Below are 54,552 nucleotides of genomic sequence, written 5' to 3'. Positions count from 1 at the left end.
ACGGCTCGCTGGCGTTCCACAAGGCGCGCTACGCCGCGCTGCTACAGCGGGAGGTGGCCTGATGAGCGGTTTGTTGCAGGAAACGCGCGGCACGGTGCGCCTGCTGCGCTTCGACAACCCGGCCCGGCGCAACGCACTGTCGCCGGCGCTGCGCATGGAATTGCTGCGGGCCCTGGAGGCGGCCGAATGCGACCCATCGATTCGCAGCGTGCTGCTGACCGGTGGCGAAGAGGTGTTCTGCGCCGGCGGCGACCTGGGCGACATGCGGGTGACCGAGTTGGCCGCCGGCAGGGCGCGAATGCAGGACAACGCGCGGCTGGTGCGGCAGATGGTGCGCATGGGCAAGCCGCTGATCGCCGCGGTCGAGGGCTGGGCGGTGGGGGCCGGGCTGTCCGTGGCGCTGGCCTGCGACAGCATCGTTTGCGGCGCCAGCGCCCGCTTCGCCGCCGGCTTCGGCAAGGTCGGGTTGCTCGCCGACCTTGGCCAGTTGCATACCTTGCCGGCGCGCATCGGTTGGGGGCGGGCACGGCAGATCCTGATGTTCGGCCAGGTGGTAGAGGCCGAGGAGGCACTGCGCATCGGCCTGGCCGACCGCCTCTGCGCCGCTGGCGGCGCCTTGGCGATGGCGCTGGAACTGGCCGGGCGGGTGGAGCAGCAGGCGCCGTTGCCCCTGGCGATGACCAAGGCGTTGCTCGCCGAGGGCCTTGACCTATTGCTGGAGCGGGAGGGCGAGTTGCAGAGCCAGTTGTTTCTCAGCGCCGACCACGCCGAGGGCAAGGCGGCCTTTCTCGCCAAGCGTCCCCCCGTATTCAGAGGAAACTGAGATGACCGACTACGACAGTCTCGACGACAACGCCTTTCGCCTGATGGTCCGTGAGTGGATCGCCGCCAACTATCCGCAGCGCATCCGCAATCCGCCCCGTCGCCTGGGGCGCGAGGAAACCCGCGAGTGGTACCTGCTGTTGTCGCGCCAGGGCTGGCTGTGTCCCGGCTGGCCCAGGGAGTACGGCGGCATGGGGCTGAGCGCCGGCAAGCAACTGATCATGATGGAGGAAATGGAGGAGTACGGCTGCGCGCGCCTGCCCGACAGCGGCGTGACCATGCTCGGCCCATTGTTGATCCGCTATGGCGACGAGGCGCAACGGGCGCGCTTCCTGCCGCGCATTCTCAGCGGCGAAGACATCTGGTGCCAGGGCTACAGCGAGCCCAACGCCGGCTCCGACCTGGCCAGCCTGCGCACCGAGGCGCGCCTGGAAAACGGCGAGTGGGTGATCAACGGACAGAAGACCTGGACCACCATGGGCTCGGAGGCCAACTGGATCTTCCTGCTGGTCCGCACCGAGCGCAGCGCCAAGGCGCAGCACGGCATCAGCTTCCTGCTGGTGCCGATGGACAGCCCGGGCATCGAGGTGCGGCCGATCCTCAACCTGGAGCTGCACGGCGAGTTCTGCGAAGTGTTTTTCAACGACGTGCGGGTGCCCTACGACAGCCTGGTCGGCGAAATCAACCAGGGCTGGAGCATGGCCAAGGCGCTGCTCGGTTTCGAGCGGATCTTCCTCGGTTCGCCCAAGCAGTCCACCTTCGCCCTCCAGCGCCTGGAGCGCCTGGCCCGGCACCTGGGACTGTGGCACGACCCTCTGTTCGCGCGCCGCTTCGCCGCGCTGAGCATGGACCTGGACAGCCACAAAGCGCTCTACGAGCGTTTCGCCGAACGCCTGCGGCGTGGGGAGAGCCTCGGCCCGGAGGTATCCATGCTGAAGATCTTCCAGTCCGAACTGTTCCAGCGCATCAGCGAGCTGGGCCTGGAGGTCGCCGGGGAGGACTCGGCCCTGCTGCAGCCCTTCGCCGAAGACCCCGAGCTGCATCCGGCGGGGATCTTCATCCAGTCGCGGCCGACCACCATCTACGGCGGCAGCAACGAAATCCAGCGCAACATCCTGGCCAAGAGCGTCCTCGGCCTGCCGGGCTGAGCGCAACCGAACGACATCCACGGGACGAAGAGGATTACCCATGAGCAGCAGACTCAATGAAGGCAAGGTCGCGATCGTTACCGGCGCGGGCGGCGGCATCGGCCGCGAGATCGCCCTGGCCCTGGCCGATTCCGGGGCACGGGTGGTGATCAACGATATCGGCGTATCGCTACAGGGCGAGGGCGGGTCGGCCTCGCCGGCCGAAGAGACCCTTGGCCTAATCCGCCAGCGAGGCGGTGAAGGTCTGATCAACACCGACAGCGTCGCCGACTGGGACAGCGCGCGGCGTATCGTCGAATGCGCCATGGACGGTTTCGGGCGTCTGGATATCGTGGTGAACAACGCTGGCATCCTGCGCGATGCGATCTTCCACAAGATGAGCGCCGACGACTGGCTGTCGGTGATCAATGTCCATCTCAACGGCAGCTTCTTCGTCAGCCGGGCCGCCGCCGAACGCTTCCGTACCCAGCAGGCCGGCGCCTTCGTACACATGACCAGCACTTCCGGGCTGATCGGCAACTTCGGCCAGGCCAATTATTCCGCGGCCAAGCTGGGCATCGTCGCCTTGAGCAAATCCATCGCCCTCGACATGCAGCGCTACAACGTGCGTTCGAATTGCATCGCGCCGTTCGCCTGGAGCCGGATGACCGACTCGATTCCGGCCGAAACCCCGGAGCAGAAGGCCCGCGTCGACAAGCTGCAGCGCATGACCCCCGAGAAGAACGCGCCGCTGGCCGTCTACCTGGCGTCCGACGCCGCCCGCGAGGTCACCGGCCAGGTGTTCGCCGCGCGTCACCACGAACTCTTCCTGATGAGCCAGAGCCGGCCGCTGCGCAGTGTACATAGCGAGCACGGTTGGACCCCGGAGAGCATCGCCGAGCACGGCATGCCGGCGTTGCGCGGCAGCTTCATGGACCTGGCGCGCAGCCCGGACGTGTTCTCCTGGGACCCGATCTGACCGAGGAGGCAATCCATGGGCGTGTTCAGGACCCGTTTCACCGAGACCTTCGGCGTCGAACACCCGATCATGCAGGGCGGTATGCAGTGGGTCGGCCGTGCCGAGATGGCTGCGGCGGTGGCCAACGCCGGTGGCCTGGCGACGCTGTCGGCGTTGACCCAGCCGAGCCCGGAGGCACTGGCTGCGGAGATTGCCCGCTGCCGCGAGCTGACCGATCGGCCGTTCGGGGTCAACCTGACCTTGCTGCCGACGCAGAAGCCGGTGCCCTATGCCGAATATCGTGCAGCCATCATCGAGGCGGGAATCCGCGTCGTCGAAACCGCCGGCAACGACCCCGGCGAGCACATCGCCGAATTCCGTCGACACGGCGTCAAGGTGATCCACAAGTGCACCGCCGTGCGCCATGCGCTCAAGGCCGAGCGACTCGGTGTGGACGCCGTCTCCATCGACGGCTTCGAGTGTGCCGGCCACCCGGGCGAGGACGACATCCCCGGCCTGGTGTTGCTGCCGGCCGCGGCCAACCGGCTACGCGTGCCGATCATCGCCTCCGGCGGTTTCGCCGATGGACGTGGCCTGGTCGCGGCGCTGGCGCTGGGTGCCGACGCGATCAACATGGGCACGCGCTTCCTGGCCACTCGCGAATGTCCGATACACCCTGCGGTGAAGGCGGCGATCCGTGCGGCCGACGAGCGTTCCACCGACCTGATCATGCGTTCCCTGCGCAATACCGCGCGGGTGGCGCGCAACGCGATCAGCCAGGAAGTACTGGCGATCGAGGCACGCGGCGGCGCCGGCTACGCCGATATCGCCGCGCTGGTCAGCGGCCAGCGCGGTCGCCAGGTGTACCAGCAGGGCGATACCGACCTGGGGATCTGGTCGGCCGGCATGGTCCAGGGCCTGATCGACGACGAACCGGCCTGCGCCGAGTTGCTCAGGGACATCGTCGAGCAGGCGCGCCAACTGGTGCGTCAACGCCTGGAGGGCATGCTCGCCGGGGTCTGATCCGCTCCGCCACGGCGGTCGCGGCAGGGAGTGGCCGCGGCGCCGTGTCTATCCACTGACGACGAAGAGACAACAACAATGAAAATTCTTCCCGTTCCGATGCTGGCCGCGGGGCTGGCGTTGCTGCCGTCGTTCGCCCAGGCGGAGTTTTTTGCCGACGGCAAGGCCGGCCTCGAACTGCGCAATTTCTATTTCAATCGCGACTATCGCCAGCCCGGCGCCAGCCAGTCCTATTCGGAGGAGTGGGCGCAGGGTTTCCTGTTGCGCTACGAGTCCGGCTACACCGAGGGGCTCTTCGGCCTGGGTGTCGATGCGCTGGGCCTGCTGGGTGTCAGGCTGGACTCCTCGCCAGAGCGATCCGGTAGCGGTCTGTTGCCGTATTCGACGAGCGACCGGCGCGCCGCCCACGACTATTCCAGCCTGGGCCTGACCGCCAAGCTACGGGTCTCGCACAGTACGCTGAAGATCGGCACCCTGATGCCCAGGCTGCCGGTGGTGCAGTTCAACGACACGCGCCTGCACCCGCAAACCTTCCAGGGCGGACTGCTGGAAGTGAACGAGATCGACGGGCTGGCGCTGCAGTTCGGCCAGTTGCGCCAGGTCAAGCAGCGCGACTCGACCAACGCCGAAGACCTCGGCATCACCCGCGGCAACAAGCGCAACGTACTGGCGGGCCGGCACCCCGGCAGCGACCGCTTCGACTTCGCCGGCGGTACCTACCGCTGGAGCGAGCGCCTGAGCAGCAGCTACCACTACGCCAACCTGGAGGATTTCTACCGCCAGCATTATCTCGGCGTGCAGCACCTCTTGCCGCTCGCCGATGACCAGTCGCTGAAGTCCGACATCCGCTGGGCGCGTTCCACCGACGAGGGCGGCAGCCGCGTCGACAATCGCGCGCTGAATGCGCTGTTCACCTATCGCCTGGGCGGCCACGCCTTCGGCCTCGGCTACCAGCGCATGTCCGGCGACAGCGGTTTCGCCTACCTGGCCGGGACCGATCCGTATCTGGTCAACTTCGTGCAGATCGGCGATTTCGCCAACAAGGACGAGCGCTCCTGGCAGTTGCGCTACGACTACGATTTCGCCGCCATCGGCCTGCCCGGCCTGACATTCATGAGCCGCTACCTGCGTGGCGAACACATCGACCTTCTTGACGGCGGTGGGCGCGGCAAGGAATGGGAGCGGGACACCGATATCGCCTACCTGGTGCAATCGGGGCCGCTGAAGAACCTGGGGATCAAGTTGCGCAACGGCACCTTCCGCAGCGATTTCGGCAACGACATCGACGAGACCCGGCTGATCGTCAGCTACGCGTTGCCGCTGTGGTGAAGCGGACTTGAGTTTCCCGATGTTTCCGCGCCATTGACCCTGTAGTGGCTACAGCCTTTTCACTGGAAGCCGTCAGATCCAGACGAGAGGGTTGTGCCATGGGGTTCTTCGAACGGTTGTTGATGGGTGGGCGTCATCATGGACAGGGCGGTGGTCATCACGGCGGCGGTCATCACCGCGGTCAGGGCGGCTATCCGCCGGCGCCAGTCGCGGCGGGAATGGCCTGTCCCGCCTGCCGCACCGCGAATGCGGCGACGGCACGATTCTGCCAGGGCTGCGGCGGCGCCCTGGCGCCGCTGCGCTGTATCGCCTGCAACGCCGATCTCGCGGCGGGCGCGAAGTTCTGCGGCGCCTGCGGTGCGCCGCAGCAGTAGCCTCAGTCGACGGCGAGGATTTCCACCGCAAGGGGGGAGTCCTTCGCCCCGGTCTCGTCGCCCGGGTGCCTGCCGATCAGGCTCTGGCCCAGTGGCGAGCGAGGTGTGATGACCAACACCTCGCGACCTTCACAATCGATCTTCAGCCCGGCCGCCTCGGGGCCGAGGAACACTGTTCGCCGGCTGCCGTCGGCGTTCAGCAGGGTGACCAGCGCGGTGAGCTGGATGCCCTGTTCCTCGTCGAAATCGCGCAGCACCAGATTGCGGTACAGGCCCAGCGCCTGGCGGATCTCCTCGACCCGGCGCGACTGCCCGGCGGCCAGGTAGGCCGCCTCCAGGCCGAGGGTGTCGTACTTGTTCTCGGCGACGTTCTCTTCGTGGGTTGCCGTCTCATGGGCGGTCTGCGCGGCGCGGACGGCGACTTCCAGGTCCGCGGCGAGCTTTTCCGTGATCAGGCGCAACAGCTTTTTCTTGTCCATGTCGGGTAGGCGAGGGCTGGCCGGCGAAGGCGTGCATGGTACGGGAAAGACGGCGGATCGCGACAGCTCGGAGCCAGTATGAAAACTCGGAATGACGTGGCGAATAAAGGTCGTTTGTCGCTACCGGGCAAACCGACTAAAACGAGCGGAAACGAACAGCCAGGAGAACCTCACATGATCGACGGATTGCTGCGCAGTCTCGGCCTCGACCCCAATGCTTTTCGCGATGGCGAGCTTGCCGTGCATACCCCCATCGACGGCAGTCGCCTGGCTGCGGTGCGACTGGAGGGGCGCGCCGCCGTTGCCGCCAAGGTCGAGCGCGCCGAACAGGCGTTCCGCGCCTGGCGCCAGGTGCCGGCGCCGCGCCGTGGTGAACTGGTGCGGCTGTTCGGCGAGGAATTGCGTCGGCACAAGGCCGAACTCGGCGAACTGGTGTCCTGGGAGGCGGGCAAGATCACCCAGGAAGGCCTCGGCGAAGTCCAGGAAATGATCGATATCTGCGACTTCGCGGTGGGCCTCTCGCGCCAGTTGTACGGTCTTACCATCGCATCCGAGCGTCCCGGCCACCACATGCGCGAGACCTGGCACCCGCTGGGCGTGGTAGGCGTGATCAGCGCGTTCAACTTCCCAGTCGCGGTGTGGTCGTGGAATACCGCGCTGGCGCTGGTCTGCGGTAATTCCGTGGTCTGGAAGCCTTCGGAGAAGACCCCCCTCACCGCACTGGCCTGCCAGGCACTGTTCGAGCGTGCCGCGCGGGCCTTCGGCGGCGATGCGCCGGCGCACCTGAGCCAATTGCTGATCGGCGACCGCGAGGCCGGCGAAGCGCTGGTGGACGACCGTCGCGTCGCCCTGGTCAGCGCCACCGGCAGCACTCGCATGGGGCGCGAAGTGGCGCCGCGGGTGGCGGCGCGTTTCGCTCGCTGCATCCTCGAACTGGGCGGCAACAACGCGATGATCCTGGCGCCAAGCGCCGACCTCGACCTGGCGGTGCGCGGCATCCTGTTCGGCGCAGTGGGCACCGCCGGGCAGCGCTGCACCACCTTGCGCCGGTTGATTGCCCATGAGTCGGTGAAGGACGAGATAGTCGAGCGCCTCAAGGCAGCCTATTCCAGGGTCCGTATCGGTCATCCGCTGGAGGGCAACCTGGTCGGGCCGCTGATCGACGAACGCAGCTACCTGGCCATGCAGGACGCCCTGGCGCGAGCCCGCGAGCAGGGGGGACGGGTGTTCGGCGGCGAGCGGCAATTGCAGGAGCGCTATCCGGATGCCTACTACGTGTCGCCGGCCATCGTCGAGATGCCGGGACAGACCGAAGTGGTGCGCACGGAGACCTTCGCACCGATCCTGTACGTGGTCGGCTACCGCGATTTCGACGAGGCCCTGCGCCTGAACAACGAGGTTCCCCAGGGACTGTCGTCGTGCATCTTCACCACCGACCTGCGCGAGGCGGAACTGTTCCAGGGCGCGGCGGGCAGTGACTGCGGGATCGCCAACGTCAACATCGGCACCAGCGGGGCGGAAATCGGCGGGGCGTTCGGCGGCGAGAAAGAGACCGGCGGCGGTCGCGAGTCCGGCTCGGACGCCTGGAAGGCCTACATGCGACGGCAGACCAACACCGTCAACTATTCCCGCGAGCTGCCGCTGGCACAGGGCATCACCTTCGATTGAACGGGGCGCGGCGGGCTCCCGCCGCATGGCAATGAGGCTGGCAGCGGAGTCGCGCATGGGCGGTTTGCAGCAACGGTGTCTGTGGGAAGTGGTTACGCCTCGCCTGTCCGGAGCGGCGAGCCTGAACGGCGAGCAGCGCGCCGACGTATGTGTGATCGGCGCCGGTTTCACCGGGCTTTCGGCGGCGCTCCACCTGCTGGAGGCGGGCCGTTCGGTGTGCGTGCTGGAAGCGTACGAGGTCGGCCACGGCGGGTCGGGACGTAATGTCGGATTGATCAACGCCGGCACCTGGATTCCCCCGGACGAGGTGGTCGCCACCCTCGGCGCCGAGCAGGGAGAAAAGCTCAACGCCGTGCTGGGGCGGGCGCCGGCGCTGGTGATGGAGACCATCGAACGCCTCGGCATCGATTGCCAGTTGCGCCGCGAGGGCACCCTGCACATGTCGCACAACGCCAGCGGCGTGGCCGATCTGCAACGCCGTCACGCGCAGTGGACGCGCCGCGGCGCTCCGCTGGAGTTGCTGACCGGCGCGGCTTGCCACGAGGCCTGCGGCACCCGGCGAATCAGCGCGGCGTTGCTCGACCGACGCGCCGGCACTCTCAATCCCATGGCCTATTCGCGCGGACTGGCCACTGCCGTCGTACAGCGTGGCGGGCAACTGTACCAGCGCTCGCCGGTGCTCGCCCTGGAGCGGCAGGGCGCGCTGTGGGCGGTGCGCAGCGCCGCGGGGGCGGTACTGGCGGAACAGGTGGTGATCGCCTCCAACGCCTATACCGAGGGCGAGTGGACCAACCTGAGGCGGCACTTCTTTCCCGGCTACTACTACCAGGTGGCTTCGGCGCCGCTGCACGGCGCCGCGGCCGAGCGCATCCTGCCTCACGGCCAGGGTTCCTGGGACACCAGGACGGTGCTCAGCAGCATCCGTCGCGATGCCCAGGGCCGCCTGTTGCTGGGAAGCCTCGGCAATGGCGCGAACAAGCCCGCCTGGTTCCTGCGGCAATGGGCCGATCGAATCCAGAGCCATTACTTTCCCGACCTGGGCCAGGTCAACTGGGAGTACAGCTGGACGGGTTGCATCGCCTTCACCCCCGATCATCTGATGCGCCTGTTCGAGCCTGCGCAAGGCTTGCTGGCGGTGACCGGCTACAACGGACGCGGCGTGACCACCGGTACGGTAGTGGGCAAGGCGTTCGCCGACTACCTGCTGAGCGGCGAGCGAGCGACATTGCCGTTGCCGTTCAGTGACATGAAGCCCGTCCCCGCGGCCAGGCTGCGCAGTTGCGCCTACGAGATGGGTTTTTCTCTCTATCACGCCGGTCAATGCTTGCGCGTGGTTCTCTAGGTTCGACCGAATCAAGGTGTGTTTTCAGCAAAATAATGATAGTTTGTTGTAAACACACATGAGGAGGTCGTCATGAGCGCTCTCATCAAGGAACGTCCCAGCGCCGATGCTGTCCTGGCCAAGGCCGTCCTGGCCGCGCGCGAGCAATTGGGGCTGACGCAGCTCGAACTGGCCGGCATCGTCGGCGTCGATCGCAGCGCCATCAGCCGCTGGAAGACCCAGGGCCTGCGGGTGGACAGCAAGACCGGCGAGCTGGCTCTGCTGCTGGTGCGAGTCTATCGCGCACTGTATGCCCTGTTCGGCGGGCAGCAGGAGGACATGCGCCACTTCCTGCGCACTCCCAACCATCACCTGGCGGGCGAGCCGCTGGCACTGATGGGACAGGTGCAGGGCCTGGTTCATGTGCTGGAATACCTCGATGCGATCCGCGGCAAGGTCTGATGCCCGGCGCGCCTGTACGGGGGCCTACGCCTGTCACGGAAAAGGCTGGCAGCCAGAGGCGACACGCCTGGCTGAATGGAGACTGCGGTGCCGCTACGCTGGCATCCGACACCACAGGAAGCGAGGGGCGGAAGGTGAGCGAGATCTGGCGACAGTGCAAGGGTGAGCGGCATGTCCGACCGCTCCAGGGGCGGCTGGTGCGGTTGGTGGAGAGCCAGGAGCAGGTGGCGACCCTGCAATTGGTCGACACCCTGGAAGAACAGGCGTTGCTCGAGGAACTGCTCGAGTCGAGCAAGCCGCCGGTGCCGGCGGATGCCGAGCCATTGCATTACCTGTTGAAGACCCCGTTCCGTTATCCGCCCTTGCGTTGGGGGTCGCGGTTTGGCCGTCGTCACGAGCCAAGCCTGTTCTACGCCGCGTTGAAGCTGGAAACGGCCATGGCCGAAAGCGCGTATTACCGTTGTGTCCTGTGGAGTGGCATGGCGGTGCCGCCACCGAGCGGGAGGATTCTGTCCGAGCACGCTTCGTTCGAGGCGGGCTGGAAGGTGGAGCGGGGAATCCGTCTGCAGGCGCCGCCTTTCTCCGATCACGAGGCTGCGCTGACCGACATCGCCGACTACCGCGCTCCCCAGGAACTGGGAAGTGCCATGCGCAGCGCCGGGGTGCAGGCATTCGAATACCGTTCGGCGCGTTGCCCGGAGCGCGGCTGCAATGTCGCCCTGTTCACGCCCGCGGCCTTCACCGAAAAGCGTCCTCGCAACCTGACGCCCTGGCTGTGCGAAACCACGGCCGGTTACGTGGCGTTCAAGCCGGCGCATGTGCCGGGGTCGCCGAAAATCTTCTCCTGGGAGCTGTTCCTGGTGGACGGAAAGTTGCCGCATCCGGCGTGAGTGGAGGGTCGCACGGTTGTCAGCGATCCGGGGTCGCCGTCTGGAGGCCGCAACCTGCTGGTTGGGCGGGGCTGGCCTGCATGCCCCCAGGGAAAGAGTGGCTGGGGATTTCGAACGGCATTGCCCTGCAATGGGGCGGCAAGAGGCTTCGGCGAAAATTTGTGCACAAATGGAAAGCAGCTTGTCAAGGGTTGAGAGCGTTAGGCTCTAAACGCTTGATTTTTCATGTTTGAAACGTAACTTATTGAAAAATAACGATAAAAATAGTTGGTGAAAAAATCGTCAATCTGTCCCATAGCCCCACTCCATCGGGGGTTCGGCAGTTTTTTAGGGGCTTTTCCACTGGGTTATCCACAGGATCTGTGGATTTCCCAAGCGCTTGCTCGACAGCACATCGCACGCTCCAAGGCAAGCCCTGTAGCCGCGACAAAAATGCCGTGGAAGCAGAAATTTCCCGGCGGCGAAGGGCGCAGGGCGATGGCTTCCGTTACGGAAGTATCTGAAATGTCCTGCGCATGGGGTTACGCACAGCTCGGAAGCGGAGTGCTCGTTCGGCGCGGCGCTATTCGCTCGACGGTCTTTTCCCAAGAACCTAGAATCCGCTGCACGCGCGCCTGCCAGGCGGGTGTTGCGTCGTTTTCCGCTGGAGTGCCCCATGCCCGTCGATCTACCGAACCTGTTGCTTGGCCTGCTGGCTGCCGCGATTCCCCTGGCCGGCCTGGCATGGCAGCTACAGAGAAGGGCCAGCCTGGCGGAGCGCGAGATAGCCTTGCTCGGCGAGCGACTGGCGACCGCGCAACTGGCCCAGGACGGGCTGAATGCGCAGTTGGAGACCAGCAGGGAGGCTTACCAGCAACTCGGCGAGCGCCATGCCAGGCTCGCCGGTGAGGTCGCCGCGCTGCGTCGGGAAGCCGAGTTGATGGGGGAGGAGCGGCAACGGGCGTCCCAGGCGGAGGCACGTTGGGCCAGCGAGCGCCAGGGCCGGGAAGAGGAAGTGCGTCGCCTGGCTTCCGAACGGGCTGCGCTGGCTGCGGAACTGCGCGAACAGCAGGAAAGCCACCAGCAGCGCCTGACCGACCTGCAGTCGGCCCGCGACGAGTTGCGGGCACAGTTCGCCGAACTGGCGGGAAAGATCTTCGACGAACGCGAACAGCGTTTCGCCGAAACCAGTCAGCAGCGCCTGGGGCAGATGCTCGATCCGCTCAAGGAGCGCATCCAGGCGTTCGAGAAGCGGGTGGAGGAAAGCTACCAGCAGGAAGCGCGCGAGCGTTTCTCCCTGAGCAAGGAACTGGAGCGTCTGCAGCAGCTCAACCTGCGCCTGGGCGAGGAAGCGACCAACCTGACCCGCGCGCTCAAGGGCCAGAAGACCCAGGGCAACTGGGGCGAACTGGTGCTGGAGCGGGTGCTCGAGCATGCGGGCCTGGAAAAAGGCCGGGAATACGAGACCCAGGTCAGCCTGAAGGGCGCCGAGGGCGAACGCTTCCAGCCGGACGTGCTGATCCGCCTGCCCGGCGACAAGCAGGTGGTGGTGGATGCCAAGGTCAGTCTCACGGCCTACCAGCAGTACATCGCCGCTGACGACGATCTGCTGCGCCAGCAGGCGCTGAAGCAGCACGTAACGTCGTTGCGCAACCATGTGAAAGGCCTCTCCGGCAAGGACTATCGACGCCTGGAAGGGTTGCACAGCCTCGACTTCGTCCTGCTGTTCATGCCGATCGAGGCGGCTTTTTCGACGGCCCTGCAGGCCGAGCCGAACCTGTTCCAGGACGCCTTCGCGCAGAATATCGTGATCGTCAGCCCGACCACCCTGCTGGCCACCCTGCGGGTAATCGACAGCCTCTGGCGCCAGGAGCGGCAGAACCAGAATGCGCGGGAAATCGCCGAACGTGCCGGTTCGCTGTATGACAAGTTCGTGCTCTTCGTCCAGGACCTCGATGAGGTCGGTTCGCGCCTGCAGCAACTGGACAAGGCCTATGCCGCGGCGCGCAACAAGCTCACCGAGGGACGTGGCAACCTGATCAGTCGCAGCGAGCAACTCAAGCTGCTCGGTGCCCGCGCCAGCAAGAGCCTGCCGACGGACTGGCTGGACCGGGCGCTGGTGGCGCCCGTGGAAGAGGCCGGAGAGGAGTGAGATCAGTTCGATCCCGTGCCCGGGCTTTCGAGAAAACGGAGGCTTTCCGGGAGGGGGATAAAAGAAGGGCGTCCGGAAGGACGCCCTGAAGATGATCATGGAGTAAGTCGGCTGTTCAGAGCCACGGCGCGGAGGAAAGTTCCGCGCCGTCCGTTCAGCGAGCGGGAGTGAGCGTCAGCCGCTTGTTGCCGTAAACGCGATCGAGGTTCTGTGGCTGGAACGGGAAGCTGACGTAGCGCCCCTTGAGCCAGGCGTCGATACCGTCGGCGTAGTGCGGGCTGGCCGGATTGCCGGATTGGCCGCTGCTGTTCACGCCGATCATCGGTTCGCTCTGGCCGAAGTCGACGATTAGCCGCATCGCCGGGATCAGCCAAGTGTCGAAGTCCTGGCCCCAGCCGTAGGCCGATACGTCCAGCGTGGTGTGGTCGCCGCCGGCCGGATAGGGCCCGCGATCGAGATAGCCCTTGATCGCGCCGAGTCCGGCGCGCTCGCCGGCGCCCAGGTAGGGGGCCATTTTCGAGCTGTCGCTCCGCCATTCGTAGGTGTGCAGCTTGCCCCATTGCCAGGCCTTGCGCTCGCTCCCCAGTCGCTGTTCGCAGAACTCCACGGCGGCGGCGAGGCTGCGCGCGAGGATTGCCGGCTTGTCCTCCTTCTGCGGAGTGCGGGTATCGTCCCAGAACGGACTGTCGTCGCGCCCGAGCAGGTGGTCGGCTTGCGCCGAGTAGGAGAGGTTGGCGGTCTCGACGAAGGCTTTCCAGGCAGGGCCGTCTTCCGGTCCTAGCTCGTCGAGGAATATCTGCCTGGCGCTCTCGTGGAGGAAGGCGCCGTACAGCGCGGCGTCGCTGGAGCTGGCTGTCAGCTTGCCGTCGAACGCCATCAGCCGGTCGTAGGCCTCCCGCGCCCGGCTGCGTTGCGCCTCCGGCAAGGCGTCGATGGCCTGGCGCAGCGGCGCCGCCATGCCGGGATTGTCGAACATGGCTTGCAGCTTGGCGACGAACAGCGAGGTCTGGTCGTACTGCATGCGGATCATGCTCTGGGTGTCGTGGCTCTTGCTGGCACCGGCGAGCTGGGCGATGCGCTCGGCGCGCTCCGGGTAGTACCAGGAATTGGACAACTGGGCGCCGTAGCCGGGCTGCACGGTGCGGTGGTTGGCGGTACCCAGCCAGCCCTGCTGCGGGTCCTGGTCGGAGGGGTGGAGGATCGGGTCGGCATAGCCATCCCAGTCGTAGCGGCCGTCCCAGCCAGGGGAGGGCAGCAGGCCGCGACCCTCCTTGCGGTTCGGATAGCGTCCGGTGACCTGCCAGCCGATGTGCTTTTCGTCGGCGAACACGATGTTCAGCGGCATCGCGCGAATCTCGCGGGTGGCGTCGAAGGCCTGCTCGATGGTCTTGGCCCGCGACAGGTCGAAGAAGCCGTCCAGGGTCTTGTCGGCTTCCTGCTGGATGCTCCGGTAGGCCAGTCCGTAGCCGCTCTTCAGCGGCAGCGGCTGGAGGATGTTCTTGCGCTCGCCCAGGGCGCTGTTGAGCAGCGGGCCATGGCGGGTTTCGTGGATGACCTCGCGGATCGGCCGCTGGCCCTTGATGAAGAAGGTTTCCTGGCGTTCGCGGGTTGGCTGCCACTTGCCGTCGGCCAGGTAATAGAGCCGGTTGCCCTGGCGTCGCAACTGTTCCAGGTAGAGATCCTGGTTGTCGCCCAGGACCATGGTCATGCCCCAGGCCAGCTTGCCGTTGAAGCCCGCCACCACGCCCGGCAGACCGGCGATGGAAACGCCCGCGGCCTGGTACTTGGGCGAGCGGATCTGCACGTAGTTCCACACCGACGGCATGCTCAGCGGCAGGTGGGTGTCGTTGGCCATCAGGCTCTTGCCGCTGCGGCTGCGTTGCGGCGCGATAGCCCAGTTGTTCGAGGCGGCGACCCCGAGCATGCTCAGCGCTGCGACCTGCCGCGCCGCGTCCTCGACGCCCGCGAGGCCGGGAACCTGCCCGTCCAGGCGCAGGCCCTTGAGCTTTTCCGCCTCGTCGAACGGCAGGTTTTCGTCGGGATAGGTCGGCGTCAGCCAGGCCAGCTTGTCGCTGCCGACCTTCTGCGCGAGCGTCAGCGAGGCGATTTCTTCCTGCAGGTTCACCGCCAGGCCGAAGTTGAGCAGGGCGAAGACCAGGGCCGAGTCCTCGGGCTTCCAGTATTCCGGACGGTAGCCGGACTGGGCCAGGTCCATCGGCAGCTTGTCGCGATAGCGATACAGGTAGGCGTTGACCCCGCGCGCGTAGACCTCGAAGAAGCGTTGCAGGCGCGGCGAGGCGTTCCTGTACTGGATCTCCGCGGCCTGGCGCAGGTTCACGGTACGCATGAAACGGTCGATCTCCAGCGCGCCGGGGCCGACCATCTCGGCCAGCCGTCCCTGGGCCAGCAGGCGCAGGCTGACCATCTGGCTCAGGCGGTCGGAGGCGTGTACGTAGCCCAGGGCGAACAGCGCGTCATGGAAGGTGCCGGTTTCGATCAGTGGCATGCCCAGCGCGTTGCGCCGGATCGATACGTTTTGCGCCAGGCCCTTGATCGGTTGTACGCCGGAGGTCGGCGGCAGGCTGTCGGCGTAGCGATCGTCGAGCCAGGACTGGCAACCGGCCAGGCCCAGGAGGGTGCCGAAGGCCGCGGCGGCGCCGCAACGGGGAAGAAAACGCATGAAGGCTGGCGAGGCCATGGGGTGGGGGCTCCTGCGGGAGTGGTCGCGTCGAGAGGCGCTACGTTAGTGAGGAGCGCAGGGCTGCGCAAGCTCCGCCTGCGGTCGTCCGCGAGGACGTCCGCAGGCCGGCTCGGGACCCGCTACTGCGGCGGATTGATGCGCTCCACCAAAGCATAGGCGCGTTGCGTCGCCGGACGCTGGCGAATGCTCTCGAACCAGCGCTGCAGGTGTGGGAAGTCGGCGAGATCCTGCTCCTGCCACTGGTGTGGGACGATCCACGGATAGATGGCCATGTCGGCGATGCTGTAGTCGTCGCCGGCGACGAAGGCGCGGTCCGCCAGGCGCTGGTCGAGAACGCCGTACAGGCGCGCGGTTTCCTTGACGTAACGGTCGATGGCGTAGGGAATCTTCTCCGGGGCGAAGCGGTTGAAATGGTGGTTCTGCCCGGCCATCGGCCCCAGCCCGCCCATCTGCCAGAACAGCCACTGCAGGGTTTCCTGGCGCGCGCGCAGGTCCTTGGCGAGGAAGCGTCCGGTCTTTTCCGCGAGATAGAGCAGGATGGCGCCGGACTCGAACAGCGACAGGGGAGCGCCGCCGTCGGCTGGTTGGCGATCGACGATGGCGGGAATCTTGTTGTTCGGCGACACCTTCAGGAAATCCGCCTGGAACTGGTCGCCCTGGCTGATATTGATCGGATGGATGGCGTAGGGCAGGCCGGTTTCTTCCAGGAAAAGAGTAATCTTGTGGCCGTTCGGGGTGGTCCAGTAGTACAGGTCGATCATCGGTGCGTCTCCGGCTCGTCGATGGGCTACGAACGGAAGACTCTACGCCAGGAACCTAGGTTCGATGCAAACCGCTGTCGCGCATGACGCCCCGGCGGGGCTGGTGGCGCGCCAACGAAAAGGCCCGCTGCTCAGCGGGCCTTCGGATGCCGGCGCGTGCGAAGGGTCAGGCGCCGTGGCACTTCTTGAATTTCTTCTCGCTGCCGCAGGGGCAGGGATCGTTGCGGCCTACGGCCTTGAGCGGATTGCGCACCGGCTCGTGGCTGTGGTTGCAGTGCGGACCATGGACATGACCATGGCCATGATCGTGATGATGATCGTGGTCGTGGTTGCAGTTCGGGCCGTGTACGTGGGGTTCCTGACTCATGGTGGACCTATTCTGGGATGAAATCGCCGGGAATTATCTCGCCATTTCGTCTCAGGTGCACGCTGCGGCCGAACATCAGTCCGGTCTTCACTTCGCCCTGCAGGCGGTAGCGGATCGGCTCCTCGGGACGCTCGAGGAGCTTGACGATGTATTTCATGTGGCGCCAGAGATTGGTTCGCACCGGCACGTCGAATACCTCGTGGCCGTGGGCGGGAACCGTGAACCACTGCCCGGACTCGCCTTCTGCGAGCTGGATGTCGTTCAGTTGCACGGCGTACTGCAGGCCGCGTACCGGCAGGCTGAAATCGTTGGGGTTGTCGATGCGGAAGCGCATCACGAACTCCTGTTCCAGCAAGCGTGCCTTGACCACTTCCACCTTCAGCAGCTTGACGTCGGGGTCTTCGAAGCTGCCGGTCATCCAGCTGCAGCCCGAGAGATTGGAGAGAACTCCCCATGCCATTATTAGGCTGATAATTCTTATCATTTGCGCCTGGTAATTCATGCTATTCCCCCCGAGACGCCTCAGTTTAACAAGCAGTGATTGTGCTGCAACTTATTGTTGTATAGAGGAAAGATGTTTCAGGTACAGGCCTGTGTCCATATGTTTCCCGTAGCGCAGTCGGGGGAGCATGGAGAAGCGCGTACGCCCGTGCAAGTCTTCCCGTCGGCTGGCGTGACCGGCTCGGCTAACCTGAACGGACCCGCCGGCCAATTTGCCGGACCCAGTCACTCCACGCGTGGCTGTCGATGGGTACAATCGTTCGACGAAACGCCAGGGCCGCCATGCCGAGCGGCCCTTCACTCGGAGAGATGCCAATGAGCCGCTTTGAAATCGCCTTTTCCGGCCAGTTGGTCGCCGGCGCCCGGCCCGAGGTGGTCAAGGCCAACCTGGCCAAGCTGTTCCAGGCCGACGCGCAGCGTATCGAGCTGCTGTTCTCCGGCCGCCGGGTGGTGATCAAGAACAACCTCGATGCCGCCTCCGCGGAAAAATACCGCAGCGTGCTGGAGCGAGCGGGAGCGATCGCCGTGGTCGCCGAGATGGAGATCGAGGAGGTGGTCATGGCGCCGCCGCCTGCGCAGCAGGCCGCCGTGGAAGCCCCACAGGCCCGCGTCGCTGCGCGGGACAGCGCGCCCTCCGGGCGTTTGCAGGTAGCGCCGCGGGACGGCTACATGGCGGCGTTCGCCGAGGTCGATGCGCCGGATTTCGGCCTGGCTCCGGTAGGCGCCGACCTACAGGACGCCAAGGCCGAAGCCGAGGCGCCGAAGCTCGACCTGAGCCGCTTCAGCGTCGCCCCGGTCGGTAGCGACATGGGCCAGGCACGCCCCGAGCCAGCGGCTCCGGCTCCGGACACCAGCCACCTGCGCCTGCAGGACTGAGGCGGGCAGCGGCCTGCGACAAGCGTGGGCGTGGGGCGGATAACCGCGTCGCGGGCCGTGGCATCGGGGACAGGCGAGGGGTTGGAGGAACGCGTCGACCAGGGGCAGGCGCTTGCTTCAGTGGTCGAAATCGTCCTGGTAGACGAACTTGGGCATTTCCCAGTGGAAGCGGATGGCCAGCAGGCGGAACAGGAAGCCGCTGAACAGGGTGATCAGCATCGCCTGTTCGGAGGGCAGTTCCAGCTCCACGCAGATCAGGTAGCACCAGGCGCTGGCGAAGGACACGCTGGCATAGAGTTCGCGGCGGAAGATCAAGGGTACGTCGTTGCACAGGATGTCGCGGAGAATGCCGCCGAACACCCCGGTGATCACCCCGCTGATCGCCGCGATCAGCAGGCTGTGGCCCATTTCCAGGCTGACCTGGCAGCCGATCAGGGTGAAGGCCACCAGGCCAACCGCGTCGAGTACCAGGAACAGCGAGCGCAGGTGGCGCATCAGCGGCGCGATGAACACTGTGACCAGCGCGGCGACTGCGGTCAGCGCCAGGTATTCCGGGTGACGGACCCAGGTCAGCGGGTAATGGCCCAGCAGCATGTCGCGTACCGAGCCGCCGCCCAGGGCGGTGACGCAGGCGATCAGCACCACGCCGAACAGGTCCATGCTGCGCCGGCCGGCCGACAGCGCGCCGGTCATGGCTTCGGCGGTGATGGCGATGATGTAGAGCACGGTCAGCAGCATGGGGATGGGGCCCGGATGAAAAGGCTGCGCATTCTACCCGAGCGCTCGTCAACGCCCAAACCGCGCCGCCTGGCGCTGTATCTCAGGCGTGCATGCGCAACCAGAAGCGTTCCTGGCAGGCGTTGACGAAGTGCTTGTGGCGTGGGCTGATTTCCTGCCCGGCGGAATCCAGCACTTCGTAGCCGATCCAGCATTCCTCGCAGGCCCCGCTGCTTGGCAGGAGGTCGCGCTCGCAGTGCTGGCGCAGGCGCACGCCGTTGTCGAAACGGTAGAGCGCTTCGCAGCTGTGGATCTCGACGCCGTCCTCGCAGCGCTGTTGCTCTTCGACCTGCGCATCGCTTATCGAGACTGGCGAGGGCAGGGCATGGATGGCGCGGATATAGCTGGCGAGCGAATGCATCAGGTGATCCATGGACCGCAGCATTTCTTCAGCTTGCCGCCGGCGCCGCAGGGGCAGGGGTCGTTGCGGCCGAGTTTCAGGGCCACGGTCGGATCGAGGAAGTACCAGCGACCGTTGCGCTGGACGAAGCCGGAACATTCGCGATGGGCATGTTCCCCCTCGGCGTCGTGCCAGCGCGCGACGAAGGTGACTCGCGCATGTTCCGGCTGGCCGCCGAGCACCTCGTGGTTTTCCACCTCCAGGCCGAGCCAGGTGCTGCCGTGGCTCCAGGCGCGGATGCCGTCGAGATCGAGGCCGGCCTGTTGCGCCGGCAGCGTGGTGTCGCGCAGGTAGTCCACCAGTCCGAGGGCATAGGCGCTGTAGCGCGAGCGCATCAGGGCTTCCGCGGTGGGCGCGGGATGTCCCTGGTGATAGCGGCCGCAGCAATCGTCGAGCGGGTCGCCGCTGCCGCAGGGGCAGGTGGGTTGGGTCATGGTTACCACCAGTACTTGCCGAAGTTTTCCGGGTTGGCCCAGAACTTGGCGTTCAGCCAATCGGGGACCTGCTTGTACTCGTACAGGTCGTAGGTGTACAGGGTCAGCGTCTGGCCTTCGCGCTGGAAGCGTTCGCTGTTCTGCATGGCGAGGGCGAAGAAGTCGGTTTCCTGCCAGTCGCTGGCCTCGAGGTCGACCAGTACGGCGACCCGGCTGGCGTTCAGGTTGCGCACGCCCGCGAGCAACTGCAGACCGGTGCGCTGCGGCAGGTGTTCCAGGCAATCGACGAACAGCGCCAGGTCGAAGCGCTGGCCGGCCAGTTCGGCGGGCAATGCCGCCGCCGGGCTGTGCGCCAGTTGGCACTGGGGATGGTTGTGGATGAAGGCCTCCACCGCCGGCAGCCGGCTGGCGCCGACCAGCAGCAAGCGCTTCGGCGCGTAGCGGGCGAGCAACGCGGCCAGGGCCTGCTGCGGGGTGCGGGGAGAAATCGGTTCGCTCATGGGAAAACACTCTCCTGGGATTCGCCAAGACTAGCCTGAAGCGCCTGCATGGCCTAGTGCTGGCGCTTTTTTCGGCTGGGGTCTTTACTCCCTATTTGTCGGTTACAACCGATCCACGAGGAGAGTTCCAATGAGCATCACGAGGACCGCTTTACCCCTGATTCTGGTCAGCGGCTTGCTGACCGGTTGCGCAGGGTTGCAGAAAAGCGACTGGCCGACCTGTGCGGCGGTCGGTGGTGTTACCGGCGCCGGCCTGGGCGCGATCGAAAGCAGCAGCTGGGCTGGCTGGGGCGCCCTGATCGGCGGTGGCGTCGGTGCCGCCTATTGCTGGGTGCACGGTGCCGGCGAACAGGTCGCGCCGCCGCCTCCGCAGCCGGTCGAGGAAGTCGCGCCGCCGCCTCCTGTCGTCAAGGAAGAAACCATTGTCGTGCGCGACCTGCACTTCGCCTTCGATTCGTCGAAGGTGGACGCCGCCGACAGCGAGAAGCTCAACGGCATCGCCGAACGCCTGAAAGGCGAGGCGGCCAGTACGCGCCTGAGTATCACCGGGCATACCGACAGCGTCGGTTCCGATGCCTACAACCAGAAGCTGTCGGAACGGCGCGCGAATGCCGTGGCGAACTATCTGATCGATGCCGGGGTGCCTTCGAGCATCATCGTCGGCGTGCAGGGATTGGGCGAAAGCCAGCCGGTCGCCGACAACAAGACTCGCGAAGGGCGGGCCGAGAATCGCCGGGTGGAAATCCTCATCAAGCGCGAATGACGCTGGCGGCGCGGAGCAGAACGGGGGCGTCGAAGCCCCCGTTTTCGTTCATGGCTGGCGCCGCGGCGGGCTGGCGAGTATGTTCCCCCGCACACGATGTATTGGGGGGAGTTCCATGAAAGCGTTTCTCGGGCTGGGCAAGCTCGTGACCCTGGTGTTCTGGGGCGCGGTGCTGGTCAATCTGCTGCATCCGTTCGCCTATCCGCTGAACTGGCTGTTGTCGATAGCCGGCGGCCTGATCCTGTTGATCCACCTGATCGAGATTCTCGTCCTCGGACGACGCCTGAAAGCGCGTGCGCATCCCTGGCTGGACCGTCTCCAGGTCTTGCTGTTCGGGGTCTTCCACATGCTTGCGTTGCCGGCGCTGAGCCCGGCCAGCGAGTTGCCGCAGGACAAGGAGGACGATCATGCGTAAGGCCATGCTCGGATTGTTCCTGGTCGTTCCCCTGGCCTGGGCTGGCGCCGCGTTTTCGGCCGAGGCGCCGACGGCACGCCAGCAGGGTATCGGCGGAACCGTGAAGGTTCAGGCGAACTCGGTGATGCGCCTGCCCAAGCGGGCCCAGGAGCTGCGCCTGCGCAGAGTGGAGATCGGCGAGGATGCCGCCCTGCTGATTCCGCTGGAGGTCAGCGTCCTGCGCATCGAGGAACTGCACATGGCGAAGAACGCCCGGATCGGCGTGGCGCCGGGCGAAGAGCGAATCAGCATCGAAGTCGTCAGCGGCCGCCTGGCCGATGGCAGCATCATTTCCGCGCCCGGCGCGACCGGCACCTTCCGGCAAAGCGCCGGTAACGGCCGCGACCTGACCTTGCGCTTGCAGGCGGTGGAGGTGGAAAGCCTGCTGCTGGACGCCCGCGGTGGCGTCGGCGCGCCAGGCTACGATGGCCTGGACGGGGCTTCCGGCAAGGCCTCCGGCTGCCTCTGGGGCAGCGCGCTGAAAGGTGGCGACGGCCAATCCGGAAGCGACGGCGGTCCGGGCGGGGCGGGCGGTCGGATTCGTCTGGAAGTGCCGGGCGATTTTCCTCTGGAGCGCTTGCAAACCCGTCTGCAAGGCGGCGTCGGCGGCGCCGGAGGCAAGGCCGGCAAACCGGGTGCGGCGGATAACGCCACCGGTTGCTGGATCTACTCGGTGGATGCCGGTCGTGCGGGGCGCAGCGGAGAGGACGGCGCGAACGGCGCCAACGGCAGCGACGGCAGCCTGGACGTCGTGCGCTTCTGAGGAGAGGCCGGCAGCACGGCTGCCGGCGCATCGCCGGTTCAGAGGCTCGGGCGTGCCGCTACCAGGGCTATCAGCAGCAGGCCGAGGAGCAGGTTGAAGCCGACGGTGCGGCGGATCTTCCCCAGCGCCTGCCCGCCTGCCGGCCAGTCCTGGGCCTGCACCGCGCGGCGCAGTTCCGGCACTTGCAGCGCCTGCACCCGCAGGAACAGTGCCAGCATGGCGACGTAGAGCCCCATCATTACCTGTACGTAGCGCGGCGCGCCGGCGAAACCGTTGAAGCTCAGGTGCAGCATGCCGACGCCGCTGATCGGCAGCAGGATCACCGCCGCCCAGACCCAATGGAAGAAACGGCGGAACACCTCCAGCCACAGGCCCAGGCGGGCTGGGGCCTCCAGCGCGGCGACGGCCGCCGGACGAAGAATCGTCCAGGCGAAGAACATGCCTCCGACCCAGACAAGGGCGGCCAGGACATGCAGGGCGTAGACGAGGGCGTAGGGGGTCATTCGGCGATCTCCGCTGGCGGTTGTGACGAAGCGCGTTATCATAGCCGCCCTGTCGAACCACTGAAAATTTATCCAGCTATGGCGCGCCGGCGGATTCGCCTTCCGCTGCGCGCCGGGCCCAGGAATTCCATGCTCAGCGCCGAACTCAAGTCCCAGATCCAGGGTGCCTACACCCGCTTTCTCGAAGCCAAGGAGCTGAAGCCTCGCTATGGCCAGCGCCTGATGATCGCCGAAGTGGCCAAGGCCCTCGGCGCGATCAAGGAGGACGAGGAGGGGCACCGCGAGGGCGAGCCGGCGGTGGTCGCGGTGGAGGCCGGAACCGGTACCGGCAAGACCGTGGCCTACAGCCTGGCGGCGATCGCCTGCGCCAAGGCCAGTGGCAAGCGCCTGGTGATAGCCACCGCGACCGTCGCCCTGCAGGAGCAGATCGTCCACAAGGATCTTCCCGACCTGCTGCGCAACAGCGGGCTGGCCTTCAGCTTCGCCCTGGCCAAGGGCCGCGGGCGCTACCTGTGCCTGTCCAAGCTCGACGTGCTGCTGCAGGAAGGCCAGGCGCAAAGCGCGACGGCGCAACTGTTCGCCGATGACGGTTTCAACATCGACGTCGACGAGACCAGCAGCAAGCTGTTCAACCAGATGATCGAACGCCTGGCCGGCAACCGCTGGGACGGCGACCGCGACAGCTGGCCGGAGGCGATCGACGACGCGCATTGGGCGCAGCTCACCACCGATCACAGCCAGTGCACCAACCGACATTGCCCGAACTTCCAGCAGTGCGCCTTCTACAAGGCGCGCGAAGGGATGACCAAGGTCGATGTGATCGTCACCAACCACGACCTGGTCCTGGCTGACCTGGCCCTGGGCGGCGGCGCCATCCTGCCCGATCCGCGCGAGACTCTCTACGTGTTCGACGAGGGCCATCACCTGCCGGACAAGGCGATTGGCCATTTCGCCCATTTCACCCGCCTGCGCGCTACCGCCGACTGGCTGGAGCAGATCGCCAAGAACCTCACCAAGCTGCTCGCCCAGCACCCGCTGCCGGGCGACCTCGGCCGCCTGATCGAACAGGTGCCGGAGCTGGCCCGGGAGATCAAGACCCAGCAGCAGTTCATGTTCACCGCCTGCGAAGAGATCGGCGATTTCCGCGCCGGCGAGGACATGGAAGGTCGCGAGCGGCCGCGTCACCGTTTCGTCGGCGGGGTGGTCCCCGAGCATATCCGCGAGATGGGCATCGAGCTGAAGAAAGGCTTCTCCAAGCTGACCGACCTGTTCACCCGTCTCACCGATATCCTCAAGGAGGCGATGGACGGCGAAGGCGCCGGCGGCATCGCCAGCCACCAGGCGGAGGAGTGGTACCCGCTGTTCGGTAGTCTTTTGGCGCGCGCCCAGGGCAACTGGGAACTGTGGACCGCATTCACCTGCGAGGACCCGCAGGACAGCCCGCCGATGGCGCGCTGGCTGACCCTCGCCGAGAGCGGCAGCTTCTACGACATCGAAGCCAACGCCAGCCCGATCCTCGCCGCCGAGACCCTGCGCCGCAACCTGTGGAACGTCGCCTATGGCGTGCTGGTGACCTCGGCGACCCTGACCGCGTTGGGCACCTTCGACCGCTACCGCATGCGCGCCGGCCTGCCGCGCAACGCGGTCACCGCGGTGGTGCCGAGCCCCTTCCACCATGCCGAGGCCGGGGTATTGCGGGTTCCCGACCTCAAGGCGGATCCGCGCAACGCCGCCGAGCACACCGCGGCGATCATTCGCGAGCTGCCGGAACTGGTGAAGGGCGCGCGCGGCAGCCTGGTGCTGTTCTCCTCGCGCAAGCAGATGCAGGAGGTCTTCGACGGTCTCGACCGCGACTGGCGCAAGCGGGTGTTCATCCAGGGCAACCTGTCCAAGCAGGAAACCCTGAACAAGCACAAGTCGCGAGTCGACGACGGTGAGGACAGCGTGCTCTTCGGCCTCGCCAGCTTCGCCGAAGGCGTGGACCTGCCGGGGGCCTATTGCGAACACGTGGTGATCGCCAAGATTCCCTTCGCGGTACCCGACGACCCGGTGGAGGCGGCGCTGGCCGAGTGGATCGAGGCGCGCGGCGGCAATCCGTTCATGGAGATCGCCGTGCCAGACGCCTCGCTGCGGTTGGTCCAGGCCTGCGGGCGGCTGCTGCGCACCGAGCAGGACCGCGGCACCATCACCCTGCTGGATCGCCGCGTGGTCACCCAGCGCTACGGCAAGGCTATCCTCAATGCATTGCCGCCGTTCCGGCGGGAAATCGCCTGACGCGCTGATCTGCGCGGAGGGCGCCAGCCTTCACGTCCGAGCCGCATCGGGAAATTCCCGGCATTTGTCCATGCCGGGATGGAGTTAAGGAAAACAGGCTTCATGATCCGTTCGCGTTGGCATCTTCCCCTGCTTCTCGGCCTGCTCGCGGTGGCCGCGCCGCTGGCGGCGAACGACACCCAGCAGGTGCTGTTCAACTTCGTCAAGCCGATGGCCGTGGTCGGCATCACCCTGGAGGATGCCGACCTGCCCAGCGTGACGGCGGAGGCCACCCCGGAGGGCGACATTCTCCGTCGCGTCACCTTCAGCCCGGCGCAACGGCCCACCTTGCGCATGAGTCCGGCGCAGGGCCGTTGGGACTGGTCCGCAGCGGACTACGTGAGCCTGCGCATCCAGAACGCCATGAGCTGGGACATGACCCTGGAGGTCGCGATCGAGGGCGAGCAGGGTGCGCCGGGGTTGCAGGCATCCATCGAGCTTCCGGCAGGCCCGCCGCAGACCCTGCTGGTGCCGTTGCGGGCGGTTTCGCCAGAGGCTCTGGGCATGCGTGCGGGGCCGCCGATGCCGCAGATGGTCGAAGGCCAGCGGGTGCTGCTGGCGCCACGCGTGGAGGGCTCGCTGGACCGCGCCAGGGTCGGGGCGCTGAGCCTGTCCCTGCGCTCGCCGCAAGCTCCCCAGAGCATCCTGCTCGGACGTTTCGGCATACGCGCAGGGAGAGCGGTGGAGCGGAGCATCCTGACCGGCCTGATCGATCGCTATGGCCAGTACAGCCGCGCCGACTGGCCGGAAAAGATTCGTTCCGACGAACAGTTGCGCAGCGCCTATGCGGCCGAGGCCGCACAGCTCCGCGACTGGGAACGGCAGACACCGGCGCGCGACCGTTTCGGCGGCCTGCTGGGTGGGCCGGTGTTCGAAGCCAGCGGTTTCTTCCGCACGGAAAAACGTGGCGGGCGCTGGTGGCTGGTTACTCCGGAAGGACATCCGTTCTGGTCGCTGGGCGTTAATGCGGTGACCGCCGACGGCAGCCGGACCTACGTCGAGGGACGCGAGCCGATGTTCGCCGAACTGCCGGCGGAGGGTGAGCCGCTGGCGGCATTCTTCGGTGAGGGCGACGACCGCCGCGGCGTCGCCGCGCAGGCCGGGCGGCGCTTCGGGCATGGCCGCTGGTTCGATTTCCTCGGTGCCAATCGCCAGCGCATCGCTCCCCAGGCGAGCGCCGACCAGCTCGCCGGCGAATGGCGCCAGCGCACCCTGGAGCGCCTCTCGGCATGGGGTTTCAACAGCCTCGGCAACTGGAGCGATCCGGCGCTCGCCGCACAGGCGCGGATGCCCTACAGCCTGCCGCTGTCGATCGCCGGCGACTACGCCACGGTCAGCAGCGGTTTCGACTGGTGGGGAGCCATGCCCGATCCCTTCGACCCGCGCTTCGCCATGGCCGCCGAGCGCGTCATCGCCATCGCTGCTCGCGACCACCGCGACGATCCCTGGCTGCTCGGCTACTACGCCGACAACGAACTGGCCTGGGCCGGGCGCGACGGCTCGGCCCAGGCGCGCTACGGCCTCGCTTTCGGAGCCTTGAGGCTGTCCATGGACAGTCCGGCGAAGCGCGCCTTCGTCAAGCAATTGAAAGCCAAGTACCTGCGCCATGAGGCATTGGCCCAGGCCTGGGGCATCGAGCTGGCCGCCTGGGAGGCCCTGGAGGCGCCGGGCTACGCGGCTCCGCTGCCGGGCGAGGGGCATCCGGCCATCGCCGAGGACTACAGCGCCTTCCTCCGGCTGTATGCCGACGCTTACTTCAAGACCCTGCGCGACGCCCTGCAATGGCACGCACCGAACCACCTCCTGCTCGGCGGCCGCTTCGCCGTCAGCACTCCCGAGGCGATCACCTCCTGCGCCCGGTATTGCGACCTGCTCAGTTTCAACCTCTATACGCCGTTGCCCGGGCAGGGCCTGGACGACTCCCTGCTGGCGCGGCTGGACAAGCCGGTGCTGATCAGCGAGTTCCACTTCGGCTCGCGGGATCGCGGTCCGTTCTGGGGTGGCGTCAGCGAGGCGGCCAATGAGCGGGCGCGCGGCGACTCCTACCGAACGTTCCTGGAGGCGGCGCTGAAGAGTCCGTATATCGTCGGCGCCCACTGGTTCCAGTACCTCGACCAACCGGCCAGCGGGCGCCTGCTGGACGGCGAGAACGGTCATATTGGCCTGGTCGGGATCACGGGCTTGCCGTTCGCCGGTTTCGTCGACACGGTGCGCCGAAGCAACCTTGCCGCCTTGTCGCGACTGTCGGCGATGGCCAGCTCCATGCCTGCCGTCGAGCCTCCGCCGCCGCGCGAGGATTCAGCCGGTTCATGAGCGCGCATTCACCGCCGCCCGCTTGCGGCGAACCCCTCTTATGTCAGGGTTCACAAGGCCGCCGAGGGCTGGAAGAATGCTCCGACCACTTTCCCACCGGAACTTGCCCATGACGCCCCAAGGCCACTGTGACAGCCGTTTCGCCCCGCTTGCCGAGGCCTTCGCCCGGCTTTTCGACAATCCGCAGGAGCGCGGTGCGGCGTTGTGCCTGGAGGTCGGTGGCGAGACGGTGGTCGACCTCTGGGGCGGCGTCGCGGACAAGGACGGCGAGCAGCCCTGGCAGCGCGACACCATCCTCAATCTGTTCTCCTGCACCAAGACCTTCACCGCCGTTGCCGTGCTGCAACTGGTGGCCGAGGGCAAGCTCGAACTGGACGCGCCGGTGGCACGCTACTGGCCCGAGTTCGCCGCGGCCGGCAAGGCAGCGATCAGCGTGCGCCAGTTGCTCTGCCATCGCGCCGGCCTGCCGGCGCTGCGCAAGCAGATGCCGCCCGAGGCACTCTACGACTGGCAGGCGATGACCGCGGCACTGGCCGCCGAGGAGCCCTGGTGGACGCCCGGCGAAGCGCACGGCTATGCACCGATTACCTACGGCTGGCTGCTCGGCGAGGTGATCCGCCGGGTCGACGGCCGCGAGCCGGGCGAGGCCATCGTGGCGCGTACCGCGACACCGCTGGGCCTGGATTTCCATATCGGCCTGGACGACAGCCAGTTCGGCCGCGTCGCCCACATGGCGCGGAGCAAGGGCAGCCTCGGCGACGCTGCCGCCCAGCGCATGCTGAAGACCATGATGAGCGAGCCATTGGCGCTGACCACCCGCGCCTTCACCAATCCGCCGTCGATCCTCACCAGCACCAACAAGCCGGAATGGCGACGCATGCAGCAGCCGGCCGCCAATGGCCATGGCAACGCGCGCGCGCTCGCCGGCTTCTATAGCGGCCTGTTGCAGGGACGTTTGCTGGAAGATGAACTGCTGGGCCAGTTGGCCCACGAACACGCGGTAGGCGAGGATCGGACCTTGCTGACCCGGACCCGCTTCGGCCTCGGCACCATGCTCGACCAACCGGGCGTGGCCAATGCGACCTACGGACTCGGCCCCAAGGCCTTCGGCCACCCTGGGGCGGGTGGCTCGATTGGCTTCGCCGATCCCGAGCGCGACCTGGCTTTTTCCTTTGTCAGCAACGCCTTGGGGCCGTACGTGCTGATGGATCCGCGGGCGCAACAGCTGGCGCGTGTCGCGGGGGAGTGTCTGTAATCCGTTGGTTAACTTTTAACCGCTTGTCGGCTCGACGCTAAATTTCATTGCCAAATAATGGCTTAGCGACACAATCTAAAGCGTCGTATGAGATAGGGCGTTGCCGGGGCAGTGGATCGACTCCGGCATCGCTGCGATGTGACCGGCGGTTGAGCCGAATGTTCCATCGGGCTCGCCTTCTTTCACTTCCAACGGACCCCGACGTATGAAACTGCTTAAGACCTCGACGCTTCTTCTCTGCATGACCGCCTCCGGCTGCAGCTATTTCCAGACCCAGGATGCTTCCTCGCAGCCAGCCAAGGCTCCGGCCGAGCAGGCTTCCAGCCATTCATGGTGGCCGTTCGGCAAGGACGACGGACAGACCGTCGCCAAGCAGGCCACGGAACAGAAGGCCGAAGCCGAGCATGTCGGCTCCAGCCACTGGTGGTGGCCGTTCGGCAAGGACGAAGGCGGTCGGGACGTAGCCGCCAAGGCTGCGGAGCAGAAGGCCGAGATCGCCGCGGCGAAGAAAGAAGTCGCCGCCGCAGCCGAGCCGAAGGCCGCCAACCCCTGGTGGTGGCCGTTCGGCGCCAGCTCGGCGAGCAAGGCGTCGGGCAAGCCGGCACTGGTCCAGCAGAAGGTCACCAAGGAGTGGCTGGATGCCCATGAGAAAGCCCTGCGCGAAGCGATCGCCGGTAGCGAGTTCACCCTCGAACGCCGCGACAACGCATTGATCGTCATCGCCCCCGCCGACTACTCGTTCAATCCCAAGCGCCATACCATGCTGATGCCGATCACCCTCAACCCGCTGGGCAAGGTCGCCAAGATGGCCCAGGCCGATCCGCAGAGCGGTATTCTGGTACTCGGCCATACCGACAGCACCGGCAGCAAGGCGGTCAACGACAAGCTGAGCTTCGAGCGTGCCCAGTCGGTGGCGGCGATCTTCCGCCTCAGCGGCCTGAAAGGCGACCAATTGCGCCTGAAGGGGGTCGGTTCCGACATGCCGCGCGCGGACAACGCCAGCGCCGCCGGCCGCGCCCAGAACCGTCGCGTCGAAGTGCTCTATACCCAGCGCGCCAGCCTGCTGTCCCTGGCCCAGGGCAACTGAGCCGAACCGGGGCAGGGCGCTTGGCGCCATTGTCCCGGATCAAGCGCGAGGCGGAGTCTGCGGTTAAGCTATGGCGCATTTCCCCCTGGAGATGCGCCATGACCCAGTCCCTGGCCGATATGCGCCGCGAGTACACCCGCGATGGCCTCAGCGAGGCCAACGCCCCTAGCGATCCCTTCAGCCTGTTCCGCCAGTGGTTCGACGACGCGGTGAAGACCGAGCGCCTGCCGGTCGAACCCAACGCCATGACCCTGGCCACCGTCGACGCCGACGGCTATCCGCATTGCCGTATCCTCCTGCTCAAGGGCCTCGACGAGCGCGGCTTCACCTTCTTCACCAACTACGAAAGCGCCAAGGGCCGGCAACTGGCGGCCAATCCGCGGGCGGCCATGACCTTCTTCTGGCCGGCGCTGGAGCGCCAGGTGCGCATCGAAGGCAACGTCGAGAAGGTCACTCCCGAGGAATCCGACGCCTACTACCAGGTGCGTCCGCTGGGCAGTCGCCTGGGCGCCTGGGCCTCGCCGCAGAGCCGGGTCATCGCCGATCGCGCCGAGCTGGAACGGCTGCTCGCGGACACCGAGCGGCGTTTCGCCGACCAGCCGCCGAGCTGTCCCGAGCACTGGGGCGGCTACCGTCTCCTGCCGCAGCGCATCGAGTTCTGGCAGGGGCGGCCGAGCCGCCTGCACGACCGTCTCGACTATCGACGCCAGGACGGCGGCTGGTCGCGCGAACGCCTGGCGCCCTGAGTCCTCCATGTTCGAACTGGATTCGACGCTGGCGCAGCACATCGTCGATCGGGCGATGGCGATCCTGCCGCACAACATCAATGTGATGGATGCCCAGGGCATGATCATCGGCAGCGGCGATCCATCGCGCCTGCATACCCGCCACGAAGGGGCGCAACTGGTGCTGGCCAACCGGCGGGTGGTGGAAATCGACGAGCAGGCCGCCGCCTGCCTGCGCGGGGTGCGGCCAGGGGTGAACCTGCCGTTGCTGCACGCCGAGCGGCTGGTCGGCGTGCTCGGCATCACCGGCGCGCCGGAGGTGGTCCGGCCCTATGCCGAGCTGGTGCGGATGGCAGCGGAAATGCTCATGGAGCAGCGCCAGATGCAGGACGAGCGACACTGGCAACGCCAGCGTCACGAAGCCTGGCTGCGCCAGTTGCTCGATCCCGGCCACGGCCTCGGGGCGCTGGCGGCCGATGCGGAACACCTGGGGCTGGCCATGCACTGGCCGCGCCAGGCGGTCTTCCTGGAGCTGCCCGAGCATGCCGATCCGCTGCCTTGCCAGGCTCGCCTGCTGGCGGCACTCGGCGGCCGGGCGGAGCACTGGAGCGCGGCGCTGGGCGAGCGCCTGGTGTTCTGGTGCCGGCCGGTAGCCCACGCAGATACGCTCGAGCACTGGCTGGAGCGCGCCGACGCGCGCGGCTGGGGCGTGGCGCGCCTGTGTGCCGGCGACCCGGCGCACGACCTGGCCGAGCTGCGCGCCTCGGCCTGCGCCGCACGCGACCTGCTGGACTATGCGCGCAGCCGGTTGCCCGGTCGGCGGGTCGTGACCCTGGACGGACACCGCCTCGCCAGCCTGCTGTTCAGCCAGCGCGACAGTTGGCAGGTGCGGCAGCTGCTGGCGCCCTTGCAGCGGTTGCTCGACCACGATCCGCAAGGTTCGCTGGCCGCTACCCTGGAGTCCTGGTGCGCCCATGACGGGCACGCCCAGGCCTGTGCCCAGGCGCTGGGAATCCATCGCAACAGCCTGCGCTACCGTCTGGAGCGCATCGCTTCGATCAGCGGGCTCGATCTCGCTCGCCTGGAGCACCGCCAGCAATTGTTGCTGGGGCTGCAATTGCTCGTTCCGCGCCGCGGGTAACGGGCGGATCAATCGATTCACTGTGCAGTCGCACAAAATGTTCCCCTTCCAGCGCCGTCTTCCTCTGGCCGTTGCACAAGGCGTGGCCGGTCCCGACGGAGCGAAAATGACCCGCCCCTGGGCGCCCATCCCACACCCATAACAACAAGGAGGCGGCTCATGACCCTGGTCCTGATCCTGCTGGCGTTGATCGCCTTTATCGTCCTGTCCACCACGCGACTCAAGCTGCACCCGTTCCTCGCCCTGCTGGCGGCCGCGCTGATCGCCGGCTTCGCCTACCAGGTACCCACGGCGGAAATCGTCAAGACCGTTACCGGCGGCTTCGGCAGCATCCTCGGCTACATCGGCATCGTCATCGTGCTCGGCACCATCATCGGGGTGATCCTCGAGCGCAGCGGTGCGGCGATCACCATGGCGGAAAGCGTGATCCGCCTGCTCGGCGAACGCTTCCCGACCCTGACCATGTCGATCATCGGCTACCTGGTGTCGATCCCGGTGTTCTGCGATTCCGGCTTCGTCATCCTCAACTCGCTGAAGAACGCCCTGGCGGCGCGGATGAAGATATCCACCATCGCCATGAGCGTGGCCCTGGCCACCGGTCTCTACGCCACCCACACCTTCGTGCCGCCGACCCCGGGACCGATCGCCGCGGCCGGCAACCTCGGCCTGGACGCCAGCCTTGGCCTGGTGATCGCGGTCGGCCTGGTGGTCGCCTTCGTCACCGCGATGGCCGGCATGTGGTGGGCCAATCGCTTCGTCGGCAAGGACATTCCCCTGGTCGACGACGGCCAGGTCGTCCAGACCGAAGAGGATTTCAGCGAGCTGCGTGCCCGCTACGGCAAGCTGCCCAGCGCGACCCAGGCGTTCGCGCCGATCTTCGTACCGATCCTGTTGATCTGCCTTGGCTCGGTCGCGGTATTCCCGAGCAAGCCGCTGGGCGAGGGCGTACTGTTCGCCTGCCTGAACTTCCTCGGTCAACCGGTGATCGCCCTGCTGGTCGGCCTGGCCCTGGCCTGCACCCTGCTCAAGGGCCAGAGCAAGCGCGAGGAATTCCATGAGCGCGTGGTGGAAGGCATCCAGTCGGCCGCGCCGATCCTGCTGATCACCGGCGCCGGCGGCGCCTTCGGTGCGATGCTGAAGATCACTCCGCTCGGCGACTACCTGGGCAGCACCCTGTCCGCGTTGGGCATCGGCCTGTTCATGCCGTTCGTGGTGGCGGCCGCGCTGAAGACCGCGCAGGGCTCGACCACCGTGGCGCTGGTCACCACCTCGGCGCTGGTCGCTCCGCTGCTGCCGCAGCTCGGCCTGGACAGCGAGATGGGCCGGGTGCTGACGGTCATGGCGATCGGTGCCGGGGCGATGACGGTGTCCCACGCCAATGACAGCTTCTTCTGGGTGGTCACCCAGTTCAGCCGCATGACCGTATCCACTGCCTATCGCGCCCAGACCCTGGCGACCCTGGTCCAGGGTATCGCCGGTATGCTCGCGGTATGGCTGCTCAGCCTTGTGCTGCTCTGATTGAAGCGGGGCCGGGGACTCCCGGCCCTGTGAGGTGACTGATGAAAATCGTGATTGCTCCTGATTCGTTCAAGGAAAGCCTGTCCGCGCCCGACGTCGCCGAGGCTATCGCACGCGGTTGGCGGCGAGTCTTCCCGCAGGCCGAGGTGTTGCTGCGGCCACTGGCGGACGGCGGCGAAGGCACGGTCGATGCGGTACTCGCCGCCACCGCCGGCGAACGTCGCGAATGCCGGGTCGAAGGCCCGCTCGGTGAGCCGACCCTGGCGCACTGGGGCTGGCTGGACGACGCCACCGCAGTGATCGAAATGGCTTCCGCCAGCGGCTTGCACCTGGTCCCGCGCGACCGCCGCGACGCCACGCGCAGCAGCAGCCGTGGTACTGGCGAGCTGATCCGTGCGGCGCTGGACGCCGGGGCGCGGAAGATCATCCTCGGCCTCGGCGGCAGCGCTACCAACGATGCCGGCGCCGGCCTGCTGAGCGCGCTCGGCGTGCGTTTCCTGGCTGCCGACGGCGAGGAACTGGCGCCCGGCGGCGCCGCGCTGGCTGGCCTGCACAGTCTCGACCTGGGCGGGCTGGATCCGCGCCTGGTGGATGTCGCGGTGGAAGTCGCCGCAGACGTCGACAACCCGCTATGCGGGCCGCGCGGCGCGTCGGCGGTGTTCGGTCCGCAGAAGGGCGCCAGCGTCGAACAGGTGGCGCAACTGGATGCCGCCCTGGCGCACTTCGCCAAGGTGGTCGCGGCGACCCTGGGCGAGGACTTCAGCCGGGTGCCGGGCGTCGGCGCCGCCGGCGGCCTGGGTTTCGCCGCGAGGGCATTCCTCCGCGCGCGTTTCCGCCCAGGCATCGAACTGGTGGCGGAGCTGGCCGGGCTGGCCGATGCGCTGGTCGGTGCCGACCTGGTGCTGACCGGCGAGGGCCGCCTGGATGCGCAGAGCCTGCACGGCAAGACCCCGGTGGGCGTGGCGCGGATCGCGCGCCAGGCCGGCGTTCCCGTGGTAGCCCTGGCCGGCAGCCTGGGCGACGGCTACCAGCGCCTGCACGATGCCGGCATCGATGCGGCGTTCAGCCTGGCGCCGGGACCGATCAGCCTGGAGCAGGCCTGTGCCGGAGCGGCGGCGGAACTGGAGGCGCGCGCCGAGCAGATCGCCCGGCTCTGGCGCCTGGCTCAGGCTTCGCGGGAAGGGTAGTCGGCGGCGGCGCGCTCCAGCCAGGCTGGCAGGTCGCGCCGCTTCACCTTGCTGGCCTTGGCCTCGGCCAGTCGCTGTAACAGATAGTCACGCTTTTGCGGGTCGTCGCCGGCGAATGACAGCGCCAGGTCGCGGTCCATCCAGCGGCGGATGCGCCAGTAGATCCACCAGTGGAAATACAGGCCGGCGGCGGTGGTGACGACGATGATGAAATAGTCCATGGCTGTTCCTTCTGCGGGCGCTCACCCTAGCCGATCGGTCCCGCCGATGAAAGCGGGAGGGTTCGGTCGAAACTGAACGAACCTGTACCATTGCTGAATCGATTCGATTATCTCGCGCCGGCCAGGTGACAGGAGCGGCTGCGGGAGAGTCTAATATTCGTCAGTTATCCCTTTCGGAGATGCCGTTATGCGCAAGTCTGCCTTGATCGTTGCTTCCTTCACCGCCATGGCCCTGGCTCTTGGCGGCTGCCAATCCAGCCTCACCGGCGATACCTACAGCCGTGAGGAAGCCCGTACCGTGCAGACTGTACGCATGGGCACCATCCAGGCCTTGCGCCCGGTCAAGATCGAAGGCACCAAGACCCCGATCGGTTCCATCGCCGGTGCCGGCGTCGGCGGTGTCGCCGGCAGCGCGGTGGGTGGCGGCAAGGGTAGCTACGTCGCGGCCATCATCGGCGCGGTCGCTGGCGGTCTGCTGGGCGCGGCTACCGAAGAAGGCCTGACGCGCACCCAGGGCGTCGAGATCACCGTGCGCGAAGACGACGGCAGCACCCGCGCCTACGTCCAGCAGGTCGACCAGGGCCAGATCTTCCGCGTCGGCGAGCGCGTGCGCATCCTGACCGTCAACGGCACCAGCCGCGTCGCTCACTGATTCTTCCCTCGTTGTCCCACGGCCGGCACTTCGCCGGCCGTTTTCGTTGTGTCGCCGAGCCATTGCCGGGGTTGTCTTGCTAAGCTTCAAGTCGTTGCCGTTGCAGAGTTTTTTTCGGCTTTCCGGCAGTCGGAACGCCTGAATTTTGTAATAATTCAATCCATGACGTTCGTTCGATAGATTGCGATAATCGCAGCTCCGTTGCGCCGCGCCTGCCGGTGGCGGGCGGGGCTTCGAGCTGCTGGCGATCCGGCCGCGCACCGACAACCGCGGGGAAGCACCGCCGGCCAGGCATGCCGGGGGCTCCGCCACCGAAGAGGAGTAGCCCATGATTCTGGCGCTGATCATCGCGCTGCCGTTCATGGGGGCGTTGTTGCCCCTGCTCGCCGAGCGTGGCGGCCGCACCTTGTGCGCGGCGTCCGCCGGCGTGGCGCCGCTGATCGGCCTGGTCCTGTTGCTCGGGCAGCGCGGCACGGTGTTCGCCGGGCAGACCCTGACCGCCAGCTATTCCTGGCTGCCGGAAATCGGCATCAACCTCAGCCTGCGCCTGGACGGCCTCGGTTTCCTCTTCGCCCTGCTGATCCTCGGCATCGGCCTACTGGTGATCCTCTACGCCCGCTACTACCTCTCCGAACAGGAGCCGATGGGGCGTTTCTTCGCTTTCCTGCTGCTGTTCATGGGCTCCATGCTCGGCGTGGTGCTCGCGGAAAATCTCTTGCTGATGATGCTCTTCTGGGAGCTGACCAGCCTGTCCTCGTTCCTGCTCATCGGCTTCTGGGGCAGCCGTTCCGACGCCCGCAAGGGTGCGAGGATGGCCCTGACCGTTACCGGAGGGGGCGGCCTGGCGCTGCTGGCCGGGGTGCTGCTGCTCGGCCACATCGCCGGCAGCTTCGAACTCACCGAGGTCCTCGCGGCTGGCGAGCTGATCCGCGCCCACGCCCTGTATCCGCTGGTACTGATCCTGATCCTGCTCGGCGTGTTCACCAAGTCGGCGCAGTTCCCCTTCCATTTCTGGCTGCCCCACGCGATGGCGGCGCCGACCCCGGTTTCCGCGTACCTGCACTCGGCGACCATGGTCAAGGCCGGCGTGTTCCTGCTGGCCCGGCTGTATCCGGCGCTGGCCGGCACCGAGTGGTTCTTCTACCTGGTCAGCCTGAGCGGCCTGGTAACGCTGTTGCTGGGCGCCGGCATGGCACTGTTCCAGCATGACCTGAAGGGGCTGCTGGCCTACTCGACGATCAGCCACCTGGGCCTGATCACCCTGCTGTTCGGCCTCGACTCCCCGCTGTCGAACGTCGCCGCGGTGTTCCACATCATCAACCACGCGACCTTCAAGGCCTCGCTGTTCATGGCCGCCGGGATCATCGACCACGAGACCGGCAGCCGCGACATGCGCCTGATCAACGGGATGTGGAAGTACCTGCCGCATACCGCGGTGCTGGCCATCGTCGCCTCCCTGGCGATGGCCGGGGTGCCGCTGCTGAACGGCTTCCTCAGCAAGGAGATGTTCTTCGGCGAAACCCTCAGCCAGAACCTGCTGGGCAGCTTCAACTGGCTGGTGCCGGCGGTGGCGACCCTGGCCGGTGTGTTCTCGGTGGCCTATTCGCTGCGTTTCATCCACGACGTGTTCTTCAACGGCGAGCCGGCCCGGTTGCCGAAGTTCCCGCCCCACGAGCCGCCGCGCTACATGAAGGTACCGGTGGAGATCCTGGTGTTCCTCTGCCTGTTGGTCGGCATGCTGCCGGCCTACACCGTGGCGCCGCTGCTGGCCGCCGCCGCCAGTGCCAGCCTTGGCGGGCAACTGCCGGAATACAGCCTGGCGATCTGGCACGGTTTCAACCTGCCATTGCTGATGAGCGTGGTGGCGCTGGTTGGCGGTGTGCTGGTCTATGTCCTGCGCAAGCCGCTGTTCAACTGGTACGCCGGGTTGCCGGAGGTGGACGCCAAGCTGGTCTTCGAGCAGCAGGTGCAACGTGTGGTGGCCCTGGCCGCGCGCCTGACCGCCTGGCTGGAGAACGGGTCGCTGCAGCGCTACCTGGCCTGGCTGCTGGGCGCGGCGCTGGTCGTGGTGGCGGTCGAGCTGGCGCCGCTGGCGAGGCTGACCGGCTCGCGCGGGCTGACCCCGCTGGACGGTATCACCGCCCTGGGCATGCTGGTGCTGGCCTTCAGCGGCCTGGCCACGGCGCTGTTCCATCGCATGCGCCTGGTCGCGCTATTGATCCTCAGCGTCGCCGGCCTGCTGGTGGCCCTGGCCTTCGCTCGCTTCTCGGCCCCGGACCTGGCGCTGACCCAACTGTCGGTGGAAGTGGTGACCATGGTCCTGCTGATGCTGGCGCTGTATTTCCTGCCCTCGCGCACTCCGGCGGAGTCCTCCAGCCTGCGCGGCCTGCGCGACGTGGCGCTGGCCGGCGGGGTCGGCATGCTGGTGGCGCTGCTGGCCTACGCGGTGCTGACCCGGCCCTACGAGAGCATCGCCGGATTCTTCGTCGAGAACAGCGTCTCCGGGGGCGGCGGCTACAACGTGGTCAACGTCATCCTGGTGGACTTCCGTGGTTTCGATACCCTCGGCGAGATCAGCGTGCTGGCGATCGCCGGTGTCGGTATCTACGCGATGCTCTCCGGTTTCGCCCTGCACAAGCCGACCTGCGACCCGCAGGGGCGCAACTGGGCCCACGCCAAGCACCCGCTGATCCTGGAAACCCTGTCGCGGGTGCTGCTGCCGCTGGCGTTGCTGATCTCGGTGTTCATCTTCCTGCGCGGCCACAACCTGCCGGGCGGAGGTTTCATCGCCGGCCTGGTGACTGCCATCGCCCTGGTGCTGCAGTACATCGCCAGCGGCTCGCAGTGGGTCGAGCAGCGCCTGCCGCTGAACTATGCGGCCATGGCTGGCGCCGGAGTGCTGATCGCCGGGCTCACCGGGCTCGGCAGCTGGCTGTTCGGCTATCCGTTCCTGACTTCCGCGTTCGGCCACTTCGAGTTGCCGCTGATCGGCGAGATCGAGCTGGCCACGGCGATGCTGTTCGACCTCGGCGTGTACCTCACCGTGGTCGGTGCCGCGCTGCTGATCCTGTCCTACCTCGGCAAGCTCAGCCTGATGCCTGAACCCGTCGCACAAGAGGAGGCGCTCTGATGGAAGCCCTGTTCGCCATCACCCTCGGCCTGCTCACCGCCAGCGGCGTCTACCTGCTGCTGCGGGCGAGGACTTTCCCGGTGGTGCTCGGTCTCACGCTGATCTCCTACGCGGTCAACCTGTTCCTGTTCGCCATGGGCCGGCTCGGCGGCAGCGTCGCGGTGATCGGCACTCCCGGGGAGTATGGTGATCCGTTGCCGCAGGCGCTGGTGCTGACCGCCATCGTCATCGGCTTCGCCATGACCGCCTTCGTCGTGGTCCTGGCCCTGCGTGGCCTCGGTGACCTCGGCAGCGACCACGTAGATGGACGCCCGGACGAGGAGGAGCCGCGCCCATGAGCCATTGGCTGATCCTGCCGATCCTGCTCCCCCTGTTTGCCGGCAGCCTGCTGCTGTTGCCGCTGGCCGAGCGCTGGCAGCGCGGCCTGTCGTTGCTCGCGGCGCTGGCACTGATCCCCCTGAGCCTGCTGCTGATACGTACGGCCGCCAGCGGCGACCTGAGCGTCTATGCCCTGGGCAACTGGGCCGCGCCGTTCGGCATCGTGCTCATGCTCGATCGTCTCGCCGCCCTGATGCTGCTGGCCACCGCGGTGCTCGGCAGCGCCGCGCTGATCTACGCGCTGCGTGGCGACGACCGCCTGGGCAAGCATTTCCACGCATTGTTCCAGTTCCAGCTGCTCGGTATCAACGGCGCCTTCCTGACCGGCGACCTGTTCAACCTGTTCGTGTTCTTCGAGATACTCCTGATCGCCTCCTACGCGTTGCTCCTGCATGGCGGCGGCGCGGAGCGGGTGCGCTCGGGCTTGCACTACGTGATCCTAAACCTGGTCGGCTCGGCGTTCTTCCTGATCGCCGTGGGTACCCTGTATGGCCTCACCGGCACCCTGAACATGGCCGACATGGCGCAGAAGATCGCCATGGCAGATGCCGAGCGCGCGCCGCTGCTGGCGGCAGCCGGGCTCTTGTTGCTGGTGGTGTTCGCCCTGAAGGCGGCGCTGTTGCCGCTGTACTTCTGGCTGCCGCGCGCCTATGCCGCGGCCAGCGCGCCGGTGGCGGCGCTGTTCGCGATCATGACCAAGGTCGGCATCTACTCGATCCTGCGGGTCTACACGCTGGTCTTCGGCGATGCCGCCGGCGAGCTGGCCAACCTGGCGCAGGCCTGGCTCTGGCCGCTGGCCCTGGCGACCCTCGGCCTGGGCGCGATCGGTGCCTTGGCGGCGCGGACCCTGCAAGGCCTGCTGGCCTACCTGGTGGTGGTCTCCGCCGGAACCCTCCTGGCTGGCGTGGCGTTGGGCAGCGAGCGGGCGCTGGCGGCGTCGCTGTACTACCTGCTGCACAGTACCTGGATCGCCGGTGGCCTGTTCCTGCTCGCCGACCTGGTCACCCGCCAGCGCGGCGACAAGGCCGGCGACCTGGTCCAGGGCCCGGCGTTGCAGAATCCTCGGTTGCTCGGCGGGGCTTTCTTCATCGGCGCCATCGCCGTTGCCGGTCTGCCGCCATTGTCGGGGTTCTTCGGCAAGGTCATGCTTTTGCAGTCGGTCGCTCCCGGCAGCCAGGCGCTGGCCCTATGGAGCGTGGTACTGGGCAGCGGCCTGGTGGCGCTGGTGGCGTTGAGCCGGGCCGGCAGCACGCTGTTCTGGCGCACCGGGCATACCGTGCTCGGTAGCGCCGAACTGGACCACGGCCGCTTGTTCGCCTGCATCCTGTTGCTCTCCGCCGGCCCGTTGCTGGTGTTCGCCGCGAAGCCGCTGCTGGCCTACGTCCAGGCCACCGCGGCGCAGTTGCACGACCTCGACCTGTATCGCCAGATCATCACCCGCGGAGGTGCCGCATGATCAGCCGTTCGTTGCCGCGTCCGCTTCTTCGCGTATTGCCTCATCCCGTGCTTAGTGTCCTGCTGTTGCTGGTCTGGTTGCTGCTGGTGGATTCCTTCGCCATCGGCCACTGGCTGCTCGGCGCCTTCCTCGGCGTGTGCATTCCGCTGCTGACCAACCGCCTGCTGGTCGGGCGCAGCCAGGAGTGGCATCCGTTGTTGCTGCTGAAGCTGCTGGCGCTGGTGATGTGGGACATCCTCGTCGCCAACATCCAGGTCGCCCGCCTGACCCTCGGACCGATCCAGCGCTTGCGTCCGGCCTTCGTCGAGGTGCCGATCGAGCTGGAGAACGACCTCGCCATCAGCGTGCTGGTGAGCATCGTCTCGCTGACCCCGGGGTCGGTGTCGTCGGACCTCAGCGACGACCGCAAGACCCTGCTGGTGCACGGCCTCGACGTGCCGGACAAGGCGGCGCTGATCGCCGAGATCAAGCAACGCTACGAAGCGCCGCTGAAGGAGATCTTCCCATGCTCGCTTACGTGATCCCGCTGTGCCTGGCGCTGCTCGGCCTGGCCCTGTTGCTGACCCTGGCGCGCCTGGTCAAGGGGCCGTGCCTGCCGGACCGGGCGCTGGCGCTGGACACCCTCTACGTGAACGCCATCGCCCTGCTGGTGCTGTACGGCATCTGGCGCGACAGCGACCTGTTCTTCGAGGCGGCGCTGCTGATCGCGGTGCTCGGTTTCGTCGGTACGGTGGCGGTGGCCAAATACATGCTGCGCGGAGACATCATCGAATGACTGGCGAACCCCTGAGCCTGTGGGTGGAAATCCTCGTCTCGGCGTTCCTCCTGCTGGGCAGCGCCTTCGTCCTGATCGGCGCGATCGGCCTGTACCGCCTGCCGGACTTCTTCATGCGCCTGCACGGGCCGACCAAGGCCACCACCCTCGGGGTCGGCGGGGTGATCGTCGCCTCGCTGATCTATTTCTCCAACCGCCAGGCGGGCATCAGCCTGCATGAGCTGCTGATCAGCCTGTTCCTCTTCATCAGCGCTCCGGTCAGCGCCTACATGCTGGCCAAGGCCGCGGTGCTGCAGCAGTTGCCGCTGGAGAAGAAGACTCGCGGCAAGCCCTGGGAGCAGTGAGGCACGGCGCAACAGTTTTGCCCGCTTTCTGTGCCTGTCGGCGCGGCTAGTCGGCTGCCTATACTGGGAGTCCTTTTTCCGGCGCCGCGACGGCGCCCGTGGTGGAGATTCCCTTGACTCGGACGCGCTGGTTCGCCCTGGCCTGCCTGATCCTGGCGATGGCGCTGTGGGGCAGTTCGTACGTGGTGCTGAAGGTCGCTTTCCGCGAACTGCCGCCGCTCTGGGTGATCTTCGGTCGCATGGCCCTCGGCAGCCTGGTGTTCCTCGTCGCCTGGCGCTGGCGGGGACGCATCGACTACCGCTCGGGCGACTGGAAGTACCTGCTCGGCCTGGCCGTCTGCGAACCCTGCCTGTACTTCCTCTGCGAATCCTTCGCCCTGCAATACACCAGCGCGGCCCAGGCCGGGATGATCACCGCGCTGCTGCCGTTGCTGGTGGCGGTGGGGGCCTGGTTGCTGCTGCACGAACGGATCGGTCGGATGACCTGGATCGGCTTCGGCCTGGCGGTGCTCGGTTCGATCTGGCTGAGCCTCGCCGGCGAGCCCGACCTGCACGCGCCGCAGCCGCTGCTGGGCAACTTCTTCGAACTTCTCGCGATGATCTGCGCCACCGGCTATACCCTGTTGCTGAAGCACCTGTCGGCGCGCTACTCGGCATTCGCCCTGACCGCCATGCAGGCCTTCGTCGGCACGTTGTTCTTCCTGCCGCTGGCGCTGGCCAGCGCCGACCTGCCGAGCCAGCCCAGCGCGCTGGGGATCCAGGCGGTGGTGTATCTCGGCGTGGTGGTCACGGTGGGCGCCTACGGCCTGTACAACTTCGGCGTCGGTCGACTGCCGGCCAGCCAGGCCTCGGGCTTCATCAACCTGATCCCGGTCTTCACCCTGGTATTCGCCGCGCTGTTCCTCGGCGAAACCCTCAACGGCCCGCAGATGCTCGCTGCCGGCCTGGTCTTCATCGGCGTCGCCATCAGCCAGTGGCGCAGCGCTCCGCCGCCGCCTCCGGCCGGCGTCCTGAACTGAAGGAGTTTCCATGACCGTCGACCACCGCCAATGGGCCCGCGAGGCGATCCGCATCATCGAAGCGGATTTCCAGCGCAGCGCCGATACCCATTTGATCCCCCTGGAGACTCCCGGCCTGCCTGGCGTCGAACTGTACTTCAAGGACGAGTCCAGCCACCCCACCGGCAGCCTCAAGCATCGCCTGGCGCGCTCGCTGTTCCTCTATGCGCTGTGCAACGGCTGGCTCAGGCCGGCCGCGCCGGTGATCGAGGCATCGAGCGGTTCCACGGCGATTTCCGAAGCCTATTTCGCACGCCTGCTGGGCCTGCCCTTCATCGCCGTGATGCCGGCCAGCACCTCGAAGGAAAAGATCGCCCAGATCGCCTTCTACGGCGGCCAGAGCCACCTGGTGGAGGACCCCACCCAGATCTACGCCGAGTCCGAACGCCTGGCGCGGGAGAGCGGTGGCCATTTCATGGACCAGTTCACCTATGCCGAGCGCGCCACCGACTGGCGGGCGAACAACAACATCGCCGAATCGATCTTCCAGCAGATGCGCCACGAGCCGTACCCGACCCCGACCTGGCTGATCTCCAGCCCCGGTACCGGCGGCACCCTGGCGACCCTCGGCCGCTACGTGCGCTATCGCCAGCACTGCACCCGGGTACTCTGCGCCGACGCCGAGCGTTCGGTGTTCTTCGACGCCTATGTCAGCGGCGACCGTGGCCTGACCCTGGATTGCGGTTCGCGGATCGAGGGCATCGGCCGGCCGCGGGTCGAGGCGTCCTTCCTGCCGGAAGTGATCGACGCGATGGTCAAGGTGCCGGACGCCTGGTCGCTGGCGGCCATGCATTACCTGGCCCGACGCCTGGGGCGGCGGGTCGGCGGCTCCAGCGGAACCAACCTGATCGGCGCCCTGGTGGCCGCACGGCAAATGGTCGCGGCCGGCGAGAAGGGTTCGCTGGTGGCGATTCTCTGCGACGGCGGCGAACGCTATGCGACCACCTATTACGATCCGGTCTGGCTGGCCAGGCAGGGCTATGCGCTGGAACCCCTGGTCGAGGCGCTGGCTGCCTGCATCGAGCGCGGCGTGGCGTTGCCCGACGGGCTGCTGGTGGCTGGACTTTGAAGGAGTGGATATGCACCGTTTGCGAGCTGCCGAAACCGGCGATATCGAGGCCATGACCGACCTGTTGCTGCGCCACGGGCCGAATCCCTGGAACCATTTGCCGGAGGAGGGGGTGCGTGCGCATCTGCGAGCCATCGCCGACGGCGAGGTACGTGCCGTCCTGGCCGAGCGCGACGATCGGCTGCTGGGGTTCGCCAGCTTCCGTCGCACCGAGGATTTCGCCCATTACCAGCCGCAGCGTGCCGATGCGCCGCGGGCCTACATCTGCGAGGCGGTAGTGCATCCGGCGGCGGCCGGCCAGGGGCTCGGCAGCGCGTTGCTGGAGGCGGTGCTGGCCCAACTGGCCGACGAAGGCATCGAGGACGTCTATATCGATCGTCACGAAGAGAACCTGGCGTCGGCGGGAATGATGCGCAAGGCCGGCTTCGTCGAGCTGGAAACCTACGCCGATCCGGCGCGGCGACCGAACGGCTCGGGGCGCTCGACAGTGTGCCATCGCAATCTTTCCCTCCAGCGCAGAGCCGTGCGATGAGTTTCATCCGCCTCAAGGTGCGCGCCGCCTTCATGGTCCACGGCTACGACGCGGACAACCGGGAAATCGTCGAGCAGATCGGCGAGGAACGCTTCGTCGAGAAACTGCTGCGCATCGAACGGATCCAGTCGATCAGCGAGAAATACCTGCTGGTCAGCGCCTCCCACGGGCGCGTCGCCTACTGGGAGTACGAGGGCGGCCTGACGGCGCTGCGGCGGCGCCTGGAGCAGGCCGGACTGCTCTTGTAGGGAAGGGCCGCCGCTGCGCGGCCCCTCGCTTCACTTGCCCAGTGCGCCCGGATAGGCGCAGCCGCGCAGCGTCTCGCCATCGATGCGCAGTTCGGCGGAGTAGCTGCTGAAGGCGCCGCTCATGCTGTCGGTGCAGGACGACGGGGCGATCCACAATTCGACCTTCTTGCCGTTCGCCTCGCTGGAATAGCTGGTGCTGCCGTTCGGCAGTTCCTCGGCGACGTAAGGCAAGGCCAGGGTCTCGTGTTCCGGGCGGTCCAGGCGCAGGCCCTGGTTGTTCACCCTGGCGCTCCAGAAGGGTTCGTTGCCGTTGGCGGCGAAGGTCAGCAGCTTGAAGTTCGGGTCGTCGCAGCCGGGGCCCTCGTTCTGCACGCGGTACAGTCGGCTGACCTCCAGCTTGCCGTCGGTACCGCGGACCTTGGCCGGTCCCATGGTGCCGCGCAGGTCGACGAACAGGCCCTGGGCGCCGTCGTCGAACAGGCTGTCGGCTTCGCGGCGCAGGCCGGTATTGGCCACGTCCTCGATGCTGAACAGGCGCTTCTCGGTGCAGGGGCGGAATTGCAGCGCGCCGTTGATCTTCACCAGTTCGCCCTGGAAGCGGGTGTCTACACTGGTGCTCGGCGATTCGGGCTTCCACACCTGGCAGGCGGTGAACAAGGGGAGCAGGCTGTAGACCAGCAGACGGGCAGGGCGCATAGGGAAGACTCCATCGAAAATGCGCCCACGTTACCGAGCGTCCGGGCCTAGCTCAAGTCCGGATCGGACTTCATCGCAACCAGGGAGTCGATCGATGATCCAATGCAAGCGTGTATACGAACCGGCGTCGCCCGCCGATGGCCGGCGCGTACTGGTGGACCGGCTGTGGCCGCGCGGCATCCGCAAGGAAGCCCTGGCCATGGACGACTGGCTGAAGGAGGTCGCGCCCTCCAACGAGGTGCGCAAGCAGTTCTGCCACGATCCGGCACTCTTCGACAGCTTCCGTGAACACTACCGCGCCGAGTTGCAGGCGCACCCGGAACATTGGTGGGGCCTGCTCGACTGCGCTCGCGAGGGCACCCTGACGCTGCTCTACGGCGCCCACGACCAGCAGCACAACAATGCCGTGGTGCTGGCCGAGTTCCTCGAGGAAGAGCTGGACCGCCAGCAGCCGGGCAGTTCGCCGACCTGCTACGCCGACCGCCTCTCCTGAGAAATATCGCTTACCAGATGCGGTACACCTGGCCGGTCTGCGCGCCTTCCACGCTGCGTGCGTAGCCCAGCGCGGCGTCCGCCGCCGGAACCGGCTTGAAGCCACGGAAGTAGGGCGCGTAGCCGGGCAGCGCCTCGCTGACCACGGTCGGGCTGACGGCGTTGATGCGCAGGCCGCGCGGCAACTCCAGGGCTGCGCCGCGGACGAAGCCCTCGACGGCGCAGTTGACCATGCTCGCCGAACTGCCGAAGCGGATCGGCTGCTCGGCGAGCACGCCGCTGGTGAGGGTGAAGGAGCCCCCGTCGTTGGCGTACTCGCGGCCGAGCAGTACCAGGTTGACCTGGCCCATCAGCTTGTCGCGCAGGCCGAGCTGGTATTGCGCCTCGCCCATTTCCTCCAGGGCGCCGAAGTGCACCTTGCCGACCGCGGCGACCAGCGCGTCGAAGCGACCGGTCTTCTCGAACAGGGCGCGAATGGAGTCCGCGTCGCTGATGTCGACCTGGAAATCGCCGCTGCTGTGGCCTACCCGGACGATCTCGTGGCGCTCGCCGAGTTCTTTGTCGATGCCCTTGCCAAGGGTGCCGCTGGCGCCGATCAGGATGATTTTCATACAGGCCTCTCGTTGCGTGAAGGTGAGTGGTTTCCAGTGTAGAGTCGCCTTTGCTGTGGATAATCCTGTCAATCGACAACCTACCGTTTTCATAGGGAAACAATCGTGAAGGACCTGGACGATCTCGCCGCCTTCGCCGTACTCCACGACCTGGGCAGTTTCACCCGCGCCGCCGAGCGCCTCGGTTGCAGCAAGGGCCAACTGTCGAAGCGCATTGGCGTCCTCGAGCAGAAGCTCGGCGTGACCCTCTTGCACCGTACCACCCGCCGTCTTTCGCTGACCGCCGCCGGCGCCGCGCTGCTGCCCGAGGCGCAGGCGTTGCTGGTGCAGGCCGAGCGCGCGCGGCAGGCGGTGGCGCGCTTGCAGGAGCGAGCGGAAGGACGGGTGCGGGTGACCCTCCCGGTCTCGCTGGGCGAGACCCTGTTCGACGCGCTGCTGGAGGACTTCCAGGAGCGCCATCCGCTGCTGCGCGTCGAGCTGGACCTGTACAACGGCCTGCGCGACCTGGTTGGCGAGGGCTTCGACCTGGCGATCCGCTCTGGGGTCGAGCAGGACGCCCGGCTGGTGGCGCGGCCGCTGTTCGTCCTGCAGGAAATCACCTGCGCCAGTCCCGCCTACCTGGCGCGACATGGCGAGCCGCAACGCCCGGCCGAGCTGGCCGAGCGCGAGTGCCTGCTGAACTCGCACTACAGCGGCCATGAGGAGTGGCTCTATCACCGCCGCCATCGGCTGGAGCGGGTACGGGTTTCCGGCTTTCTCGCCAGCAACCACTACAGCCTGTTGAAGAAGGCCGCGCTGGCCGGCACCGGCATCGCCCGGCTGCCGTCATACATGGTCCACGACGAACTGGGCGACGGCCGCCTGGCCTGGTTGCTGCGCGACTACCAGACGCGCAGCACGCCGATGTTCCTCGTCCATCCGTTCCAGGGCGGCCTGCCGCGGCGCACCCAGGTGCTCGCCGATTACCTGCTCGACTGGTTCGAGCGCAGCCGGCGACAATTGATCGGCCTGGAGGGTTGAACATTTCGCCGCGACGCGGCTCTATTGCACTCCGGGCCGCTTCCATGCGGCCTGAAGCTCATCGCGGGCACGCCGTTGCACAAGGAACGTGACGGAACGTGGCAGAATCCCGCACCGGACCGCTCGCGCGCGAGCGGACGCCATTCATCGAACGCTTGGATAGGGACATGCAAAGCAGCTTTCCGCAATCGAACACTCCCCAGATCCGTCGCGCTGGAGTCGACCTCAACGGCGTGATGTCGGTGCTCAGCAAGCACCTCTATTCCACGCCCACCGTGGCGTTGCGCGAGCTGGTGCAGAACGCCCACGACTCGATCCTCCGTCGCCGCCTGGAGCAGCCCGACTGGCAAGGGCCGTCGCGAATCGAGGTGATCGGCGACAGCGCCAGCAACACCGTGCGCATCGTCGACACCGGCGCCGGCCTCACCGAACACGAAATCCACGCCTACCTGGCCACCGTCGGCGTCGGCTACACCCGCGGACTGCGCCAGTCCGGCCACGAGGACAGCGGGCTGATCGGCATGTTCGGCCTGGGCTTCCTCTCCGCTTTCGTCCTGGCCCGCCGGGTCAGCGTGCGGACCACGTCTTACCAGCAGCCGGAGCTGGGCTTCTGCTACGTCTCCAGCAACGCCGAGCAATACAGCGTGACGCCGATGCCGGCGCGCCCGGTAGGCACCGAGATCACCCTCGAACTGCAGGACGAATACAGTGCGCTGACCCAGGCCGCGCGCCTGCGCGAGATCCTTGAACGCTACTGCGTGCTGTTGCGCGAGCCGATCCACGTCGGCGGCGACGCCCAGCCGATCAACCCGGAGCCGCCGCCGTGGCGGCTGGCCGCCGACGCCGCGCTGCACCCGCTGCAACGGCAGCGCCGCGACCTGGAGTTCGCCGCGCGTTTCGAACATGACTTCGAACCGATCTGCTGCCTGCCGGTGCGCCCGGACGAGCGGGTCGACGTGCAGGGTCTGCTGTGGATCCAGGACGGCGGCACCTATGGCACCAGCGACAACCGCAATCTCTCGGTATTCCTTCGCGGCATGCTGCTCGACGATGACGCCCGCGACCTGCTGCCGTCCTGGGCCGGGTTCGTCGGCGGGGTGATCGAGTCGAACCGCCTGACGCCCACCGCCAGCCGCGAGGACCTGCAGCGTGACGACCATTACGCGGCGATCCAGCATGCGCTGGCCGAGGCGCTGATCGCCGGGCTCGGCGAGGTGGCGCGGCAGCAGCCGGAGGCCTGGCGGCGGGTCCTGCTGCGGCACAACGAGGCCCTGCTGGGAGCGGCGTTGTGCGACGAGCGTCTGTTCGCGCTGATGATGGACAGCCTGCGCGTACCCACCTCCCAGGGCGACCTCCCGGCTTCCGAACTCCTTTCGCGCGGAGCGGTGCATGTGCTGCTGGACAACGACAGCGGCTTCGAGGAAATGCTGTTCCGTGCCATGGGCGTACCGGTGGCCCATGGCAATCGCTATGCGGTGGTACCCTTCCTCCGTCGCTGGGCGCAGGCCAAGGGGATGCGCCTGGTGGAGCTGGGCACCGAGCAGGGCAACCGCCAGTTGTTCCGCCTCGACCGACTGCCCGAGCGCGAGACCGGCTGGCTGGCCGAACACCTGGGCGGCGCCGAGGAGCAACTGGTGATCGCCCGCTTCAGCCCCGAGGAATTGCCGCTTGTGGTGGTGCCCGACCGCGACGCCGAACTCAAGCGGCGACTGGAGGACGACGAGGCCGACAAGCGTATTTCCACCGCGGCGTTGCGCCTGGCCCGGCAGTTCACCCGCAAGCTCGACAATCGCCAGCCGAGCCGGCTCTACGTCAACCTCGACAATCCGGCGGTGCAGGCGCTGCTCGCGGCCGTCGGCGAGGAACGCGACGAAGCGGCCCATGCGGCGTTGCTGCTGCGCTCGTTCAAAGTGATCATCGCCGGACAGGGACGCGGCCAGCCCGCGACCTCGCTGAACCAGGCCCTGGCCGGACTCGCCGATTCGGTGAAGCGCCTGCTGGGGCAATAAGAAAATTCGCAACACGCCTGATGGAGACTGAAGCATATGGATATCTGGAACTGGGTGGAGAAGCTCCGCGCCGACCTGCGTGAGGCCGGCCAGGAGCAGAGTGCGCGGCTGATCGACGAACTCACCGCGTACGTCTGCGACCTCGAGGTGGAGCGCGCCGAGGCGCTGTTGCCGGAGGTCAAGGCGCTGAGCCGGACGTTGAACAACCCGTGGCTGGAAATCTTCGTCCGCCACTGGGAGATGCGTAACCGGGTCGGCAACCAACTGGAGGGCGAGACCGCCCTGGCCGACGCCGTTTCCCTGTTCGAACTGGCCAACCGCGACGACACCCAGGCCTGCCCGCAGTCGGTCTGCGTGACCCAGGACCTGGCGTCGTGCTACGCCAACGTCGACGGCCCGGGCTGGGTGGAGGAGCGCATTGAGGTGTGCGACGAGACCCTGGCGCGGATCGACCCGACCTGGGCCTGCTTCCACTGTCTGAGCAACGAGAAGGCCGAGGCGCTGCTCGACGACGGGCGCGGCGAAGATGCCCTGGCCTTCCTGGCCGAACAGGAGAAGAAGATCCTCGCCGCCGGCGAGGAGGTATTCGACAGCCTCCTGGAGATGCGCGTGGCGATCCTGCTGAACCTGGGGCGCGCGGAACAGGCGCTGGCCCTGATCGGCGAGATGGAGGAGAAGGTCGAGGGCGCGGAGTGGAACAACATCAGCCAGCCGCGGCGTCTGTACAAGGCCCACGGCCTGGCGTTGCTGGGGCGCGACGAGGAGGCCCTGGAGGCGCTGCTGCCGTTCTCCGAGATTGCCCCGCGCTACCGTACGATCTGGCTGCGCGCGGTCTACCTGCTGCTGCAACGGACCCCGGAGCGCAACACCTGGGACCTCGGCGGGCGCTTGCAGCAGATGCTCGAACACTATTCGCAGAAGGGCGCACACCGGGTGGTCATCGACGTCGCCAGCCAGGCCATCCGCCTCGCGTTGCAACGCGGTTCGGTATGGAGCGCCAGGCGCCACCTGGCGCTGGCCGAACAGCATGCTCAACAGTTGCAGCGCGATCGGGGCGCCAGCCAGTTGCTCGCCGGGTTGAGGGAGGAGATCGATGCCGCGCCGCAGCAGCAGGAGCTGCCGGTGCCGGCTGCGGAGTTGCTCGACTGGCTGGCTGCGCAGGGCAGCGAAGACGCGCCGCGCAACCCGGAGAAAGAAGTGCAGTGGCTGCTCCAGGCGCTGGCCGAGCGGCCCGACGACACCGCCTTGCGCGAAGTGGCCGCCTCGGCGCTACAGGCCTGCTCCGCCGACGACGAGGCCATCGACCTGCTCTGGGAGTACGTCGAGCGCCACACCGACGAGGAGCAGCAACTGGCCTACTACCTGCTCAATGCCTTGCTGGCGCGCGGCGAGTACGACCAGGTCAAGCGCCTCGGCCGGCTCTACGCCGACAGCGTGCCGCTGATCGCGCTGTGGAGCGAAGTCAAGCTGGCCGAGAAACTCAACGACTGGCCGGAGCTGGAGCGCGCCTGCCAATCGGTGCTGGAGATTTCTCCCGGCTCGCTGGGAGCCCACAGCCTGCTGGGTAAGGCGCTGATGGAGCAGGATCGCTTCGCCGAGGCGGCGCTGGCCTACCAGCGTCTGGCCGGCAAGCTGGAGGAGCCGCAGTCGGTGCAGTGGGACCAGATGACCGCCGCCAGCGCCGCGCGCGACTGGACGATGCTGCGCGAGGTCGCTGCCGGCATGGGCATGGAGTTCGCCGCCGGCGACGGACCGATCGAGGAAGACTGGGGCTGGGTGATCGTCCGTTACATCGAGGATGGCGAAGCGCTCGACTACTACGCCCGGCGCACCGGCCCGGTGACCGCGCGGGTCCTCGAGAACGCGCCGGGCAATCGCAGCCAGCGGGTCGGTGACTGGGTGGTGTTCGACGCCGGCCTGATCTATCCGGCTCCGGAAGACGAGGAGGAGCGCAAGCGTTTCGTTCCCACCTATGCGGTGGTGCACGTCCTCGAGAGCGGTGGTTACTCGCCGAGCTGGCTGGTGGACGGCGTCTATCCGGGCGACGAGGCCTTCGACGCCTTCCGCGAAACGCTCGACGCGCGCGGCTGGAAGGTCTGGGTGCACAGCAACCGCGACTACCAGGTCACCGATGCCAGCAGCGGCGAGGAACTGCGGGCGATCTACTTCACCGTCGCGACACCCGCGCAGCAGGCGCCGCGCGACCTGCACCAGGCGTTGCAGGAGGCCACCGGGCAATGGCCGCACCGCATGTGCTGGCTGCGCCTGGCGGAAGCGGCGGAGGTCGACACCCAGCCGCACCTGGACGCTATCGAGCGCTACGGCCTGTAGCCGGTACGCCTCGGCATAAAAAACGGCCCGTGAGGGCCGTTTTCGTAGGCGCTGAAGTCTCCGGCGGGACGGTGCTCAGCCGCCGAGGTAGGCGTCGCGCACCTTCGGGTTGGTCAGCAGGGCGGCGCCGGTGTCGTGCATGACGATCCGGCCGTTCTCCAGCACGTAGGCGCGATCGGCGAGCTTCAACGCCTGGTTGGCGTTCTGCTCGACGAGGAACACGGTGACGCCTTCGCGACGCAGCTGCTCGATGATCTCGAAGATCTGCTGGATGATGATCGGCGCCAGGCCGAGCGAAGGTTCGTCCAGCAGCAACAGCTTTGGCTTGCTCATCAGCGCGCGGCCGATGGCGAGCATCTGCTGTTCGCCGCCGGACATGGTCCCGGCGCGCTGTTCGTAGCGTTCCTTCAGGCGCGGGAAGAGTTCCAGCACCTTGTCCATCTGCACCTGGTAGTCGTCCTTGTCGGTGAAGAAGCCGCCCATCGCCAGGTTTTCTTCCACCGTCAGGCGGGAGAAGACCCGGCGGCCTTCCGGGACCACCGCGATGCTCTTGCGCATGATGGTGGAGGAGGGCAGGCCGACCAGTTCCTCGCCTTCGTAGCGGATGCTGCCGCTGGCCGCCTGCGGCGAGCCGCAGAGCGTCATCAGCAGGGTCGACTTGCCGGCGCCGTTGGCGCCGATCAGGGTGACGATCTCGCCCTTCTTCACTTCCACGCTGACGTCGTGCAGCGCCTGGATCTTGCCGTAGTAGGTGGAAACCTTGTCGAAACTCAGCATGCTCACGCTTCCCCCAGATAAGCCTTGATCACGTCCGGGTTGTCGCGGATCTGCTCCGGCGTCCCGTCGGCCAGGGGGGCGCCCTGGTTGATCACCACGATATGGTCGGAAATGCTCATCACCAGCTTCATGTCGTGCTCGATCAGCAATACCGTCACGTTGTGCTCGCTGCGCAGCTTGGCGATCAGCGCCTTGAGGTCGTCGGTCTCCTTCGGGTTGAGGCCGGCGGCCGGCTCGTCGAGCATGAGGATCCGCGGGCGGGTCATCATGCAGCGGGCGATCTCCAGGCGTCGCTGCTGGCCGTAGGCGAGGGTGCCGGCGCTGCGGTTGGCGAACTCGGTAAGGTTGACTTCCTCCAGCCAGTGCGCGGCGTACTCCATGGCCTCGCGCTCGCTGCGGCGGAATGCCGGGGTCTTGAACAGGCCGGCGAGGAAGTTGGTGTTGAGGTGGCGGTGCTGGGCGACCAGCAGGTTCTCCACCGCGGTCATTTCCTTGAACAGGCGGACGTTCTGGAAGGTCCGCACCACGCCCTTGCGAGCGATCTTGTGGCCGGGCAGGCCCTGGATCTCCTCGCCGTCGAGGCGGATCAGGCCGCCGGTGGGCTGGTAGAAGCCGGTCAGGCAGTTGAACACGGTGGTCTTGCCGGCGCCGTTCGGGCCGATCATCGAGACCACCTGCTTTTCCTCGACCTTCAGGTTGACGCCGTTGACGGCCAGCAGGCCGCCGAAGCGCATGGTCAGGCCGCTCACTTCGAGAATCGGTCGGCTCATGGCTTCAGCTCCAGGTGCGGGCGTTGCATCGGCAGCAGTCCCTGGGGACGCCAGATCATCATCACGATCATGGTCAGGCCGAAGATCAGCATGCGGTATTCGTTGAACCCGCGCATTTCCTGGAGCAGCACCATCACCACCGCGGCGAGGATCACGCCGAGCTGCGAACCCATGCCGCCGAGCACGACGATCGCAAGGATCATCGCCGACTCGATGAAGGTGAAGGACTCAGGCGTCACCAGGCCCTGGCGGGCGGCGAAGAAGCTGCCGGCGAAACCGGCGAAGCTGGCGCCGATGGTGAAGGCGGAGAGCTTGACGATGGTCGGGTTGAGACCGAGAGCGCGGCAGGCCACTTCGTCCTCGCGCAGCGCTTCCCAGGCGCGACCGATCGGCATGCGCATCAGCCGGTTGATCACGAACAGGGCCAGCAGCACCAGCAGCAGGGCCACCACGTAGAGCAGGATGACCTTGTAGTTGGTGTTGTAGGCGATGCCGAAGAACTCGTGGAAGGTCTGCATGCCTTCCGGCGCGCGGCGTTCGAAGGTCAGGCCGAACAGGGTCGGCTTGGGGATCGAGCCGATGCCGTTGGGGCCGCCGGTGATCTCGGTCATGTTGCGCAGCAGGATGCGGATGATCTCGCCGAAGCCGAGGGTCACGATCGCCAGGTAGTCGCCGCGCAGGCGCAGCACCGGGAAACCGAGGAGGAAACCGAACAGCGCGGCCATCATCCCGGCGATCGGCAGGGCGGTCCAGAAGCCGAACCCGGCGTACTCGGCGAGCAGCGCGTAGGTGTAGGCACCCACCGCGTAGAAGCCGACGTAGCCGAGGTCGAGCAGGCCGGCCAGGCCGACCACGATGTTCAGGCCGATGCCGAGCATCACGTAGATCAGGATCAGGGTGGCGATGTCCACCGCCCCGCGCGAGGCGAAGAACGGCCAGACGAAAGCCACCACGACCAGGGCGAGGACCGCCCAGCGCTGGGTCGACGGCAGGCTGAGGAAGTTCTTCAGGCCGCTGCCGTTGACCTTGTAGCCGACGCCGCGACCCAGCTTGAGCGGGATGCGGTCGCGGAACAGCTGCCAGACGAACATGGCCAGGGCGGCCGCGGCGATGGTCCAGAGGGTCTGCGCATCGGCGCCGAGGACCTCGAGCTTGATGCCGACGGTGCGCAGCTTCAGGCCGAGGATCGGATAGGACACCAGGATCACGAGGAGGGCGCTGAACAGCGCGCGCTTGAGGGACTGGCTCATACTTTTTCCACCTCCGGACGACCGAGGATGCCGGTAGGTCGGAACAGCAGCACCAGGATCAGCAGGCCGAAGGCCACCACGTCCTTGTACTGGTCGCCGAACACGTCGGCGCCGAAGGCTTCGGCGACGCCCAGCAGCAGGCCGCCGAGCATGGCGCCGGGGATGCTGCCGATGCCGCCGAGCACCGCGGCGGTGAACGCCTTGATCCCGGCGAGGAAGCCGATTCCGGGGTTGATCACGCCGTACTGCATGCCCAGCAGCACCGCGGCGACGGCGGCCAGGGCGGCGCCGATGACGAAGGTGAGGGCGATGATGTTGTTGCTGTTGATACCCAGCAGGTTGGTCATCTTCAGATCCTCGGCGCAGGCGCGGCAGGCGCGGCCCAGGCGGGAGCGGGAGATGAACAGGGTGAGGCCGAACATCACCAGGAAGGTGACGACGAAGATCAGGATCTGCATATAGGAGATCACCACGCCGTTCATGCTGCTTTCGCCGAACACGAAGTTGCCGGGCAGCAGGGTCGGGATGGCCTTTTCCTTGGAGTCCTGCGAGAGCATCACGGCGTTCTGCAGGAAGATCGACATGCCGATCGCGGAGATCAGCGGGATCAGGCGGTTGCCGCCGCGCAACGGGCGGTAGGCGACCCGCTCGATGCTGTAGCCGAAGGCACTGGTGACGATGATGCTGGCGGCGAACGCGGCGAGCATCATCAGCGGAACGCTGTCCAGCCCCATCATCGCCAGCAGGGTGATGGCGATGAAGGCGATGTACGAGCCGATCATGTACACCTCGCCGTGGGCGAAGTTGATC

The 54,552-nt window shown here is 66.9% G+C and carries 56 protein-coding genes (1 of these 56 cut by a window edge); 39 read left to right on the top strand and 17 right to left on the bottom strand.

Annotation, left to right across the window (positions count from 1 at the left end):
- The 7 genes from HMPREF2914_RS04590 to HMPREF2914_RS32720 form a co-directional block, all read left to right on the top strand.
- On the top strand, positions 1-62 hold the end of the coding sequence (locus HMPREF2914_RS04590; protein ID WP_015503366.1) for an acyl-CoA dehydrogenase family protein. 1,003 nt of this gene lie to the left of the window's left edge; only the last 62 of its 1,065 coding nucleotides appear in the window; its start codon lies beyond the left edge, outside the window; its stop codon occupies positions 60-62.
- Positions 62-823: an enoyl-CoA hydratase/isomerase family protein gene (locus HMPREF2914_RS04585; RefSeq protein ID WP_003145551.1), complete on the top strand. Its 762-nt coding sequence runs from the start codon at positions 62-64 to the stop codon at positions 821-823. Before HMPREF2914_RS04590 ends, HMPREF2914_RS04585 begins: the two co-directional genes overlap by 1 nt.
- A gap of 1 nt (position 824) precedes the next feature.
- A complete protein-coding gene (locus HMPREF2914_RS04580; protein ID WP_003086301.1) occupies positions 825-1,970 on the top strand; it encodes an acyl-CoA dehydrogenase family protein in 1,146 nt (381 codons plus the stop codon).
- Between the two features lie 40 nt (positions 1,971-2,010).
- Positions 2,011-2,928 carry an SDR family NAD(P)-dependent oxidoreductase gene (locus tag HMPREF2914_RS04575; RefSeq protein ID WP_003086302.1) on the top strand — a complete coding sequence of 306 codons (918 nt, stop codon included), beginning with the start codon at positions 2,011-2,013 and terminating at the stop codon, positions 2,926-2,928.
- 15 nt (positions 2,929-2,943) lie between these two features.
- A complete protein-coding gene (locus tag HMPREF2914_RS04570) occupies positions 2,944-3,930 on the top strand; it encodes an NADH:ubiquinone reductase (RefSeq protein WP_003086306.1) in 987 nt (328 codons plus the stop codon).
- A 78-nt stretch (positions 3,931-4,008) separates the two neighbouring features.
- Positions 4,009-5,259 carry an OprD family porin gene (locus HMPREF2914_RS04565; RefSeq protein WP_023092134.1) on the top strand — a complete coding sequence of 417 codons (1,251 nt, stop codon included), beginning with the start codon at positions 4,009-4,011 and terminating at the stop codon, positions 5,257-5,259.
- Positions 5,260-5,357: 98 nt separating this feature from the next.
- A complete protein-coding gene (locus HMPREF2914_RS32720; RefSeq protein ID WP_023088486.1) occupies positions 5,358-5,633 on the top strand; it encodes a zinc ribbon domain-containing protein in 276 nt (91 codons plus the stop codon).
- 2 nt (positions 5,634-5,635) lie between these two features.
- On the opposite strand, the gene HMPREF2914_RS04560 is transcribed toward HMPREF2914_RS32720, so the two are convergent.
- Entirely contained in the window at positions 5,636-6,112 is a 477-nt protein-coding gene (locus HMPREF2914_RS04560) for a GreA/GreB family elongation factor (protein ID WP_003112531.1), read from the bottom strand.
- Between the two features lie 174 nt (positions 6,113-6,286).
- Between HMPREF2914_RS04560 and HMPREF2914_RS04555 the strand changes: the two genes are divergently transcribed.
- The 5 genes from HMPREF2914_RS04555 to rmuC all read left to right on the top strand — a co-directional run bounded on the left by HMPREF2914_RS04555 (position 6,287) and on the right by rmuC (position 12,584).
- The gene (locus HMPREF2914_RS04555) at positions 6,287-7,780 is read left to right on the top strand and encodes an L-piperidine-6-carboxylate dehydrogenase (protein WP_003086325.1); all 1,494 of its coding nucleotides are present in this window, start codon (positions 6,287-6,289) and stop codon (positions 7,778-7,780) included.
- Between the two features lie 55 nt (positions 7,781-7,835).
- A complete protein-coding gene (locus tag HMPREF2914_RS04550) occupies positions 7,836-9,122 on the top strand; it encodes an L-pipecolate oxidase (protein WP_003086327.1) in 1,287 nt (428 codons plus the stop codon).
- Between the two features lie 72 nt (positions 9,123-9,194).
- Positions 9,195-9,563, top strand: coding sequence for an antitoxin Xre/MbcA/ParS toxin-binding domain-containing protein (locus HMPREF2914_RS04545; RefSeq protein WP_003086329.1), 369 nt, complete (start codon positions 9,195-9,197; stop codon positions 9,561-9,563).
- Between the two features lie 134 nt (positions 9,564-9,697).
- Positions 9,698-10,453, top strand: a complete 756-nt coding sequence (locus HMPREF2914_RS04540) for an RES family NAD+ phosphorylase (protein WP_003086331.1) — start codon at positions 9,698-9,700, stop codon at positions 10,451-10,453.
- Positions 10,454-11,222: 769 nt separating this feature from the next.
- Positions 11,223-12,584 carry a DNA recombination protein RmuC gene (gene rmuC, locus HMPREF2914_RS04535; protein ID WP_003134034.1) on the top strand — a complete coding sequence of 454 codons (1,362 nt, stop codon included), beginning with the start codon at positions 11,223-11,225 and terminating at the stop codon, positions 12,582-12,584.
- A 154-nt stretch (positions 12,585-12,738) separates the two neighbouring features.
- Here rmuC and quiP read toward each other — a convergent pair whose 3' ends face one another.
- The 4 genes from quiP to HMPREF2914_RS04515 all read right to left on the bottom strand — a co-directional run bounded on the left by quiP (position 12,739) and on the right by HMPREF2914_RS04515 (position 16,915).
- The gene (gene quiP, locus HMPREF2914_RS04530; RefSeq protein WP_009315399.1) at positions 12,739-15,282 is read right to left on the bottom strand and encodes an acyl-homoserine-lactone acylase QuiP; all 2,544 of its coding nucleotides are present in this window, start codon (positions 15,280-15,282) and stop codon (positions 12,739-12,741) included.
- A gap of 122 nt (positions 15,283-15,404) precedes the next feature.
- Entirely contained in the window at positions 15,405-16,046 is a 642-nt protein-coding gene (locus HMPREF2914_RS04525) for a glutathione binding-like protein (protein WP_003081964.1), read from the bottom strand.
- 166 nt (positions 16,047-16,212) lie between these two features.
- Entirely contained in the window at positions 16,213-16,413 is a 201-nt protein-coding gene (locus HMPREF2914_RS04520; protein ID WP_003081984.1) for an SEC-C metal-binding domain-containing protein, read from the bottom strand.
- 7 nt (positions 16,414-16,420) lie between these two features.
- Entirely contained in the window at positions 16,421-16,915 is a 495-nt protein-coding gene (locus tag HMPREF2914_RS04515; RefSeq protein ID WP_003123186.1) for an LEA/WHy family protein, read from the bottom strand.
- A gap of 314 nt (positions 16,916-17,229) precedes the next feature.
- Between HMPREF2914_RS04515 and HMPREF2914_RS04510 the strand changes: the two genes are divergently transcribed.
- The gene (locus tag HMPREF2914_RS04510; protein WP_003123185.1) at positions 17,230-17,790 is read left to right on the top strand and encodes a hypothetical protein; all 561 of its coding nucleotides are present in this window, start codon (positions 17,230-17,232) and stop codon (positions 17,788-17,790) included.
- Between the two features lie 117 nt (positions 17,791-17,907).
- On the opposite strand, the gene HMPREF2914_RS04505 is transcribed toward HMPREF2914_RS04510, so the two are convergent.
- From HMPREF2914_RS04505 to HMPREF2914_RS04490, 4 genes are all read right to left on the bottom strand, one after another.
- Entirely contained in the window at positions 17,908-18,528 is a 621-nt protein-coding gene (locus tag HMPREF2914_RS04505) for a trimeric intracellular cation channel family protein (RefSeq protein WP_003081997.1), read from the bottom strand.
- An 82-nt stretch (positions 18,529-18,610) separates the two neighbouring features.
- Complete coding sequence (locus tag HMPREF2914_RS04500) at positions 18,611-18,928, bottom strand: hypothetical protein (RefSeq protein ID WP_009315410.1); 318 nt, start codon at positions 18,926-18,928, stop codon at positions 18,611-18,613.
- Positions 18,928-19,401 carry a YchJ family protein gene (locus HMPREF2914_RS04495; protein ID WP_003123184.1) on the bottom strand — a complete coding sequence of 158 codons (474 nt, stop codon included), beginning with the start codon at positions 19,399-19,401 and terminating at the stop codon, positions 18,928-18,930. Before HMPREF2914_RS04495 ends, HMPREF2914_RS04500 begins: the two co-directional genes overlap by 1 nt.
- Before the next feature lie 2 nt (positions 19,402-19,403).
- Positions 19,404-19,901 carry a DUF6231 family protein gene (locus tag HMPREF2914_RS04490; RefSeq protein ID WP_003086343.1) on the bottom strand — a complete coding sequence of 166 codons (498 nt, stop codon included), beginning with the start codon at positions 19,899-19,901 and terminating at the stop codon, positions 19,404-19,406.
- A 130-nt stretch (positions 19,902-20,031) separates the two neighbouring features.
- Between HMPREF2914_RS04490 and HMPREF2914_RS04485 the strand changes: the two genes are divergently transcribed.
- The 3 genes from HMPREF2914_RS04485 (at position 20,032) to HMPREF2914_RS04475 (ending at position 21,881) form a co-directional block, all read left to right on the top strand.
- Positions 20,032-20,664, top strand: a complete 633-nt coding sequence (locus HMPREF2914_RS04485) for an OmpA family protein (RefSeq protein WP_003082015.1) — start codon at positions 20,032-20,034, stop codon at positions 20,662-20,664.
- Positions 20,665-20,779: 115 nt separating this feature from the next.
- Positions 20,780-21,079, top strand: coding sequence for a DUF1145 domain-containing protein (locus HMPREF2914_RS04480; RefSeq protein ID WP_003086345.1), 300 nt, complete (start codon positions 20,780-20,782; stop codon positions 21,077-21,079).
- Positions 21,072-21,881 carry a hypothetical protein gene (locus tag HMPREF2914_RS04475; protein WP_021264415.1) on the top strand — a complete coding sequence of 270 codons (810 nt, stop codon included), beginning with the start codon at positions 21,072-21,074 and terminating at the stop codon, positions 21,879-21,881. Before HMPREF2914_RS04480 ends, HMPREF2914_RS04475 begins: the two co-directional genes overlap by 8 nt.
- 38 nt (positions 21,882-21,919) lie before the next feature.
- On the opposite strand, the gene HMPREF2914_RS04470 is transcribed toward HMPREF2914_RS04475, so the two are convergent.
- On the bottom strand, positions 21,920-22,384 hold the full coding sequence (locus HMPREF2914_RS04470; protein ID WP_003082024.1) for a CopD family protein: 465 nt from the start codon (positions 22,382-22,384) through the stop codon (positions 21,920-21,922).
- Positions 22,385-22,513: 129 nt separating this feature from the next.
- Here HMPREF2914_RS04470 and dinG point away from each other — a divergent pair, with 129 nt between their 5' ends.
- The 8 genes from dinG to HMPREF2914_RS04430 all read left to right on the top strand — a co-directional run bounded on the left by dinG (position 22,514) and on the right by HMPREF2914_RS04430 (position 33,923).
- On the top strand, positions 22,514-24,658 hold the full coding sequence (gene dinG / locus HMPREF2914_RS04465; RefSeq protein WP_003086351.1) for an ATP-dependent DNA helicase DinG: 2,145 nt from the start codon (positions 22,514-22,516) through the stop codon (positions 24,656-24,658).
- A gap of 78 nt (positions 24,659-24,736) precedes the next feature.
- Positions 24,737-27,010 carry a beta-agarase gene (locus HMPREF2914_RS04460; protein ID WP_073656902.1) on the top strand — a complete coding sequence of 758 codons (2,274 nt, stop codon included), beginning with the start codon at positions 24,737-24,739 and terminating at the stop codon, positions 27,008-27,010.
- A 109-nt stretch (positions 27,011-27,119) separates the two neighbouring features.
- Positions 27,120-28,265 carry an EstA family serine hydrolase gene (locus HMPREF2914_RS04455; protein ID WP_003086355.1) on the top strand — a complete coding sequence of 382 codons (1,146 nt, stop codon included), beginning with the start codon at positions 27,120-27,122 and terminating at the stop codon, positions 28,263-28,265.
- Positions 28,266-28,470: 205 nt separating this feature from the next.
- Positions 28,471-29,352: an OmpA family protein gene (locus tag HMPREF2914_RS04450; protein WP_003082037.1), complete on the top strand. Its 882-nt coding sequence runs from the start codon at positions 28,471-28,473 to the stop codon at positions 29,350-29,352.
- Between the two features lie 98 nt (positions 29,353-29,450).
- Positions 29,451-30,098: a pyridoxamine 5'-phosphate oxidase gene (pdxH, locus tag HMPREF2914_RS04445; RefSeq protein WP_023092132.1), complete on the top strand. Its 648-nt coding sequence runs from the start codon at positions 29,451-29,453 to the stop codon at positions 30,096-30,098.
- Positions 30,099-30,105: 7 nt separating this feature from the next.
- Positions 30,106-31,218 carry a CdaR family transcriptional regulator gene (locus tag HMPREF2914_RS04440; protein WP_003112517.1) on the top strand — a complete coding sequence of 371 codons (1,113 nt, stop codon included), beginning with the start codon at positions 30,106-30,108 and terminating at the stop codon, positions 31,216-31,218.
- Positions 31,219-31,377: 159 nt separating this feature from the next.
- Positions 31,378-32,736, top strand: coding sequence for a GntP family permease (locus HMPREF2914_RS04435; protein ID WP_015503357.1), 1,359 nt, complete (start codon positions 31,378-31,380; stop codon positions 32,734-32,736).
- 41 nt (positions 32,737-32,777) lie between these two features.
- Positions 32,778-33,923: a glycerate kinase gene (locus HMPREF2914_RS04430; RefSeq protein ID WP_003116306.1), complete on the top strand. Its 1,146-nt coding sequence runs from the start codon at positions 32,778-32,780 to the stop codon at positions 33,921-33,923.
- On the opposite strand, the gene HMPREF2914_RS04425 is transcribed toward HMPREF2914_RS04430, so the two are convergent.
- Complete coding sequence (locus tag HMPREF2914_RS04425; protein WP_003082053.1) at positions 33,902-34,144, bottom strand: hypothetical protein; 243 nt, start codon at positions 34,142-34,144, stop codon at positions 33,902-33,904. The genes HMPREF2914_RS04430 and HMPREF2914_RS04425 overlap by 22 nt on opposite strands.
- A 187-nt stretch (positions 34,145-34,331) precedes the next feature.
- On the opposite strand from HMPREF2914_RS04425, the gene HMPREF2914_RS04420 reads away from it, so the two are divergent.
- From HMPREF2914_RS04420 to HMPREF2914_RS04370, 11 genes are all read left to right on the top strand, one after another.
- Entirely contained in the window at positions 34,332-34,796 is a 465-nt protein-coding gene (locus tag HMPREF2914_RS04420) for an outer membrane lipoprotein (RefSeq protein ID WP_003082056.1), read from the top strand.
- A gap of 328 nt (positions 34,797-35,124) precedes the next feature.
- Positions 35,125-37,926, top strand: a complete 2,802-nt coding sequence (locus tag HMPREF2914_RS04415; RefSeq protein WP_023092131.1) for a monovalent cation/H+ antiporter subunit A — start codon at positions 35,125-35,127, stop codon at positions 37,924-37,926.
- On the top strand, positions 37,926-38,264 hold the full coding sequence (locus HMPREF2914_RS04410; RefSeq protein WP_003082068.1) for a Na+/H+ antiporter subunit C: 339 nt from the start codon (positions 37,926-37,928) through the stop codon (positions 38,262-38,264). The genes HMPREF2914_RS04415 and HMPREF2914_RS04410 overlap by 1 nt, the downstream gene beginning before the upstream one ends.
- Positions 38,261-39,760, top strand: a complete 1,500-nt coding sequence (locus tag HMPREF2914_RS04405) for a monovalent cation/H+ antiporter subunit D (protein WP_023092130.1) — start codon at positions 38,261-38,263, stop codon at positions 39,758-39,760. The genes HMPREF2914_RS04410 and HMPREF2914_RS04405 overlap by 4 nt, the downstream gene beginning before the upstream one ends.
- Positions 39,757-40,281, top strand: a complete 525-nt coding sequence (locus HMPREF2914_RS04400) for a Na+/H+ antiporter subunit E (RefSeq protein ID WP_021264419.1) — start codon at positions 39,757-39,759, stop codon at positions 40,279-40,281. The genes HMPREF2914_RS04405 and HMPREF2914_RS04400 overlap by 4 nt, the downstream gene beginning before the upstream one ends.
- A complete protein-coding gene (locus HMPREF2914_RS04395; RefSeq protein ID WP_003082079.1) occupies positions 40,266-40,535 on the top strand; it encodes a K+/H+ antiporter subunit F in 270 nt (89 codons plus the stop codon). The genes HMPREF2914_RS04400 and HMPREF2914_RS04395 overlap by 16 nt, the downstream gene beginning before the upstream one ends.
- On the top strand, positions 40,532-40,879 hold the full coding sequence (locus HMPREF2914_RS04390; RefSeq protein WP_003086373.1) for a Na+/H+ antiporter subunit G: 348 nt from the start codon (positions 40,532-40,534) through the stop codon (positions 40,877-40,879). The genes HMPREF2914_RS04395 and HMPREF2914_RS04390 overlap by 4 nt, the downstream gene beginning before the upstream one ends.
- Before the next feature lie 113 nt (positions 40,880-40,992).
- The gene (locus HMPREF2914_RS04385) at positions 40,993-41,898 is read left to right on the top strand and encodes a DMT family transporter (RefSeq protein ID WP_023092129.1); all 906 of its coding nucleotides are present in this window, start codon (positions 40,993-40,995) and stop codon (positions 41,896-41,898) included.
- Between the two features lie 10 nt (positions 41,899-41,908).
- Positions 41,909-43,006, top strand: coding sequence for a PLP-dependent cysteine synthase family protein (locus tag HMPREF2914_RS04380; protein ID WP_003112514.1), 1,098 nt, complete (start codon positions 41,909-41,911; stop codon positions 43,004-43,006).
- Positions 43,007-43,016: 10 nt separating this feature from the next.
- Positions 43,017-43,538 (top strand): GNAT family N-acetyltransferase, encoded by a 522-nt coding sequence (locus tag HMPREF2914_RS04375; protein WP_003082093.1) that lies wholly within the window; start codon positions 43,017-43,019, stop codon positions 43,536-43,538.
- Complete coding sequence (locus tag HMPREF2914_RS04370) at positions 43,535-43,786, top strand: hypothetical protein (RefSeq protein WP_003082096.1); 252 nt, start codon at positions 43,535-43,537, stop codon at positions 43,784-43,786. Before HMPREF2914_RS04375 ends, HMPREF2914_RS04370 begins: the two co-directional genes overlap by 4 nt.
- Before the next feature lie 30 nt (positions 43,787-43,816).
- On the opposite strand, the gene HMPREF2914_RS04365 is transcribed toward HMPREF2914_RS04370, so the two are convergent.
- Positions 43,817-44,482: a COG3650 family protein gene (locus HMPREF2914_RS04365; protein WP_023092128.1), complete on the bottom strand. Its 666-nt coding sequence runs from the start codon at positions 44,480-44,482 to the stop codon at positions 43,817-43,819.
- A gap of 94 nt (positions 44,483-44,576) precedes the next feature.
- On the opposite strand from HMPREF2914_RS04365, the gene HMPREF2914_RS04360 reads away from it, so the two are divergent.
- The gene (locus tag HMPREF2914_RS04360; RefSeq protein WP_003086382.1) at positions 44,577-44,975 is read left to right on the top strand and encodes a DUF488 domain-containing protein; all 399 of its coding nucleotides are present in this window, start codon (positions 44,577-44,579) and stop codon (positions 44,973-44,975) included.
- 10 nt (positions 44,976-44,985) lie between these two features.
- Here HMPREF2914_RS04360 and HMPREF2914_RS04355 read toward each other — a convergent pair whose 3' ends face one another.
- The gene (locus HMPREF2914_RS04355) at positions 44,986-45,585 is read right to left on the bottom strand and encodes a short chain dehydrogenase (RefSeq protein WP_003108693.1); all 600 of its coding nucleotides are present in this window, start codon (positions 45,583-45,585) and stop codon (positions 44,986-44,988) included.
- Positions 45,586-45,690: 105 nt separating this feature from the next.
- Here HMPREF2914_RS04355 and HMPREF2914_RS04350 point away from each other — a divergent pair, with 105 nt between their 5' ends.
- The 3 genes from HMPREF2914_RS04350 to HMPREF2914_RS04340 all read left to right on the top strand — a co-directional run bounded on the left by HMPREF2914_RS04350 (position 45,691) and on the right by HMPREF2914_RS04340 (position 50,945).
- Positions 45,691-46,605 carry a LysR family transcriptional regulator gene (locus HMPREF2914_RS04350; protein ID WP_003116312.1) on the top strand — a complete coding sequence of 305 codons (915 nt, stop codon included), beginning with the start codon at positions 45,691-45,693 and terminating at the stop codon, positions 46,603-46,605.
- Positions 46,606-46,703: 98 nt separating this feature from the next.
- Entirely contained in the window at positions 46,704-48,614 is a 1,911-nt protein-coding gene (locus HMPREF2914_RS04345) for an ATP-binding protein (protein ID WP_004348565.1), read from the top strand.
- Between the two features lie 36 nt (positions 48,615-48,650).
- On the top strand, positions 48,651-50,945 hold the full coding sequence (locus tag HMPREF2914_RS04340; protein ID WP_023092127.1) for a tetratricopeptide repeat protein: 2,295 nt from the start codon (positions 48,651-48,653) through the stop codon (positions 50,943-50,945).
- 75 nt (positions 50,946-51,020) lie between these two features.
- On the opposite strand, the gene HMPREF2914_RS04335 is transcribed toward HMPREF2914_RS04340, so the two are convergent.
- From HMPREF2914_RS04335 to livH, 4 genes are all read right to left on the bottom strand, one after another.
- Positions 51,021-51,722 (bottom strand): ABC transporter ATP-binding protein, encoded by a 702-nt coding sequence (locus HMPREF2914_RS04335; protein ID WP_003086389.1) that lies wholly within the window; start codon positions 51,720-51,722, stop codon positions 51,021-51,023.
- 2 nt (positions 51,723-51,724) lie between these two features.
- Positions 51,725-52,492 (bottom strand): high-affinity branched-chain amino acid ABC transporter ATP-binding protein LivG, encoded by a 768-nt coding sequence (livG, locus tag HMPREF2914_RS04330; RefSeq protein ID WP_003082125.1) that lies wholly within the window; start codon positions 52,490-52,492, stop codon positions 51,725-51,727.
- Positions 52,489-53,742 carry a high-affinity branched-chain amino acid ABC transporter permease LivM gene (locus HMPREF2914_RS04325; protein ID WP_003082131.1) on the bottom strand — a complete coding sequence of 418 codons (1,254 nt, stop codon included), beginning with the start codon at positions 53,740-53,742 and terminating at the stop codon, positions 52,489-52,491. Before HMPREF2914_RS04325 ends, livG begins: the two co-directional genes overlap by 4 nt.
- Positions 53,739-54,552, bottom strand: an 814-nt coding sequence (livH, locus tag HMPREF2914_RS04320; RefSeq protein ID WP_049263615.1) for a high-affinity branched-chain amino acid ABC transporter permease LivH, incomplete at its 5' end; no start/stop codon positions are given. The genes livH and HMPREF2914_RS04325, both read right to left, overlap by 4 nt.

The organism is Pseudomonas sp. HMSC067G02 (assembly GCF_001813485.1).
Taxonomy (GTDB): domain Bacteria; phylum Pseudomonadota; class Gammaproteobacteria; order Pseudomonadales; family Pseudomonadaceae; genus Pseudomonas; species Pseudomonas aeruginosa.
This window is presented reverse-complemented; position numbering and strand designations above follow the sequence as displayed.

Excerpts from the sequence above, each read along its gene's own strand:
- HMPREF2914_RS04560 (WP_003112531.1), bottom strand. The coding sequence starts at position 6,112 with ATGGACAAGAAAAAGCTGTTGCGCCTGATCACGGAAAAGCTCGCCGCG.
- HMPREF2914_RS04435 (WP_015503357.1), top strand. The coding sequence starts at position 31,378 with ATGACCCTGGTCCTGATCCTGCTGGCGTTGATCGCCTTTATCGTCCTG.
- HMPREF2914_RS04365 (WP_023092128.1), bottom strand. The coding sequence starts at position 44,482 with ATGCGCCCTGCCCGTCTGCTGGTCTACAGCCTGCTCCCCTTGTTCACC.
- HMPREF2914_RS04425 (WP_003082053.1), bottom strand. The coding sequence starts at position 34,144 with ATGGACTATTTCATCATCGTCGTCACCACCGCCGCCGGCCTGTATTTC.
- HMPREF2914_RS04450 (WP_003082037.1), top strand. The coding sequence starts at position 28,471 with ATGAAACTGCTTAAGACCTCGACGCTTCTTCTCTGCATGACCGCCTCC.
- HMPREF2914_RS04490 (WP_003086343.1), bottom strand. The coding sequence starts at position 19,901 with ATGAGCGAACCGATTTCTCCCCGCACCCCGCAGCAGGCCCTGGCCGCG.
- HMPREF2914_RS04570 (WP_003086306.1), top strand. The coding sequence starts at position 2,944 with ATGGGCGTGTTCAGGACCCGTTTCACCGAGACCTTCGGCGTCGAACAC.
- HMPREF2914_RS04495 (WP_003123184.1), bottom strand. The coding sequence starts at position 19,401 with ATGACCCAACCCACCTGCCCCTGCGGCAGCGGCGACCCGCTCGACGAT.
- pdxH (WP_023092132.1), top strand. The coding sequence starts at position 29,451 with ATGACCCAGTCCCTGGCCGATATGCGCCGCGAGTACACCCGCGATGGC.
- HMPREF2914_RS04335 (WP_003086389.1), bottom strand. The coding sequence starts at position 51,722 with ATGCTGAGTTTCGACAAGGTTTCCACCTACTACGGCAAGATCCAGGCG.
- HMPREF2914_RS04565 (WP_023092134.1), top strand. The coding sequence starts at position 4,009 with ATGAAAATTCTTCCCGTTCCGATGCTGGCCGCGGGGCTGGCGTTGCTG.
- HMPREF2914_RS04395 (WP_003082079.1), top strand. The coding sequence starts at position 40,266 with ATGCTCGCTTACGTGATCCCGCTGTGCCTGGCGCTGCTCGGCCTGGCC.
- HMPREF2914_RS04525 (WP_003081964.1), bottom strand. The coding sequence starts at position 16,046 with ATGATCGACCTGTACTACTGGACCACCCCGAACGGCCACAAGATTACT.
- HMPREF2914_RS04400 (WP_021264419.1), top strand. The coding sequence starts at position 39,757 with ATGATCAGCCGTTCGTTGCCGCGTCCGCTTCTTCGCGTATTGCCTCAT.
- HMPREF2914_RS04520 (WP_003081984.1), bottom strand. The coding sequence starts at position 16,413 with ATGAGTCAGGAACCCCACGTACACGGCCCGAACTGCAACCACGACCAC.
- HMPREF2914_RS04510 (WP_003123185.1), top strand. The coding sequence starts at position 17,230 with ATGAGCCGCTTTGAAATCGCCTTTTCCGGCCAGTTGGTCGCCGGCGCC.
- HMPREF2914_RS04390 (WP_003086373.1), top strand. The coding sequence starts at position 40,532 with ATGACTGGCGAACCCCTGAGCCTGTGGGTGGAAATCCTCGTCTCGGCG.
- HMPREF2914_RS04360 (WP_003086382.1), top strand. The coding sequence starts at position 44,577 with ATGATCCAATGCAAGCGTGTATACGAACCGGCGTCGCCCGCCGATGGC.
- HMPREF2914_RS04505 (WP_003081997.1), bottom strand. The coding sequence starts at position 18,528 with ATGCTGCTGACCGTGCTCTACATCATCGCCATCACCGCCGAAGCCATG.
- HMPREF2914_RS04405 (WP_023092130.1), top strand. The coding sequence starts at position 38,261 with ATGAGCCATTGGCTGATCCTGCCGATCCTGCTCCCCCTGTTTGCCGGC.
- HMPREF2914_RS04480 (WP_003086345.1), top strand. The coding sequence starts at position 20,780 with ATGAAAGCGTTTCTCGGGCTGGGCAAGCTCGTGACCCTGGTGTTCTGG.
- HMPREF2914_RS04440 (WP_003112517.1), top strand. The coding sequence starts at position 30,106 with ATGTTCGAACTGGATTCGACGCTGGCGCAGCACATCGTCGATCGGGCG.
- HMPREF2914_RS04325 (WP_003082131.1), bottom strand. The coding sequence starts at position 53,742 with ATGAGCCAGTCCCTCAAGCGCGCGCTGTTCAGCGCCCTCCTCGTGATC.
- HMPREF2914_RS04340 (WP_023092127.1), top strand. The coding sequence starts at position 48,651 with ATGGATATCTGGAACTGGGTGGAGAAGCTCCGCGCCGACCTGCGTGAG.
- HMPREF2914_RS04500 (WP_009315410.1), bottom strand. The coding sequence starts at position 18,928 with ATGCATTCGCTCGCCAGCTATATCCGCGCCATCCATGCCCTGCCCTCG.
- HMPREF2914_RS04430 (WP_003116306.1), top strand. The coding sequence starts at position 32,778 with ATGAAAATCGTGATTGCTCCTGATTCGTTCAAGGAAAGCCTGTCCGCG.
- dinG (WP_003086351.1), top strand. The coding sequence starts at position 22,514 with ATGCTCAGCGCCGAACTCAAGTCCCAGATCCAGGGTGCCTACACCCGC.
- HMPREF2914_RS04355 (WP_003108693.1), bottom strand. The coding sequence starts at position 45,585 with ATGAAAATCATCCTGATCGGCGCCAGCGGCACCCTTGGCAAGGGCATC.
- HMPREF2914_RS04410 (WP_003082068.1), top strand. The coding sequence starts at position 37,926 with ATGGAAGCCCTGTTCGCCATCACCCTCGGCCTGCTCACCGCCAGCGGC.
- HMPREF2914_RS04370 (WP_003082096.1), top strand. The coding sequence starts at position 43,535 with ATGAGTTTCATCCGCCTCAAGGTGCGCGCCGCCTTCATGGTCCACGGC.
- HMPREF2914_RS04585 (WP_003145551.1), top strand. The coding sequence starts at position 62 with ATGAGCGGTTTGTTGCAGGAAACGCGCGGCACGGTGCGCCTGCTGCGC.
- quiP (WP_009315399.1), bottom strand. The coding sequence starts at position 15,282 with ATGGCCTCGCCAGCCTTCATGCGTTTTCTTCCCCGTTGCGGCGCCGCC.
- HMPREF2914_RS04545 (WP_003086329.1), top strand. The coding sequence starts at position 9,195 with ATGAGCGCTCTCATCAAGGAACGTCCCAGCGCCGATGCTGTCCTGGCC.
- HMPREF2914_RS04575 (WP_003086302.1), top strand. The coding sequence starts at position 2,011 with ATGAGCAGCAGACTCAATGAAGGCAAGGTCGCGATCGTTACCGGCGCG.
- HMPREF2914_RS04380 (WP_003112514.1), top strand. The coding sequence starts at position 41,909 with ATGACCGTCGACCACCGCCAATGGGCCCGCGAGGCGATCCGCATCATC.
- HMPREF2914_RS04475 (WP_021264415.1), top strand. The coding sequence starts at position 21,072 with ATGCGTAAGGCCATGCTCGGATTGTTCCTGGTCGTTCCCCTGGCCTGG.
- HMPREF2914_RS04485 (WP_003082015.1), top strand. The coding sequence starts at position 20,032 with ATGAGCATCACGAGGACCGCTTTACCCCTGATTCTGGTCAGCGGCTTG.
- HMPREF2914_RS04415 (WP_023092131.1), top strand. The coding sequence starts at position 35,125 with ATGATTCTGGCGCTGATCATCGCGCTGCCGTTCATGGGGGCGTTGTTG.
- HMPREF2914_RS04550 (WP_003086327.1), top strand. The coding sequence starts at position 7,836 with ATGGGCGGTTTGCAGCAACGGTGTCTGTGGGAAGTGGTTACGCCTCGC.
- HMPREF2914_RS04460 (WP_073656902.1), top strand. The coding sequence starts at position 24,737 with ATGGAGTTAAGGAAAACAGGCTTCATGATCCGTTCGCGTTGGCATCTT.
- HMPREF2914_RS04375 (WP_003082093.1), top strand. The coding sequence starts at position 43,017 with ATGCACCGTTTGCGAGCTGCCGAAACCGGCGATATCGAGGCCATGACC.
- HMPREF2914_RS04515 (WP_003123186.1), bottom strand. The coding sequence starts at position 16,915 with ATGAATTACCAGGCGCAAATGATAAGAATTATCAGCCTAATAATGGCA.
- livG (WP_003082125.1), bottom strand. The coding sequence starts at position 52,492 with ATGAGCCGACCGATTCTCGAAGTGAGCGGCCTGACCATGCGCTTCGGC.
- HMPREF2914_RS04555 (WP_003086325.1), top strand. The coding sequence starts at position 6,287 with ATGATCGACGGATTGCTGCGCAGTCTCGGCCTCGACCCCAATGCTTTT.
- HMPREF2914_RS04455 (WP_003086355.1), top strand. The coding sequence starts at position 27,120 with ATGACGCCCCAAGGCCACTGTGACAGCCGTTTCGCCCCGCTTGCCGAG.
- HMPREF2914_RS04470 (WP_003082024.1), bottom strand. The coding sequence starts at position 22,384 with ATGACCCCCTACGCCCTCGTCTACGCCCTGCATGTCCTGGCCGCCCTT.
- HMPREF2914_RS32720 (WP_023088486.1), top strand. The coding sequence starts at position 5,358 with ATGGGGTTCTTCGAACGGTTGTTGATGGGTGGGCGTCATCATGGACAG.
- HMPREF2914_RS04580 (WP_003086301.1), top strand. The coding sequence starts at position 825 with ATGACCGACTACGACAGTCTCGACGACAACGCCTTTCGCCTGATGGTC.
- HMPREF2914_RS04420 (WP_003082056.1), top strand. The coding sequence starts at position 34,332 with ATGCGCAAGTCTGCCTTGATCGTTGCTTCCTTCACCGCCATGGCCCTG.